Annotated in this window: 70 protein-coding genes and 3 pseudogenes (1 of these 73 only partly in view); 12 read left to right on the top strand and 61 right to left on the bottom strand. The window is 47.9% G+C overall.

The genetic code is table 11. The annotated features are described in order from the left end of the window. From FJD32_RS24635 to mobH, 16 genes are all read right to left on the bottom strand, one after another. Positions 1–5,470, bottom strand: partial view of an Ig-like domain-containing protein gene (locus FJD32_RS24635; RefSeq protein ID WP_140907192.1) — the 5' portion only. 17 nt of this gene lie to the left of the window's left edge; only the first 5,470 of its 5,487 coding nucleotides appear in the window; the start codon lies at positions 5,468–5,470; the stop codon falls past the left edge of the window. Positions 5,471–5,662: 192 nt separating this feature from the next. Next, positions 5,663–6,046 (bottom strand): TraA family conjugative transfer protein, encoded by a 384-nt coding sequence (gene traA / locus FJD32_RS24630; protein WP_140907193.1) that lies wholly within the window; start codon positions 6,044–6,046, stop codon positions 5,663–5,665. 12 nt (positions 6,047–6,058) lie between these two features. Further along, a complete protein-coding gene (gene traV / locus FJD32_RS24625) occupies positions 6,059–6,637 on the bottom strand; it encodes a type IV conjugative transfer system lipoprotein TraV (protein WP_140907194.1) in 579 nt (192 codons plus the stop codon). Then, complete coding sequence (locus FJD32_RS24620; protein WP_205403084.1) at positions 6,634–7,947, bottom strand: TraB/VirB10 family protein; 1,314 nt, start codon at positions 7,945–7,947, stop codon at positions 6,634–6,636. Before FJD32_RS24620 ends, traV begins: the two co-directional genes overlap by 4 nt. Continuing rightward, positions 7,947–8,864 (bottom strand): type-F conjugative transfer system secretin TraK, encoded by a 918-nt coding sequence (locus FJD32_RS24615; RefSeq protein ID WP_140907196.1) that lies wholly within the window; start codon positions 8,862–8,864, stop codon positions 7,947–7,949. Before FJD32_RS24615 ends, FJD32_RS24620 begins: the two co-directional genes overlap by 1 nt. Next, entirely contained in the window at positions 8,848–9,474 is a 627-nt protein-coding gene (locus FJD32_RS24610; protein ID WP_140907197.1) for a TraE/TraK family type IV conjugative transfer system protein, read from the bottom strand. Before FJD32_RS24610 ends, FJD32_RS24615 begins: the two co-directional genes overlap by 17 nt. Next, complete coding sequence (gene traL, locus FJD32_RS24605; protein WP_000805625.1) at positions 9,471–9,752, bottom strand: type IV conjugative transfer system protein TraL; 282 nt, start codon at positions 9,750–9,752, stop codon at positions 9,471–9,473. Before traL ends, FJD32_RS24610 begins: the two co-directional genes overlap by 4 nt. A gap of 147 nt (positions 9,753–9,899) precedes the next feature. Continuing rightward, entirely contained in the window at positions 9,900–10,262 is a 363-nt protein-coding gene (locus tag FJD32_RS24600) for a hypothetical protein (RefSeq protein WP_240200051.1), read from the bottom strand. An 11-nt stretch (positions 10,263–10,273) separates the two neighbouring features. Continuing rightward, positions 10,274–10,417: a hypothetical protein gene (locus FJD32_RS24595; RefSeq protein ID WP_181159838.1), complete on the bottom strand. Its 144-nt coding sequence runs from the start codon at positions 10,415–10,417 to the stop codon at positions 10,274–10,276. A 180-nt stretch (positions 10,418–10,597) separates the two neighbouring features. Continuing rightward, a complete protein-coding gene (locus tag FJD32_RS24590; protein ID WP_140907199.1) occupies positions 10,598–11,260 on the bottom strand; it encodes a hypothetical protein in 663 nt (220 codons plus the stop codon). Beyond that, positions 11,260–11,637 (bottom strand): hypothetical protein, encoded by a 378-nt coding sequence (locus FJD32_RS24585; RefSeq protein WP_140907200.1) that lies wholly within the window; start codon positions 11,635–11,637, stop codon positions 11,260–11,262. Before FJD32_RS24585 ends, FJD32_RS24590 begins: the two co-directional genes overlap by 1 nt. Positions 11,638–11,646: 9 nt before the next feature. Continuing rightward, positions 11,647–12,093: a hypothetical protein gene (locus FJD32_RS25335; protein ID WP_140907201.1), complete on the bottom strand. Its 447-nt coding sequence runs from the start codon at positions 12,091–12,093 to the stop codon at positions 11,647–11,649. 8 nt (positions 12,094–12,101) lie between these two features. Further along, complete coding sequence (locus FJD32_RS24580) at positions 12,102–12,731, bottom strand: DUF4400 domain-containing protein (RefSeq protein WP_140907202.1); 630 nt, start codon at positions 12,729–12,731, stop codon at positions 12,102–12,104. After that, positions 12,688–13,233 carry a hypothetical protein gene (locus FJD32_RS24575; RefSeq protein WP_023044870.1) on the bottom strand — a complete coding sequence of 182 codons (546 nt, stop codon included), beginning with the start codon at positions 13,231–13,233 and terminating at the stop codon, positions 12,688–12,690. Before FJD32_RS24575 ends, FJD32_RS24580 begins: the two co-directional genes overlap by 44 nt. Positions 13,234–13,282: 49 nt before the next feature. Then, positions 13,283–15,148: a conjugative transfer system coupling protein TraD gene (gene traD, locus FJD32_RS24570; protein WP_140907203.1), complete on the bottom strand. Its 1,866-nt coding sequence runs from the start codon at positions 15,146–15,148 to the stop codon at positions 13,283–13,285. Next, positions 15,145–18,108: a MobH family relaxase gene (gene mobH / locus FJD32_RS24565; protein WP_140907204.1), complete on the bottom strand. Its 2,964-nt coding sequence runs from the start codon at positions 18,106–18,108 to the stop codon at positions 15,145–15,147. The genes traD and mobH overlap by 4 nt, the downstream gene beginning before the upstream one ends. A 167-nt stretch (positions 18,109–18,275) precedes the next feature. On the opposite strand from mobH, the gene FJD32_RS24560 reads away from it, so the two are divergent. Genes FJD32_RS24560 through FJD32_RS24545 form a run of 4 tightly spaced genes read left to right on the top strand, consistent with a single transcriptional unit; the run spans position 18,276 to position 21,712 of the window. Then, positions 18,276–18,893 carry a hypothetical protein gene (locus FJD32_RS24560; RefSeq protein WP_140907205.1) on the top strand — a complete coding sequence of 206 codons (618 nt, stop codon included), beginning with the start codon at positions 18,276–18,278 and terminating at the stop codon, positions 18,891–18,893. Then, positions 18,875–19,108 (top strand): hypothetical protein, encoded by a 234-nt coding sequence (locus FJD32_RS24555; RefSeq protein ID WP_071681758.1) that lies wholly within the window; start codon positions 18,875–18,877, stop codon positions 19,106–19,108. Before FJD32_RS24560 ends, FJD32_RS24555 begins: the two co-directional genes overlap by 19 nt. Further along, positions 19,108–21,297 carry a DNA topoisomerase 3 gene (locus tag FJD32_RS24550; RefSeq protein WP_140907206.1) on the top strand — a complete coding sequence of 730 codons (2,190 nt, stop codon included), beginning with the start codon at positions 19,108–19,110 and terminating at the stop codon, positions 21,295–21,297. The genes FJD32_RS24555 and FJD32_RS24550 overlap by 1 nt, the downstream gene beginning before the upstream one ends. Positions 21,298–21,307: 10 nt before the next feature. Then, positions 21,308–21,712, top strand: a complete 405-nt coding sequence (locus FJD32_RS24545; protein WP_140907207.1) for a hypothetical protein — start codon at positions 21,308–21,310, stop codon at positions 21,710–21,712. Between the two features lie 26 nt (positions 21,713–21,738). Here the strand turns inward: FJD32_RS24545 and FJD32_RS25215 are convergent, their stop codons facing one another. The 11 genes from FJD32_RS25215 to FJD32_RS24485 all read right to left on the bottom strand — a co-directional run bounded on the left by FJD32_RS25215 (position 21,739) and on the right by FJD32_RS24485 (position 27,911). Further along, positions 21,739–22,770, bottom strand: a complete 1,032-nt coding sequence (locus tag FJD32_RS25215) for a hypothetical protein (RefSeq protein ID WP_219848071.1) — start codon at positions 22,768–22,770, stop codon at positions 21,739–21,741. Between the two features lie 99 nt (positions 22,771–22,869). Further along, positions 22,870–23,178, bottom strand: coding sequence for an ASCH domain-containing protein (locus FJD32_RS24535; protein WP_140907225.1), 309 nt, complete (start codon positions 23,176–23,178; stop codon positions 22,870–22,872). Positions 23,179–23,208: 30 nt separating this feature from the next. Further along, positions 23,209–23,826, bottom strand: a complete 618-nt coding sequence (locus FJD32_RS24530) for a phage head-tail adapter protein (protein ID WP_140907208.1) — start codon at positions 23,824–23,826, stop codon at positions 23,209–23,211. Positions 23,827–23,851: 25 nt separating this feature from the next. After that, positions 23,852–24,232 carry a hypothetical protein gene (locus tag FJD32_RS24525; protein WP_140907209.1) on the bottom strand — a complete coding sequence of 127 codons (381 nt, stop codon included), beginning with the start codon at positions 24,230–24,232 and terminating at the stop codon, positions 23,852–23,854. 216 nt (positions 24,233–24,448) lie between these two features. After that, entirely contained in the window at positions 24,449–25,030 is a 582-nt protein-coding gene (locus tag FJD32_RS24515; RefSeq protein WP_140907210.1) for a GNAT family N-acetyltransferase, read from the bottom strand. Positions 25,031–25,285: 255 nt separating this feature from the next. Next, positions 25,286–25,786, bottom strand: coding sequence for a hypothetical protein (locus FJD32_RS24510; RefSeq protein ID WP_140907211.1), 501 nt, complete (start codon positions 25,784–25,786; stop codon positions 25,286–25,288). 8 nt (positions 25,787–25,794) lie between these two features. Then, positions 25,795–26,106, bottom strand: coding sequence for a hypothetical protein (locus FJD32_RS24505; protein WP_181159839.1), 312 nt, complete (start codon positions 26,104–26,106; stop codon positions 25,795–25,797). A 5-nt stretch (positions 26,107–26,111) separates the two neighbouring features. Further along, entirely contained in the window at positions 26,112–26,618 is a 507-nt protein-coding gene (locus tag FJD32_RS24500) for a hypothetical protein (RefSeq protein WP_240200050.1), read from the bottom strand. Further along, complete coding sequence (locus FJD32_RS24495) at positions 26,611–27,285, bottom strand: thymidylate kinase (protein ID WP_140907213.1); 675 nt, start codon at positions 27,283–27,285, stop codon at positions 26,611–26,613. The genes FJD32_RS24500 and FJD32_RS24495 overlap by 8 nt, the downstream gene beginning before the upstream one ends. After that, the gene (locus FJD32_RS24490) at positions 27,272–27,541 is read right to left on the bottom strand and encodes a hypothetical protein (protein ID WP_140907214.1); all 270 of its coding nucleotides are present in this window, start codon (positions 27,539–27,541) and stop codon (positions 27,272–27,274) included. The genes FJD32_RS24495 and FJD32_RS24490 overlap by 14 nt, the downstream gene beginning before the upstream one ends. Continuing rightward, the gene (locus FJD32_RS24485; RefSeq protein WP_140907215.1) at positions 27,534–27,911 is read right to left on the bottom strand and encodes a hypothetical protein; all 378 of its coding nucleotides are present in this window, start codon (positions 27,909–27,911) and stop codon (positions 27,534–27,536) included. Before FJD32_RS24485 ends, FJD32_RS24490 begins: the two co-directional genes overlap by 8 nt. A gap of 319 nt (positions 27,912–28,230) precedes the next feature. Here FJD32_RS24485 and FJD32_RS24480 point away from each other — a divergent pair, with 319 nt between their 5' ends. Beyond that, positions 28,231–28,374, top strand: coding sequence for a hypothetical protein (locus FJD32_RS24480; RefSeq protein ID WP_181159840.1), 144 nt, complete (start codon positions 28,231–28,233; stop codon positions 28,372–28,374). An 87-nt stretch (positions 28,375–28,461) separates the two neighbouring features. Next, positions 28,462–29,097, top strand: a complete 636-nt coding sequence (locus FJD32_RS24475; RefSeq protein WP_140907216.1) for an N-6 DNA methylase — start codon at positions 28,462–28,464, stop codon at positions 29,095–29,097. A gap of 52 nt (positions 29,098–29,149) precedes the next feature. Here the strand turns inward: FJD32_RS24475 and FJD32_RS24470 are convergent, their stop codons facing one another. From FJD32_RS24470 to FJD32_RS24425, 10 genes and pseudogenes are all read right to left on the bottom strand, one after another. Continuing rightward, the gene (locus FJD32_RS24470; RefSeq protein ID WP_041982374.1) at positions 29,150–29,422 is read right to left on the bottom strand and encodes a helix-turn-helix domain-containing protein; all 273 of its coding nucleotides are present in this window, start codon (positions 29,420–29,422) and stop codon (positions 29,150–29,152) included. A gap of 48 nt (positions 29,423–29,470) precedes the next feature. Beyond that, the gene (locus tag FJD32_RS24465; protein ID WP_140907090.1) at positions 29,471–30,643 is read right to left on the bottom strand and encodes a KorB domain-containing protein; all 1,173 of its coding nucleotides are present in this window, start codon (positions 30,641–30,643) and stop codon (positions 29,471–29,473) included. Positions 30,644–30,646: 3 nt separating this feature from the next. Beyond that, positions 30,647–31,431, bottom strand: a pseudogene (locus tag FJD32_RS24460) (ParA family protein). A 311-nt stretch (positions 31,432–31,742) separates the two neighbouring features. Beyond that, positions 31,743–31,997 (bottom strand): hypothetical protein, encoded by a 255-nt coding sequence (locus FJD32_RS24455; protein ID WP_140907092.1) that lies wholly within the window; start codon positions 31,995–31,997, stop codon positions 31,743–31,745. Positions 31,998–32,013: 16 nt separating this feature from the next. Further along, on the bottom strand, positions 32,014–32,232 hold the full coding sequence (locus FJD32_RS24450) for a hypothetical protein (protein ID WP_140907093.1): 219 nt from the start codon (positions 32,230–32,232) through the stop codon (positions 32,014–32,016). A gap of 151 nt (positions 32,233–32,383) precedes the next feature. Further along, positions 32,384–32,569 carry a hypothetical protein gene (locus FJD32_RS24445; RefSeq protein ID WP_181159830.1) on the bottom strand — a complete coding sequence of 62 codons (186 nt, stop codon included), beginning with the start codon at positions 32,567–32,569 and terminating at the stop codon, positions 32,384–32,386. Positions 32,570–32,606: 37 nt separating this feature from the next. Further along, entirely contained in the window at positions 32,607–32,807 is a 201-nt protein-coding gene (locus FJD32_RS24440; protein WP_071681505.1) for a hypothetical protein, read from the bottom strand. Further along, a complete protein-coding gene (locus FJD32_RS24435; protein ID WP_140907096.1) occupies positions 32,804–34,054 on the bottom strand; it encodes a site-specific DNA-methyltransferase in 1,251 nt (416 codons plus the stop codon). The genes FJD32_RS24440 and FJD32_RS24435 overlap by 4 nt, the downstream gene beginning before the upstream one ends. Positions 34,055–34,478: 424 nt before the next feature. After that, on the bottom strand, positions 34,479–34,697 hold the full coding sequence (locus FJD32_RS24430; protein WP_240200049.1) for a hypothetical protein: 219 nt from the start codon (positions 34,695–34,697) through the stop codon (positions 34,479–34,481). Between the two features lie 60 nt (positions 34,698–34,757). Next, a complete protein-coding gene (locus tag FJD32_RS24425) occupies positions 34,758–35,690 on the bottom strand; it encodes a hypothetical protein (protein ID WP_140907099.1) in 933 nt (310 codons plus the stop codon). A gap of 552 nt (positions 35,691–36,242) precedes the next feature. On the opposite strand from FJD32_RS24425, the gene FJD32_RS24420 reads away from it, so the two are divergent. Beyond that, a complete protein-coding gene (locus FJD32_RS24420) occupies positions 36,243–36,920 on the top strand; it encodes a hypothetical protein (protein WP_140907101.1) in 678 nt (225 codons plus the stop codon). 45 nt (positions 36,921–36,965) lie between these two features. Here the strand turns inward: FJD32_RS24420 and FJD32_RS24415 are convergent, their stop codons facing one another. Beyond that, positions 36,966–37,463, bottom strand: a complete 498-nt coding sequence (locus FJD32_RS24415) for a DUF1643 domain-containing protein (protein ID WP_181159831.1) — start codon at positions 37,461–37,463, stop codon at positions 36,966–36,968. 96 nt (positions 37,464–37,559) lie between these two features. Between FJD32_RS24415 and FJD32_RS24410 the strand changes: the two genes are divergently transcribed. Continuing rightward, positions 37,560–37,916, top strand: coding sequence for a hypothetical protein (locus tag FJD32_RS24410; protein WP_140907102.1), 357 nt, complete (start codon positions 37,560–37,562; stop codon positions 37,914–37,916). Positions 37,917–37,933: 17 nt separating this feature from the next. Here FJD32_RS24410 and FJD32_RS24405 read toward each other — a convergent pair whose 3' ends face one another. From FJD32_RS24405 to FJD32_RS24395, 3 genes are all read right to left on the bottom strand, one after another. Further along, entirely contained in the window at positions 37,934–38,275 is a 342-nt protein-coding gene (locus FJD32_RS24405) for a hypothetical protein (RefSeq protein ID WP_140907103.1), read from the bottom strand. 82 nt (positions 38,276–38,357) lie between these two features. After that, a complete protein-coding gene (locus FJD32_RS24400) occupies positions 38,358–38,732 on the bottom strand; it encodes a hypothetical protein (protein ID WP_140907104.1) in 375 nt (124 codons plus the stop codon). A gap of 10 nt (positions 38,733–38,742) precedes the next feature. Beyond that, the gene (locus FJD32_RS24395) at positions 38,743–38,937 is read right to left on the bottom strand and encodes a hypothetical protein (protein WP_140907105.1); all 195 of its coding nucleotides are present in this window, start codon (positions 38,935–38,937) and stop codon (positions 38,743–38,745) included. Between the two features lie 439 nt (positions 38,938–39,376). Here FJD32_RS24395 and FJD32_RS24390 point away from each other — a divergent pair, with 439 nt between their 5' ends. Both FJD32_RS24390 and FJD32_RS24385 read left to right on the top strand, forming a co-directional pair. Beyond that, a complete protein-coding gene (locus tag FJD32_RS24390) occupies positions 39,377–39,727 on the top strand; it encodes a type II toxin-antitoxin system RelE/ParE family toxin (RefSeq protein ID WP_013141682.1) in 351 nt (116 codons plus the stop codon). A 5-nt stretch (positions 39,728–39,732) separates the two neighbouring features. Then, positions 39,733–40,035 (top strand): XRE family transcriptional regulator, encoded by a 303-nt coding sequence (locus FJD32_RS24385; RefSeq protein ID WP_140907106.1) that lies wholly within the window; start codon positions 39,733–39,735, stop codon positions 40,033–40,035. A gap of 28 nt (positions 40,036–40,063) precedes the next feature. Here FJD32_RS24385 and FJD32_RS24380 read toward each other — a convergent pair whose 3' ends face one another. The 19 genes from FJD32_RS24380 to FJD32_RS24290 form a co-directional block, all read right to left on the bottom strand. Next, entirely contained in the window at positions 40,064–40,357 is a 294-nt protein-coding gene (locus FJD32_RS24380) for a chromosome segregation protein ParM (protein ID WP_140907107.1), read from the bottom strand. An 88-nt stretch (positions 40,358–40,445) separates the two neighbouring features. Further along, positions 40,446–40,718 carry an HU family DNA-binding protein gene (locus FJD32_RS24375; RefSeq protein ID WP_140907108.1) on the bottom strand — a complete coding sequence of 91 codons (273 nt, stop codon included), beginning with the start codon at positions 40,716–40,718 and terminating at the stop codon, positions 40,446–40,448. Between the two features lie 9 nt (positions 40,719–40,727). Next, positions 40,728–41,153, bottom strand: a complete 426-nt coding sequence (locus FJD32_RS24370) for an ATP-binding protein (protein ID WP_140907109.1) — start codon at positions 41,151–41,153, stop codon at positions 40,728–40,730. Positions 41,154–41,220: 67 nt separating this feature from the next. Next, positions 41,221–41,748, bottom strand: a complete 528-nt coding sequence (locus tag FJD32_RS24365; RefSeq protein WP_140907110.1) for a thermonuclease family protein — start codon at positions 41,746–41,748, stop codon at positions 41,221–41,223. 15 nt (positions 41,749–41,763) lie between these two features. Beyond that, positions 41,764–41,952: a hypothetical protein gene (locus FJD32_RS25210; protein WP_140907111.1), complete on the bottom strand. Its 189-nt coding sequence runs from the start codon at positions 41,950–41,952 to the stop codon at positions 41,764–41,766. Between the two features lie 25 nt (positions 41,953–41,977). Further along, entirely contained in the window at positions 41,978–42,835 is an 858-nt protein-coding gene (locus FJD32_RS24355; protein WP_140907112.1) for a hypothetical protein, read from the bottom strand. Beyond that, positions 42,822–43,052 carry a hypothetical protein gene (locus tag FJD32_RS24350; RefSeq protein WP_140907113.1) on the bottom strand — a complete coding sequence of 77 codons (231 nt, stop codon included), beginning with the start codon at positions 43,050–43,052 and terminating at the stop codon, positions 42,822–42,824. The genes FJD32_RS24355 and FJD32_RS24350 overlap by 14 nt, the downstream gene beginning before the upstream one ends. After that, positions 43,052–43,570, bottom strand: coding sequence for a nitrite reductase (locus tag FJD32_RS24345; protein ID WP_140907114.1), 519 nt, complete (start codon positions 43,568–43,570; stop codon positions 43,052–43,054). Before FJD32_RS24345 ends, FJD32_RS24350 begins: the two co-directional genes overlap by 1 nt. Then, on the bottom strand, positions 43,567–44,013 hold the full coding sequence (locus FJD32_RS24340; RefSeq protein WP_140907115.1) for a Fe3+-siderophore ABC transporter permease: 447 nt from the start codon (positions 44,011–44,013) through the stop codon (positions 43,567–43,569). Before FJD32_RS24340 ends, FJD32_RS24345 begins: the two co-directional genes overlap by 4 nt. Beyond that, on the bottom strand, positions 44,007–44,372 hold the full coding sequence (locus tag FJD32_RS24335; protein WP_140907116.1) for a hypothetical protein: 366 nt from the start codon (positions 44,370–44,372) through the stop codon (positions 44,007–44,009). Before FJD32_RS24335 ends, FJD32_RS24340 begins: the two co-directional genes overlap by 7 nt. Positions 44,373–44,428: 56 nt before the next feature. Further along, positions 44,429–44,857, bottom strand: a complete 429-nt coding sequence (locus tag FJD32_RS24330; RefSeq protein ID WP_140907117.1) for a hypothetical protein — start codon at positions 44,855–44,857, stop codon at positions 44,429–44,431. Between the two features lie 32 nt (positions 44,858–44,889). Next, a complete protein-coding gene (locus FJD32_RS24325) occupies positions 44,890–45,750 on the bottom strand; it encodes a DsbA family protein (protein ID WP_140907118.1) in 861 nt (286 codons plus the stop codon). 15 nt (positions 45,751–45,765) lie between these two features. Next, complete coding sequence (locus tag FJD32_RS24320; protein ID WP_181159832.1) at positions 45,766–46,725, bottom strand: S49 family peptidase; 960 nt, start codon at positions 46,723–46,725, stop codon at positions 45,766–45,768. Next, positions 46,725–47,579 carry a hypothetical protein gene (locus tag FJD32_RS24315; RefSeq protein WP_140907120.1) on the bottom strand — a complete coding sequence of 285 codons (855 nt, stop codon included), beginning with the start codon at positions 47,577–47,579 and terminating at the stop codon, positions 46,725–46,727. The genes FJD32_RS24320 and FJD32_RS24315 overlap by 1 nt, the downstream gene beginning before the upstream one ends. A gap of 4 nt (positions 47,580–47,583) precedes the next feature. After that, the gene (locus FJD32_RS24310) at positions 47,584–47,877 is read right to left on the bottom strand and encodes a hypothetical protein (RefSeq protein WP_181159833.1); all 294 of its coding nucleotides are present in this window, start codon (positions 47,875–47,877) and stop codon (positions 47,584–47,586) included. Between the two features lie 10 nt (positions 47,878–47,887). Beyond that, positions 47,888–48,361, bottom strand: coding sequence for a hypothetical protein (locus FJD32_RS24305; RefSeq protein ID WP_181159834.1), 474 nt, complete (start codon positions 48,359–48,361; stop codon positions 47,888–47,890). A 98-nt stretch (positions 48,362–48,459) separates the two neighbouring features. After that, a complete protein-coding gene (locus tag FJD32_RS24300) occupies positions 48,460–48,981 on the bottom strand; it encodes a hypothetical protein (protein WP_140907122.1) in 522 nt (173 codons plus the stop codon). Between the two features lie 2 nt (positions 48,982–48,983). Beyond that, a complete protein-coding gene (locus FJD32_RS24295) occupies positions 48,984–49,505 on the bottom strand; it encodes a hypothetical protein (protein ID WP_140907123.1) in 522 nt (173 codons plus the stop codon). 4 nt (positions 49,506–49,509) lie between these two features. Next, positions 49,510–50,118, bottom strand: coding sequence for a hypothetical protein (locus FJD32_RS24290; protein WP_181159835.1), 609 nt, complete (start codon positions 50,116–50,118; stop codon positions 49,510–49,512). Between the two features lie 266 nt (positions 50,119–50,384). Here FJD32_RS24290 and FJD32_RS24285 point away from each other — a divergent pair. Then, a pseudogene (locus FJD32_RS24285) lies at positions 50,385–50,982 on the top strand (phosphohydrolase); the annotation flags it as partial. Beyond that, a pseudogene (locus tag FJD32_RS25205) lies at positions 50,976–51,248 on the top strand (hypothetical protein); the annotation flags it as partial. The pseudogenes FJD32_RS24285 and FJD32_RS25205, both read left to right, overlap by 7 nt. 1,006 nt (positions 51,249–52,254) lie before the next feature. Here FJD32_RS25205 and FJD32_RS24280 read toward each other — a convergent pair. Continuing rightward, positions 52,255–53,355: a RepB family plasmid replication initiator protein gene (locus FJD32_RS24280; RefSeq protein WP_022635569.1), complete on the bottom strand. Its 1,101-nt coding sequence runs from the start codon at positions 53,353–53,355 to the stop codon at positions 52,255–52,257.

Raw genomic sequence — 53,355 nt, 5'->3', positions numbered from 1 at the left:
CTTCGGATTTTCCACCAGAATCATCGACTCCGACCAGAGATATGGTCGGCATCGCTTCATAGGTGCCCTTGCTGATAGTGACGCGATCAGAGCTTATACTTTGCAACTCACCGGCAATGGTCCACTCGTAGGACTTCATTCGACCATCGGTATCTTCGCAGTTCGCATAGACGATCCAAGACCCAACAGTCTCCCTTGAGCTCAGGCTACATGCAGGTAACTTATTCTCTGCCACATTGATGTTCACCTCGCCCTCGGCTTCATGCCCCATCTCAGAGGTTATTTTCAGCTTGATGCTGTGCTCACCAGCGCCCAAAGTCGCTCTCCCGTAGTAACCGCTGCCATCCAACGGCGTTCCGTCGATTAAGTAGACACGAGTTGAAATACGGTCGCGTGGGTGGCCGCCAGAAATGTACGGTCGCAACAGCACATCCAGAGGCTCACGCTCGTATTTGTTCGAGCCAGAGTATTGCAGGTCGATAGCGTAAGGAGCTGCCTGGCCTATCTTGATCGGTTGCTCGATCACGGTCTCATGGCCGCGAGCATCACGGACAGTCACCTTGATGTTGTATTCACCCGGCTCATTGATAACAAAGGACCTGGATATATCCTGACGCTTGTCCTGAATAACTGCGCCTTCCGGCAGCTCCCAGTCATAGGTCGGCTCTTCCAGCTTACCGTTGAAGGCAATTGGTCTCACTGACGCAGTGATCGTTGCAGGAGCCACGTCAGCGTTCTTACTGATCTGCATACCGAAGCTCGGCCACACATACTGCCACACGCGGGAGCGCAGGCTGTGTGAGGCTTCTGCCCCCTGTTCTCGGTATCCTTCGATCCAGGTGGTGTACTTCGTTTCTACAGTGGCCTGGTTGAGGTCCGCGTCCGAAGGTTCGTACTCGGCGGTATCACCTTGAACAATCGAGCCATTAGGCAGCGTAAAGAAACCGTTCAGCTTCACGTCCATCCCACGGTAAGGCAGGCTGGTTTCAGCTTTGAACACGTACTTTTTGCCTGTCTCAATGACTCGCGGCCCAGTCACATAAGGACGAGGGGCTTTAACAGCTCGGAAGTCAACAGCCGTCTTAGCTATCTCATACGCATAGCCGTCATCAGCCGGTGCCGTAGCTGAGCGCACCCTAGCCCACAAGCGGTATCGGGTTTCTTCACCACTTGAAAGCGTGATGCTATCACCCGTCTGCGAGTAAGTTTTGCCACCGTCAGTAGACCATTCAACAACGGCATTGCCCCCAGAGACCGGCTCAGCGTTCAACGTCAGGTTTGCTGTGTACTTACCCTCACTACCCACGAACAACGTGGTCGGGCCAACAACAGCAATATCAGGTTTGTCATAAGCGACTACACTGACTACTTCGGTATACTTCTCAGCACCCGAGTTAACGTTCACCACCTTAGCTCGTACCTGGTACTCGCCCTTGTCGAAGGCCTTCACAAGCTGGTACTTGTAACGATCTTCTGGGATGAACTGCTCCCAACTTTTGCCATCATCCTTACTGGTTTCCCATACAACTTGGCCGGTAGCCCGAAGGTCCTGACGGTCGTCAAGAGATAACTTGAACACTGCTGTGAATGGAGCTTCACCAGACAGCTTACGCGCATCGACTCCAGCACCGATGGCACCACCACGCAGTACGGTCAGGAAAGCGGGTCTAATGGACAATTCAGTTCGGTTGTACCCCTCAACAGGGCTTTCCAGAACAGCCTCAGCCGAAATACGAACAGAGGTTGTATCAACTCCAGATAGATCCACTGAGAACTGAGCTTCACCATTTGATGCTTCCGCATAATCAGTGAGAGCCACGGTCTCGTTATAGGCCTTTTGCTGGATCAGACGTACTTTCCATACGCCCATCATCTTGGCGTCATAGTCTCCGTCAGGTTTGTACTGATCACGGATAAGTACCCGGACAGGCAAGGCCTGAGTATCAATCGCCGTGTCACCTTGAACCTCAACGATAGGCCGGATGCTATCCGAAGGTGCAGCTATAGCCCGGTAGGCAACCTCCGCTTTTACATCAGGCACCTTGTTGTACGCAGCATTCACTTTGTAAGTAGTCTCCTCCCACAAAGCTCGCTCATCGGTGTTGATGCGACGATACACCTTGTTGGTGGCACCCCACCCAGGAGTGAATGTTTCAGACTCCAAAACATCAGAGTTGCGCGAGATGGCAATATCCAGATCAGCTCGTTCAGAGTTGATAACGGCATCACCCAGGTAGTTACCTGTCATCGGCACCATGTAGATGTTGTCTTTGAAGTTGTACTTAGATGACAGTTCAATAGTCGGAGCCGGTGGATCAACCGCTTCGATATTGAAAGTCTGGTCGTTCAACGTAACGCGAGTGCCATTACGAGTAAAAATACTTACTCGCCAGCCTAGAGAGTGAACACCGTTCGCGGCCAATGAACCAGACAGCGAAGGAGATTCCGATAACTGATCTTGGAGCAAACCATCAGGGATCTGCTGCCACTCAAATAGACAGCTTCGGCTCGCACTCCCTACCCCCTTGTTTGCAGCCTCTTTTTTCGCACGGTCAGCGCTGAGAGTTATCGAACAGTCAGGACCTTTGCTCTGTTTGAAATTTACATCAAAGTCTTCAATGACGCGATTCACCTGAGCAATATCATCAATCGGTGAGTAGCCGACAGAATCATAGGCTGTAGTTACCGTCAGGTTCTGAGAGCCTGAACCAACTTTCACCTTGGAGCCATCACCACTGAACAGGTACAGGCTGTATTCGACAGGTTGCTCACCAATGCTCACCGCCTGCCCGACCAGTCCGGCAACCTTCATGCCATTGTTGTCCTGTGTCGTTTGTTCCGCCTCATCCGGAGTTCTGTCCCACTGGAGCAAACATACCGGATCACGAATCGGGTCTGCGGCCATAGCCACATCTGCTTTCGTGGTGAACCGGCAAGGAACCCCCAGTTCTGGTAAGGCATAGATTTTCACCGGGTCAATAACCTGGCGAATTGTCCATGACTCAGCAGAGAGTTTAGCGGCACCTTTCCAAGTATTGATGTCTACAACCAGGATGGGTGAGTTCGGCGCAGAAGTCATGACAAGAAGGCTAGAAGAGCCCACCTCATCAGGTACAGCAGGTTTAACTGGGATACTCAAGCGTCCACCTGATGCACCAAAATCATGTTGGCTCATGATTCCCATTGTCTGGCCCGGCTCGATACGAACACCATTAACAACCAACGGCACTTGTGCATCAGAGCGGAGAGTCGCAAACACGTCATATGAACCTGTCACGACAGCACCATCACTGAGCGTCAGCGGTTTAGTCTCAATGATCCGTTTGCCATCTGCATGAACAAATTCATGGGTGACAGCAGGAATCATGACCTTACCATCCATACCATCCGCCAACATCACCTGACGAGGCTTGTACTCGAAGCCAACAGCCTTTTGTACCGCGTTGCCTTGGGCGTCCTCTCCCGCCACCGTCAGCGAGTAAGATTCCCCTTCCTTCAAAGATGGGAACATTACCGGGTACTCAAGGCGGAATCGCCCTTTCGACTCTTCGCGCCAAGACAACTGAACCTTGTCATCGGCAGGGCCTCCGACGAGGGCAATAGAGGTCAGCTTAGGTGAAGGATCAACAGCATCAGCCAAGGTAATGACAACATCGTCCAGAGTCTGAATAGCAGCTCCATCTGCAACACTGACCGTCAGTGTTGGTGCAGTTCTATCGGACGTGATCTGAAACATGGGTTGCCGAGTTAAAGGCCCGTGCATTTCCTCTGCTGCGGCAACGAGACTGTATTGCCCCTCGGGGAGAGTTTTTAGATCCCACTGGTAGGTGTAGTTCTCCCAGTTGTTGGCTATTAACCCCCCGGTCGGGGACAGCTTGTTGCCTTTACTATCTTCGATCCAAGCACTTCGCAGACGCAGCCTATCAAAGTAAGCGCCTCGTCCTGGCTGGTTAACGAACAAGGTAAATACCTTGCTGCTTTGATCGTATTGCTGACTTAGCTGAGGGTAGTGCTGGTCGTTCCAGTTAACTTCCGCCCACATAGGGTTTGAAGACAGAGATTTGTCAGTGTTGTACACCGTTACATTGTCATGAACATAACCCGTCGTTCCCTTCTCCATAGTAAAACTATTGGTTATTACACAGCTATCCTGACCAACAGGAACTTCACAGCTACCTCGATGTACAGCAGTTTGAACATAAGGTCTTGGTTCTACTTTGACACGGATACTGCTAACACTGACAGGAAGAACAGCATTGTTCACCCAGTAGCGGTAAAAACTAGACCAACCTATATCACTGTAATTGTAATCAACCCCTAAAAGTCTAGGACTTTGAGGAGCTGATGGTGATAGTGTGAGGTTGTAAGAAATGCCTCCTCCCCCCCACTGGCCGAAGTTCACCCAACGCCAATAGTTGCCGTCAGCATTTCCATAAGGTGATGTTGTGATGAGATAAACATAGTCACCATCCTCACCAGCCTTGGTCAATTGACCCAAGGAGTTGACCATACGGAGACCGCCTTCTCGGTACTCATACCAGTTATCACGAGGAACACGCCAAGCTAACTTGATAGGGTTAGTTTTAACTGTCATCCCCGCTGTATAGGCAGCAAACCCAGACAACCCTGGCCCCAAATTGCTTGAGCTATCTGGATCATAAACACCAAATGGCGAAGTCGGTGCGTTGGCTACGTTGTCAAACATCACCTTTTGTCTTGGCGTAAGCAAACTATTACCAGCCCTATCACTGATCTGGAATTGAAGTGTAAAAACTTCATCCAAATCGGAGGTAGGGAAAAAACCACCTTCAAATAAATGCCTTGCCTGCTTGTTTGCATCGTCATAGTTCACTGGCATATCTTTATAAACGGAACCATCTTGACGATATAGCTTTACTCTAACCTCCCTAATTGGTGTGTCATCAGAAATACCTGACATCAAAAAAGCATTTCCTGAATTGGAACCAACGCCTAACTTCCAAACATCACCGCTAATTACCTGCCCATAATAATCATGGATGGGAGACAGAGACGTGAAAGAAGGAGGTGTTACATCAACAGTCAGGGGATAGTCATCAGCCTGAACCGTAGAACCATCAGAGGCAAGAATTTCAGCCCTGACAGTGTATGCCCCACCGACTGGAGCTGGTAGTTGAAGTTCCGCACCATAGTAGGATTTTCCACCTACTGTAATGCGATCTGTAGCCCCAAGAAGGTGACTGGTCGCTGTCGAAACCACTGTTCCATCCGATCGAAGTACCGAAATCTTGACCTTGCGGTCGATACCGGCACTCAAGGCAAACGAAACGTTGCCCGTCGGGTTGGCGTAGTTGGTATTCGGAGGCAGAGACCGTTGAGTACCATCTGGAGCCTTAAAGGTATATTCCAGCAGCTCTGCACGAGCAGCACCAGCGGTAAGAACCGCCAGAGCTCCAAGCAACGCCGGAAGTTTAGGCTTAAAATTGATCATCGCATTCTCCATTCGTTTTGAGTTACAGGAACCCAATATCGGAGGTTACGGGATGGTGTGCATAAACATGGGCTGTGAAAGTGCCCTTTTTGAGCAAATAAGGAAAGAGTTGAGATTTGTTATGACTAGACAAAAAATAAGGGCAGCTCTTAGGCTGCCCATATGGCTCAATCATTAACGGCGAAGTGTCTTTTACACACCCAAACCATTGCTGAGTTGCACAACCGTCGGGATGACCTTCTCTGCATGTTCCAGAGTAGCAGACATGATGGATTCCACTACGGTTGGTGAGTTGTACAGGCCCATACCGCCGCCGATACCCATAGCGAAAGCCATGAGACTCTGACGAGCGATACCGCCGACAACGCCGACCAGGATCATAGCTCCCGCAACGATTCGACCCAAAGTACCTTGGGTCCAATCCTTGAGAGTTACCCACACGTCATCAAACGCTGTACCACCTGTGCCAGCATGTGCCTGATCAGGCACAAGCAGGAAGGCTACGACCATCAACCCCAAGAAGAGGAAGAGTGTGTTGTTTTTACTTGAGGCATTCGCCAACTGATTTACGTTCATCAAGAACATCTCCTATTTAGTTGTTTCAGACTTCGGTTCGTGTGTTACCGTTTGCAGCGGTCTCAAAACTGGCTCACTTTGCGGTGTGCCATCCCCAATTACCCACCTGCGCGGTTCGATTTCGGTGTAGACATACCCTGTCACGATGAGATCACCATTGGTGTCCTCCCAGGGAGCTACCCAAATCCGCATAACCTGCGCGGGTGTGCGAATTGGAATTGGGCGATCCGGAAGACGTGGTGCGACATAATTGTCGATAACCGAATCCCCGGAGTTAGATGAGTTCACTGAAACGTCAGAGGAACCTCCGCCATCCGCTTCCGCTTTGGCCTCGACTTCCTCAGGCTTCATTGGGCGAGGGACATTTCCGTCATTAGTTGCGGCGTAAACGTCTCTCGCTGACATACACTGAACACCACTCGGCATTCCCGGACAGCTATACTCATCGCTACCGATGTTGAGCGAGGAACAGCCCGACAGAACTAGAAGGATTGCTCCCACCCCCAACATCTTTGGTGATCTTACTGTCTGTTCCTTTTGAGCCTTGCCTCTGGAACTGCCCTTTCTGGTCAAAATGTTCAAATTTTTCATTTCTTATTGCCCCCATTGGAACGAATTTGTAACTTGGTGCCTTTTGTCACAATGATGTCTACTTGGCGGCCAGCATCGACCTCAATGACCGGGAAGATACCTTCGGCCATGTCGATGTAGAATTGAGCGATACGATCAAGCGCCTTACTAGCTCCCTTCGCCGCAGCCCCCTGAAACATCTGTTCAGAGAAAACTGACTGATACTGGGTGTTTGAGCCAGGGTTAGTGTTAACAACTGGTACAGGGTTGACATCAAAGGCCTCAGACACTCCACCAAGGAACCCAGCCATCAAGCTCTTGGCAATAATCTGCCCTTGCTTCGATACAACGCGGCCTCGAACACCAGCCTTTCCGTCCTCACCCACCGCATAAGAATCAAGCCTCGCTTCAATCACGCCGCCGTCTTCCCTGACACAAGAGAATGTCTCACCGCGTAGGTAGGCTCGTTCAGAACTAAGGTCGCCATAGCCTGAAACAATCAGGAAACACTCTCTGACATCCGCACGGAAACGATTGGGCAATATGGCTTCTTTCTGAATCCGTAGAGTTGAAGGGAATGGATCTCGTCGGGCCCCCTGGGAAGTAGGCGCATCCATACCGTTGATAAGTACACCTGTCAGGATGGAACCTGACGGCAGATAGAGGGACTCATCATCTTTGTCGTCTTTCACATCAACTTCTGGGGACTTCTGTGAGTAGCTCACAATCTGAATGCCTGGTTTTGTGGCATCACGGCCATCACCTTTGCCTGTTGCTGGAGCTCCACCCTTCGAGTCCGGGAGTGGTGCGTCACGGAAAAATGATGCCGGATCTTTGTAGTCCAGCTTTTTGTCCATGAGCTGACCTTCACCGTCTGATGTGCCATTAACATCGGCTCTGGCATCCCCTGTTGAAGAAGCTGTTTTTCCGCCAGCCTCACCAGTTTCAACCTTCTTAGACAGCTCCATGTTTTTCTGGGTTAGACGGTCAAGGTCTTGGCGTAGACGAGAAATCTCTCTACCAACATCGCTTGATTTACCGGCAGTATCCTTTGTTTGCTCCAGCTCTCTTTTGACCTTCTCCAGCTCCTTTTTAAGGTCTGAATTCTCACGAGACACCATCTTCACATCGGCAGACAGCGAATCTATCCCGATCTCACGGGTATTTTTGTCTGTAAGAACATGCTTGATGGTTTCTTGCCTACCACGTTTTTCTTCCTTCTTCGGCTCACCAGAGAACATCGTCACTACTGCAAAAAGAACGAATAGACCACCAGCAATTGCTACCCAGCGTTTCTTTTTGGGGTCTAGCTCAGTCCAAAATCGTTTGATCATTGACCACCTCCCAATAGCGAAGGACGCTTAGATGTTGGAGCAATTCCACGCTTTTGTTTCTTCGCTACATAGAGTTCCGTTTTCTGGCCTGGCTCAAGCACGTTGAGCGGCCACGTAGTAACAGCAGCGACATCCCAGCTTCCACAAAGAGCCTCTTTGAATTCGATAGGCTGTTCAGAAACGTTCTGTGCTACACCGATGAATACATTCAGGTGATGCCCCATCATGTATTGCCCTTTGCCGAAATCCACCTTAATCCCAGGGTGTGAGCAACTAGGTACAGCGACTCCGGCAGGGATACGGTTCAACGTGTAACCCTGTGGAACTTCCCCTATCGCAATTTTCCTGAACACAGAGCGGATAGTTTCGACGTAGGGCTGACTCTGCTCCCAAGCCTCAGCCTTGGAATTAGAAAATGTCCCACTGATCCCTACACCACCATCGAGTTTGAGAAATACTTCTCTAGGCGGAATACGGCGAGGAACCATAGTCAGGCTTAACGCTTGGGCTTCTGAGCCTTTTTCCGTAATGAACATAGTCACAGGATATTGTTTATCCGTAGCGACATAGACCACGTTCTCTTTGATACAAACCTCACCGCATTGACCGTTTTCGTTTGCTCCAGTCAGGGAAGTGGAGACAATCTCCGGATTACTGAAAGGAGTTACAACACGATTGGGATGACCAATGGCAATAGGGATTATTTGGTTTACGCCGGGCTGCATCGTCAGCATGGGGTTTTCATTTACATGACCCACTACTTCATTGGCTGTTTGTCCCGACGTCACAGGGGCTGGAACGTCTTTTTTCATAACGCTTGCCGGGACAACAGGAATATCATCCGAGGCATAGGCCATTGATGTTCCAAGCGCCAAGGACAGCGCCAGAAGCGAAATTTTAGCGTTGTTCTTCATTCTTTCTCCGGTTCTCTTCTTTGCGCTGGAGTTGCTCCAAAACAGCTTTGGTGCGTGGCTTTCCTACATAGGTGTCGATGTAGTCCAGCACGGGCGCGTAGTTTGAAATTTGGATAGCGAACTCGTAAGAGCGTTCGCTACGTTCCTCGTTAGAAGAAGCCCCTTTGACATAGGAATATCCGTAGACAAAAACCTTGTCGCTCTTGGGCTCATACTCAACAAATCTCGGCTCGAACCTCATGGTTACTCGGTCGTTTTTGATCTGCTGAGCTTGAATTTCGATGGCATCAATCACGTCTTGATAGATGCTCGGGGAGAGAAGCGGTGTTAGCCGTTCCTTAACGAAATCAACAGTTCCGGGAGTCACATTCCCAAGTAACTGGGAAAAAGCAAAACCCCAAGCTTCTTTGTATGACTGTGAGGCGTTGCTTTTTGTCACCCAAGCTTCTTCCGTCAGAGTGAAAGGCTGCATAGTGACGATTGTTTCCTTGTTGAATACTTGGATAACTAGCAGCAAAACTATTGCGATGAGACCACCCTGAAAGACTCGACCCCACTTATTTTCTGTTTGGGTCCCTTCCCAGGTCTTGAGATACTTTTTAAAGTTCAAGGCAAATACCTCCGGACAAACGGGTTCTTGAGAGATTTGGCCTTGGTCATGATGAACCCGGCCCAGTAGATCATGTGGAGCAGGTATCCATCCGGATGGTTATCCCTGAATCGTCGATAAAGGTTGGTTACAAGTAACCCCCCTAAAAAGCAGATCAAGGCCTTACCGATGATGACCCCAATAGTCAGCCCCAAAAGCATTGGGGCCAGCTCATCTGCGCTCCACAACAGCAGATGCGGTGGCTCATCAACCCGGCGCGGTATCTTTACAGGCTTCATAGCAACCCTCTTCTTTTCCTAGTGGACTGTATTCTCATTCAAGGACACTGATTTTTTGCCACGGCTTCGCGCCCTTTTCGGGCACTTCCAGCGACAAATAAAAAAAGGCAGCCTAAGCTGCCCCTTTTACTTTCATAGGATCGGTTATTAGCTCTGAGAAACTGCAACTGAATCTTTTTCAGAAGAGGCAGCGCCAATTTCATTGGCAGTGCGAATACCGGCAAGCGCTTCCTGTTCCTTTTTGGCCTTGGCTTTAAACTTGAACATGAAACTGTACGCCGCCAGCAAAAAGAAGCTGAAAATTCCCCAGTAGGTCTGAACAGTACCGAGAGCCTTAATCGGATCACTTGCAGCTCCATTTACTACATCTGCGGTCAGCTTGACCCACTGACTCCAGTCAAATCCTGCCGCAAAAGCAGACAGCCAAAAAGCAACCGCTACGGGAAGGATAAAGATGCACATAAGCACCGCGTTCATCAAAAACCAGAAAAATTGTTTATTTACGTTCACACTTCCTCCCATTAACCAAGAAAATTGAATGCGTGTTCCAGGTTCATCCCTGCAACAACACCTATAACGAACATCACCTGCCATACAAGGAACTGCCAGGTGATGAATGAACCAGATGAGCTTTCGCTTTCTCTGACGTGAGCTTGTGCGGACATAGACCCTCCAAATAACTTGTCGTCATCACGGAGTAATCGTCTCTTAATTGAGCAATCTAGGAACAGTGCTGTTACGGCCCATTTTGGGCACTTTATGGAGGTTTGTTCGAGGAGATGATAAGAGCGATAGGCGAAAAACTTTCACATGTGAAAGTTCAAAGCGGCCAATGGCCGCTTGTTTCACATTGTTCTATTGTGCCGGAGTTCTCGATAAGCATCCCATGCTTGCTCTGATGAGACACCTCGACGACCAACATCTGTGGCGCACTCAAGGTCCCTCTTGTAATGCTTAACCTTCTGATCTGCTGTATCGCCCCAGCTCATTGCTGATGGGTACTTGGCAACACTAAACACATTTTCAAGTTCAGCCTGATAGTCGTCATTTTGTAACAGATGTTCTGTTTCACCATCATCCCAGCGAATGTAAGTCTTATCCTGGAGAGCTTTCAAGTGCAAAGGCACCAGTAAGGTGGAAATCACTTCGTCAGCCCGGATGTCCTTGTAAGCGCACCAGTGCGGCTTCACGGTGATCACGCCATTAACCAAAACGATGTCACAAGCCAGCGTTGCTTTCACATTATCGTTGACATCTTGACGAGCATAGATTTCTACATAGCCAACCTGTTTGGTATCCACCTTGTCGATGAAACTCCAAAAGCTGGGGTACGACGTTTCATCGCTGAGCGTCAACTGACCGTCATGCTCTTTCAACATACGGTCCAGTTGTGCGGTGAAGAACTCTGCTGACACTTTTCTTGCCAATGGCTCCATATCACTCAGTCGTAGAGTGGCTCCTCCACTCCCCTCATACACCTCTCCAAAAAAGAAATCTCTCTTACGCATTAGACTTTACCTCCTTTAATTGCTTGCTGGGTCAGCTTTATCCAGTTCAACGGGTTTTCACAGTCAACATGGTTGCCAGCGGCACCAACTACTGTTTTGTATGCCTCCGAGCCTGCCGCAGTGTGTACCGCCAGCATAAACGAAAACATAGGGTCATTTTGCATAGTTCCTATCATCATTGTACTGGAGGTATCTTTTAGCTGGCAGTTTTGAACCCGAAGATTGAGCACATCTTTTGCCACCATTTCACATTCAGGGCACACCTTCTCAAGGTTTTTGAGCTTTGCTTCGTCATTAAGTACATCAGGTGCGGCGATGGCAGTATCGGTCATAAACAATCCCAGCGCCAGCAGATGAATTTTCTTGGTCACGTTCATGGTTTCTCTCTATATCGTTCCAATTTCGTTTCTGTAGAAGTACAGTGGCCCCGAGACAGTTCTGAGCTCGGGCGTTATTTGCTTTACTCTTGAGCAGATGTGCAGCTTGAATACGTTGTGGTATCCGTACATTGCTGGTCGTGTGAATGCTGAGTAAATGATTATTGTGATAGCCGCGCCAGCGGTCCACCCGATTACATCTGGATAGAAAAGTCCTGATACGTCAGAAATTCGTTCTGGTGCAACCAAGCTGCACAAGAACAGCACCCAGAACCATGCTACCGGCATCACAAAGACCATCTTCCCGACGCAAGCAATTAACACCTTAACCAAATTCAAAATCTGCACCCAATAAAGCCACAACTCTGACAGGGACTGGCGACGTATCAACTGATAGACATTCCGTGGAATGTCACACAGATGAACCCCATCTTGATTTAAAACGGAGTAGCTCATTACCCCTCCTATACCCGTTTTTGTAGGTTGCCGAATGTCAGGCCTACCAGAACGCAACAGGTCATCATCGTCAGTGGAATGACAACCGGATCGAGAGCTATAGGGACGAAGAACGCGATGAACAAACCAGCCATCAAGTACATTGTTCCGCGAACGCTATAGCGATGCAAAACTGGGCTTGCGTAGTCGAAGTTGGTCCGTTTGATGCGCCAGGTCATCATCCCATCGTACACCGCCGGTACAAACAGGATGAGCATATAGGGAGCCCAAGCAGCTAACAGCGCCAGTCTGGTATAGAACTGGTAAATGACGTTAACAAAGGCCTCCATGCGTCCCTTAACCCACGCGAACCAGCCCTTACCCATGTCCTGCATACCCTTGGATTTCTGGCGCTCTTCTTCTGAAGGGATCAAAGTTTGGTACATCCCTTCATAGAAACCTGAATCAATAATGCTCGACCGGAACCAGGTAGATGCTTTGTCCTGTATCCAGTCTCTGGCTTCGCTCCCGAGACTCTGCTCCACCAGCACAGACTCTCTTTTGATAGCTTTGTCTGTCCAGTCACCTGGGATCAGCAGCAATATCGCAAGTATCTCAATAGCCAGCAGCCATGCGACCAGCAACCACGGCTTGTTCATAGTCAGTTCTCCTTAAAACAATTTTCACACTTTCACAGGTAATGAGTTCATACAGCAAGCCGCGCAAAGAGGTTTCATCCTCGTGGGGCTGCGGGTTAATAGATAATTCTCCTGGATGGGAAGACAGCCACAGTGAGAACGGTTCTCCTGAATCGACAGACCATAAATCTCCACCACAATCGACGATTTGCACTTCCAGCGCTCGGCAAGTCTCGGTGATGAGAGTTTCTAAAAACGCCCCTATTCGGGCTGGGTCTTCGTACTTTTCTCTCTGTTCATGAAACACAAGCTGGCTGTAGCGATGAAGAGCCTCTTCAATGATCGGGTAAATCACCGGTTCTTGATTAGCCTTAATACCGTCTGTGATGTAGCAGCTCAGCTTCTCGATGATGACCTCTGATGCAGGCCAATCGAATTGAAGGATACTCAGGATATGAGCATTTTTGCGGCCACGATTTTTCAATTCATTCATAACCCGGTCAAAAGGGTTCACATCGACCATGATGGCTACCTCGTAGTTTCTATACTTCTTGTTACACATAGCTCTGCTCTTACTGGGTCAATATTGGCAGACGGCCTTTTACGATAGTTCCGCCTGAAATCTTGGCTATGTATTCCAGATTCGGAAGCATTCCCAGTAATTGGGCAGGGAAAAGATCCGCTTCCTCCTCCATCAAACGCTCGCCTTGGTTGCCTCCGTGCATAATGGGTTCCTTGCCATCAGAGTTCTGGCCTTGTGTACGCATAACGTACTTGAGCCGCGTCTTCGGCAGGTTATCCGCGATGTATTCTTGGGTTTCCCCGTCAACAATACGCAGAGCGAACGTGTTGTTGATGTTCCCCAAGACTTGGAGCGCTTTATCTTTGCTGCCCAGTCGAGCTGCGAAATCAGCAAAAGTCTGGGTTGCAACGAAAAGACGAAGTTTCGCACCACGTCCTTTGTTCAAAAGTTGGATGAACGGGTCGTTAATCACCTCAGCAGCTTCGTCAACAAAGATGTTTACGGGTTTGTTGTTGACGCCATAGTTGTATCTATCCCCGGCCACCGCTGTAAGGTCAGAAAGAAATATTGACCCCATAGCGCTGCCCACCATGTTGTCGGTCAGCGAGTCAAGGCCCAGGTAGGCCACTTGGGCGTTATTGATGATCTTCGCGGAGTCAGTGATTTGGCGTTCGTCACTTAGGTCAGTTGAGTCTGGCGATAGCAATGGCCCCAACTCTCCGGACGTCAGCATATTCATGATCGGAAGGAGGTTTGCCACCATCTTGGAAAAGTGGGTTTGGTCGTGCTGGAACATCGACAACAAACCTTCAAGGTCTGAGTTAGGATGTTCAGGCTGAATGATTTCGTAATAGAACCTCATCAAAGCGAAAGCGATCTTTTCACGAGAGCCGTTTTTTACTTTCTCTAGGAAAGGCGCAGCTTCGGCCTCCCAGTCAGGCCGAACTCGTTCTGAATAGGCTTGAACTGATCTGATGACTAGACCAGCAGCGCCACCTTCAAGGAAACGACGGAGCTTTGTCAGGTTAGGACGGTCATGGGTGATAATAAGCCCTTGAGCAATATTGTTAAGAGCCTGCCAGCCAAATGATTTGAATGGGTCAGCCCCAGCTTCGGATGGGATCAATGCAGCCAATCGACTTGCGATTTCCGTTACACGGGTGAAATTTCGCAGGGGATCGATACGCACTGACTCTTCTGGGAATGCAGGGTGGAATGAGACGAACCTTTCCGGTTGTCCCATAGCTTCACAGGCCCGTCGAGCATTGTCTCGCATCTCCTTATCACCTTTCGGGTCTATGATAATCACAGCTTCACCGCGCATGATGGCCTGAGAGATCAGGATGTCGAACATACGGGTCTTGCCCGAACCGGTGGTCCCAACAATTAGAGTGTGCCCCTCTGTATGCTTTAGAGGCTGCATAAGTTTTTCTTCTTTTGGCTCAACCCCGTGAATCCAAGGCTGGCCGATTGGCAACTCTTTTCTCTTACCCTGTATTTTCCGAACAACTTTTTTAACCGTCGATTCTTTTCCGACGATAGATGTCCAATCTCGTTTCAAGATCTCAAAAACGCGCTGGGCATGACGGTTTTCCCACAGGAACCCACTACCAAGCCACATATCTTCCGGTGTATCTTTGATGTACTTCTGGAGCTCCGTAATGGAGATAAACTCTAAGTCTCGGCCCCTTAAATGCTTTTGCAGCAAATGGAGCTTGATAGCCTTAGGCAAACGAGCCATTGCCATCACACCACAGATCCCCGTCATCCAATAAAAGGGCTCTGGAGGCATAGTGCTGACCTGCTCCACGGCCAAAGCAGCACCGGAGGCTGCAAGCCAGCCTGCCACAGCATTTTTTTCATAGTTAGGCCGCCACGGCATCTCGTAGGCGAGCGGGTCATAACTCATTGTCATGTTTCATCTACCTCTAAATACAATTTTCCTTCACGTTTTTTGAGCAAAGGGCGTTTTTGTGCCCGGCTCAACATCCCACAGAGGATGTGTTTTTTGATGCCGATATTTTCCCCGGCAATCATGTCGAACGCTTTATCGCTGGTCACTAAGCAGCCGTCTTCTTCCAAGACAGGTGTCACTAGCCACCTGCCCGAACGTTTCTGGATCATGTCCTTGAGGATCAAAATCGCTTTCTCAGGGGTAACGCCAGGCGGTAAGAAGTCTTCGTCTTTGATGTCTTTCGGGTTTGTTTTAGCCTTTGGTGGTTCAAACTCCCTCACCTCTTGCTCTTCCCTTTCTCGGACCTCGATGTGACCAAGTTCTTTTTCACGCTCAACTTTGGTAACTACAACAGCTTCGGGTTGAGCCTCTCTCTTGGGAAGGCGAGCTACGTTCTGTTTTTCTTCAATCGGCTTGATTTCATGTCCATCAACCACAGAGGCGGTGTCACCTTTTTTCTCCTTTTTAGGTTTCTGATCAGCTTTTTCTTTCGTGTCTTTTTCCGGTGCAGCTTTACCTGATCCAGCATCAGACTTCTGTTGTTGGTTTTTTTTCTGCATTGGTTGGCTTTGTTGTTTCGGAGCAGACTTGCTCTTTCTGACATCAGAATCAGGAGGAGACACAAGCTCAAAGACATCCTGGTATCCACCCATTGATGCTTCTACTTCCTTGATGGCCGCTACGACTGCATCTGAAAGTTGTTGCGCTAGAACAATTGCTTTCACACCGCTGAAATCTCGCACTTTACGACCAGGCATAATCGGGTCTGGAACAATCGCATCGGCATGGGATAGCTTTGAGAGAACTTCTGACGGCGCACCTAATGACCGAGCACCTTCTGGGTATAGAATGACGGCTTGACCCTTCATCAGACATAGAACCTCTCCCAGAGTCTTTTTCCCTTCCAGAACAGGCATGATCGCCTGCTCAAGCAGAGCAGATGCTTCGCCATAGCCAGCAAGTATCTCAGACAACAATGTCTTAGCGCCCTTTTCCTGCTGATTAGGTTTGTTCGCTTGTGACATTTCCGTTGTGGCAGAAGTCTCTTCTGGCTCAACTGCCAACATAGGCAATGGTTCAATAACCCATGATGGAGGTTCATCTGAGCCACTAAACATGGGGAAGTATTCGCTCTGCAGGGAGTTTTGTTCTTCTGGAACAAAGTCAGACTTGGGCTGTGCGAGCTTTGCCTCGTTAGAGTTTTTAAGGCTCTCTTCGTCAGTAATGCAGGTGTCAGTCGATGCGTTGAATGCGTCAAATGGGAAGTCGATGTCACCCAGTCCACCCCCAACATCCCTGAGTGCTTGCAGTGGGTTATCGTTCGCCAAAGGCGGCGCGTTTTTGGCGATGTCCTGAGGTGACAACTCTTCTTTTGTCTCAGGCTTCTCAGTTTGTTCTTCTGTGTCTTTTTTTGGTTTACCCTTAACTTGTTTTCCCTTGGTTGGTGTTGTGGCTGATGCTGCTTTAGGCGAGTCCTTTGTTTCAGCCGCGCCTTGGGCCGGTGTGTCTTCGTGGTCTGTTGAAGTGCTTTTCAGCATTTCCATCGCATCACCGAAACCGAGACCGGCTAGAGCTTTTTCTGCTTCCTGCTCTGCGGCCAACATGTCATCGTTCAGAGACACTCCGCCTTCATCGTCATCACTCTCATCAGGGTCAACGAACTCAATCTCTGCATCCTCAACGTCTCCAACAACTTCTGCTGCTACTGCTGATGGTGGCTCATTGGTAAACACCAAGTCGTTTGATTCGAGGCGAAGCATCAAAATCTTCAAAGAGCCTGTCGCTTCCTGGAGCATCTCCGGTAGCACTTCCCAGTATCGGTAGTACGCTCGCTCACCTTTTTCCTGCACAGTGTTTGGCACAGCAAAACCGCGCTCGATGAGAATGTCGGCCAACGTATCTGGATCTCTTGGAATGCCAGGGATTTTGTCTTGACTGATCAAATCATAGAGATCTCCAAGTTGTTTCCATGCGATGAAAACACCTTGGTTGAGATGCCAAACCTTCGCACCAGGCTCATTGACTTTCCATTTCCCAGTTTTCACCAGACGACGGATAGCATCGAAAACGTACCGCTCTACAGGCACACCATAAGAGAACTCGTCCACATCAAGACGGCTTTGGCGAAGGTCCCTTGAAACACTTTCTTGGTCAGCACGAAGCATCAGCCTTGTAACAGGCTGATTGACCGTGGTTCCCGAAATAGCTTCAAGCATAGCCTCGATGATGGAAGGACCTGACTTGGAAAGATACTCCTGCGTCTCAGCCGGAATAATTCGATGCCAAGCCAGCAGCGAGAATTGCTCATGCCTTTTGTGTCTCTTATCGCGCCACCGGATAAAGTAACGCTCAATTCCGTGACGGTGCGCCCAGTCATGAAGAGACTCTGAATAAGGATTCCATGTGATCGATCCGTCTTTATCTGTAATAGATACATCTGACAACGGCTTGCCCACATCATGCAGGAGCCCGGAGAAGCAACTAGCAAGTCGCCAACGAGGTTCATTGTCGCGGCGTTCCCTCGGCGTTCCCTCGATTGAAAAAATAACCGACTCAGATGCCTGAGTTGCCCAAAAGGCCACTTCAAGCCCATGCCGGAACAACCCACCAGCGCCTCGGTGATGGTGAGATTCGGAAGCTGGCAGCAAGTGAACAAAAGCGGCATACCGTTGGATAACCGGCAAAACAAGCCGGTTGAAGTCGTCCACAGTGAAACCGAGAGAGTTCCGCACTTTCTCAATTAGTTCAGCTTGGGTTGCCAGTATCTTGTCTAGTGGGGCCACTGGCAGGCCCTTGGCAAAAGGCGGGTATCGAGGGATTTCTTCATCTTCCACGTCTTTAAGCGGCAACACTCTGCCGCTTGGCGTGGCCTCGATCACTCCACTTCGCCCACCAAATAACTTGTTCAGGGCTTTCAGCATGTAGGTTGACCATATTCCTATCGTATTTTTCGTCAGTACATGCTCTCAAAACACGTTTAGATCGCACACACGCCTATCTGTCCAATTTGGGCAGTTTGAGAAACCAGCTTTCCATCTCCCCCCTTTTAGAATGGGTTCATCGACAATTTTTGATGAGGAATGACACGATGAGACAACTGATAGCAATTCTGGGAGTAGCAATTTTGGCCGGGTGTGCCTCTAACGCCCCTGAACAAAAACCCCAATCCCAAGTATCCCCTGCGGAGAATGACAAACCGGCCCGAGTTAACCGGGAACTTTCTATCGCATGGGACAATATGGGACGCGGTGGTGCGGCATTGCGCCAACCTGGTTATATCCATGTGCTGGGCGACGGTAATGTCAGCGCAACTATAAACAAGGTGAAAGATGGTTCCGCTGATGCAGTTAAAACTCCGGTTGGAATAAAACAAGAAGGGGATGTAGGCGAAGCCATCAATACCTTCAAGTCCATGAACCAAGGTAAAGGTTACTCGCTGTACGAGTTGTCACGCTGGGAACGCTATTGCGATAGCGGCAAGGGCATGGATGAGCACGATTGGCGCTTTATTGAGGGTGAAGGTGCCACGAACATTCCCCAGGACGTTGTGACTGGCTGCATACCGCCTGCTCATAACTATCAAGATTACCTGAATGCCTGGACGCACTTTTGCTCCAGTCAGGCCGTAACAGACGCAGATCGCCGTATTGTGCGCGAATCCGTGCGTCCCTACTCTGTGGTGAATCCATGCAAAGCTCTGAAATAAGAAATCACACAGAGCCTGGCCGAAAGGCTGAGCTCTTCGACGCTTTATCAATCATGCTCCAGGAGGCTGGTTCGAGGGGGAATACCCACGAAGCGGCCTATGTCATTTCTGGAGTCCTCGAAAACCTTTCCAGAGACTATCCCGAGATAAAAGTTCTTGCCCAAAACTGGACCGAGCTGGCGAATCTGGAATCAAAGATGAAGGGAGCTGCTTGATGGACCTTTATATCTGCGAAAAGCCTTCTCAGGCCAAAGACTTGGCAGGAGTAATGAAAGCCTCACAAAGGGGAGATGGATTTATCCATGATGGAGGAAACAGAGTTATTACCTGGGCCTTCGGCCACCTTCTGGAATTGTACATGCCAGATGACTATGACGAACGATACAAGTCATGGTCACTGGAGACTCTTCCCATTGCTCCTGAATCCTGGCGGTACAACGTTCGCAAGAGTGCGCTAAAGCAGTACAAAATCGTTGAAGGCCTAGTCAAAAAAGCAAGTACCATTTACATCTCAACCGACTTCGACCGCGAAGGTGAAGCTATCGCTCGTTCGCTTTTGGATCGATTCCACTACTCAGGTCCTATTCGTCGTGTTTGCTTGACTGCACTCGATGAGTCGAGCATTAAGAAAGCACTTAATAACGTTAAGGACGGCAAAGAAACTGTCTCGCTATACTACGCTGCACTAGCAAGGCAACGCGCAGACTGGCTGGTGGGAATGAACGTAAGCCGACTCTATACAGTATTGGCGCGAGATGTAGGTTTCAATCATACCCTCCACGTAGGTCGGGTCATTACACCTACCGTCGCTCTCGTGTGTCAACGAGATCGAGAGATCGCGGGTTTCACACCATCCCCATACTGGACTCTGGGCGTGAACGTATCCGTGCAGAATGGTCAGTTTGCCGCTCAATGGATACCGCCAGAGGAGTGTAGTGACGAACAAGGCCGATGTATCAATAAGGCCTATGCCGAGCAGGTATCCTCTCAGGTCAACGGTGCCAATGCAGTTATCAGCAAGGCAGAGACAAAACCAGGAAAAGAGTCAGCTCCCCTTCCCTTCGATCTGACTTCATTGCAGCAATACGCAAGTAAACGATGGGGATATACTGCTCAGCAGGTCCTTGATGCAGCACAGGCTCTGTACGAAACACACAAAGCAACAACCTACCCTCGTACCGACAGTCGCTACCTTCCAGAGAGCCAAAAGGAAGACATTCCTGACATCCTACAGGCGCTTATTTTGTCCGATCAGAACGTCTCAGGGCTGGTAGCTGGCGCAGATCCTCACCGCAAGGCCAGAGTATTTAATGACTCTAAAGTGACCGCGCACCACGCGATCATTCCCACCCCAGCAAGAACAGACATCAGTGCCATGTCTGAGATTGAGTTAAATCTCTACGACGCCATACGTCGTTTCTATATCGCGCAGTTCTACAGTGAGTTCGAGTTCACTAAAACCTCCATCGAGGTGCAGTGTGGACGTCACCTATTTGCAGCTTCCGGTAAGACCCCGACCAAACAAGGCTGGAAGGTTTTGTTTGCTTCTGACAGCGAAAGCAGCCCTAAGGATGAAGGAGAAGACACCGACGCGCCGGTTGAACAGGAGAAGCTACCCAGGGTTAGTCAGGGCGAACCTGCCTTGCTCAATGGTACTGAGCTGATGAACAAAATGACGCGGCCAGCACCACACTTCACAGAAGCCACATTACTTGCCGCGATGGAGAACATTGCCCGGTTTGTGACTGAGGAGAAGTTCAAGCAGATCCTCAAAGATACAGCCGGTCTGGGCACTCCAGCAACACGCGCCAGCATCATCCAGGGAGCTGTAGATAAAGGCTATTTCAAGCGTCAAAAAAAGGTACTGCTTGCAACAGATAAAGCTCATGCACTTATCGCTGTGCTTCCACCAGCAATCAAGTCACCAGGCATGACTGCGGCATGGGAACAAGAGCTTGAAAAAGTCGCCACTGGCGCCGGAAACATGTCTGTCTTCATGAAGCAGATTTCCACTTGGATTTGCCAGATGGTCGATCAGCTCAAAGTGGCCGCGCCAGTTCTGACAAAAGAAGGTGGCGCGATGGCTAAAGCATTTGAAGGCGCGAAACCTCCTTCACACGAATGCTTTAACTGTGGTGGAGAGATGCACCGAATCAAAGGTAAAAACGGCTTCTTCTGGGGTTGTCAGAACGAGGCTTGTAAAAAGACATTCCCTGATAATAGAGGTAAACCCGAGAAGCGCATCGCTGCGGAAGATTGCCCAGACTGCCCAGATTGCGGTAGCCCTATGCGCCTTAGAAAAGGGAAAGCACCAGGTAAAAAACGAGCCTCTAAGTTTTGGGGTTGCACAGCTTATCCAGACTGCAAAGGCACAATGCCTTTCAAAAAATCAGACTTAGAATAAGGAATTAACTATGTTCGGATCAATCATCCTAGCTACCATACTAACCACAAGTTCAGCCATTACCGAAGAGACAGGTGAAGGTATTTCATCTGGAATAATGGCGGCGTCAGCAAGCTATTTAGCACAAAACATAATGCCTCTCACTTCTGGACTTAAAAGTAACCATAGCTACCAGACCACGGAAGCAGTTGATATGGCAAGGGCTTTGGGAGGTCTAAAAGATCTTCCTGAATTTATTTACGTCATTACTGATGTAAATGCCCACATGGCCGATATGTGTAATCGCATCTGGGAGCCACAATCTTTGGCCCTAACCCCATTCATCGTAGAGATGGTAGAACTGCGGAAAGCAAATGAAAATAGCGCCTACGAGAAGGTGCTATCCGAACTCAACTGCTCGCATTTAGAAGATTAAAAAAAGGGGCCTTATGGCCCCTGCTTTCAATTGCCTAAATTTCTTTGAAACCTAATTTGCCTGCCAAATACCGTTCTTATATATCGAGACATCGCATCATAATCACCTCTATTTAACCAGTCATTAATTCGGAATGGCAAGTCTGGATCAAACGTCTTTTTGTGGAGCTGTGAAACAAACGCTTTACCGGCAGCAGACAGAGAATACGCTTTGTTTCTATCTTCGGCATACACAGATAATGCTCCACGTTGCATTGCTCTCTCGAATATAGCGACTCTTGACATGGGAGATCCTATTCCTTGACACAAATCGTCCTTGTATTTCCCTGAGCCTCTCCATCTATCCATCAAACGGATTATTTCACTTTCACTCATTGGGTTGGGCTTGTCGGCCAAGATACAAAGTAACATCAGCTCATACTTTGAAATAAGTGGTGATGCTACAAGTCCAGACCACTTACTTAGTTCTGAGAAAACAACAGATGAATTTGCATTCCACCAATAATCAAAAGTCTTCTTAGCCAGTTGCTGTCTTGAGAGCTTTTCTGCAAGGGAATCTTGATTCCACGTATTTTCAGTTCTATTCTCCCAGGCACTTTCCAGGGAGCTCTTATCCGTTGCAATTAAATAAAGACAATGAACTGGAACGTCGCTATTCTCAGTCCACTCCAGTTTGTCTAACAACTGTTTCGCTGATCCATAACCTGTTCTGTCGCAGTCTACCGCGCAGATAATTTCCTTATACTCTCCCATCTGACCACGTAGATACTCCACAAGGTCATTTAATATCTTTTCATGCTCAGTATTGGTTGCATCCTCAGAGACGTAAAACTTGGCTTTCCCATCCAGTCCAAGTAGGACATTTCTGGGCTTAAATGACTGAGGCCTTATCAAGGATGGTGGGGTGGTAAAAGGAATGTCTGCAAAAGACAATCGAGGAATGGTATAACGCCATAGCCCAATACCAAAGGTGAACACAATTTCAGTATCATGTTCGATTAGATTATTCTCACGAAGAATTTTGGCAAGTTGAGGCTTCTCAGCTATCAATAAACGCATTTACTATCTCCTAATCTTGTTATCTCAAGTGACATTTCGCGCAGCTTAGCTGCGAACAAAAACCAGATTATAATGAATAAATCGTTGTTACAACTCACTCTAATTCACATGGATGGCGAATACTTCAACGGGCTCGGTTCCGAAGTGTGGGTGTGTAATTACCTCCTTTGCGAAACCACTCCACGGTCTAACCTCTATCCTAAACATATCACCAGCCTTTGGATAACCACACTTCACATGAATTTCATCATACTCACGTCCCTCAAGCCTCCTTATCCAGTATTCCGTAACGAGGCGATATTCATCTGGCTTTTCCCCTGACCTGATTTGATCGAAGTAGATCTTTTTTACTGACAGATGCAGTATTCGTTTTTTCACAATCACCTTCCTGGAGTAAAGCTGGAGCATCGAGGCACCCGGCAAAATACTCCTTTTTCATTAACGAATCGTGTATCCAGCTTCTTTGGCAGCAACATCAAGTTCGGCGGAAAAACTGACATTTGACTTATCTGCCGCATTATAAAGGGCTCCACACTTAGGCCATGAGCGACCCACCAGTTTCATAGCTAACGCATCCGCCAGCATTTCTCTGATCTGGGTTTCAGCCTCACCAAACTCGGCCAGAGTTTCATCTATGCCCGATTCTTCCATCAGCTTGATGAGCTGCGGATGTTTGAGCCAGACACCTGTTTGCATCACCAACTGTTCTCTGGCATCAGCCACCAATTGGCGTTCAAGGGTGACGCCATTTACGGTCTTAACAAATTGCTTTGGCTGACGCTTTACCTTTTTTGGCCTGGACACATCAGAGATAACCGTCACAGGCTTCCCACGCAGTTCACGCGGCAACGGTCCACTTAGCCCCAGAACTAAGCGGCGAGCGTACTCATGCTCGTATGGTTTCAACCCTCGACCTTCACGGAACATTTTAGTATCCACCAGCAAATAACCGCGCTGCCTCGCATTTTTCCGGACTTGTTCGGACAAGACCGATTTCCCCTTCCCGGTGACTCCCATTACGAGTGAGTGAGATTCTATTTTGTCATCAAAAAACATAATTCCACCTCTGATTCACCTTCCTTTATACTTCTATAGATTTGGCTTTAGCTGCTGCCAAGCTAAAATCTAGGAAGAAATAGTGCGACTTTGATTCGCTTACAATAAATTGAGACAGGTACTTTTCTTTTCCATCCGAAATGTAGACTGACAGGAACATGCCAAGCATAGGAACATCTGTTTTTGATGCAATATCAATTTGTAAGTGCATCGGCTCTTTGGTTTCGCTATCGACAAATGAGTGCGTTCCAGCAAAACGTGACTGAAAAGCAAGGCATCGGACCGCCTCTTCGAGAGTGGTTTTACGCCCATTATTGTAAGGGTTGTGTTTGTGGACAGAGAATCTAATTGCTTGTTCGCCTTCTTTATGAAGCATTCTCTGTGCCTCCCATAACGGTACGGTCATGAATTTTCCTCTTATTGCGTTTATGACCAAAATTAAAGATTAATACTAATTGCTACTACGAAGTCCGAATAGTGTTTCAACCGAGTAATAAAGTATCATACTCGTTGTAGCTAACTTCGGGACAAAAATGGGTTATGCGGTGCGGCGAGAGTGCCTGACGCCGCAATACTCAACTAAATGGCACAACCTGCCAAGCATCAAGTGCTAAGAAAGTGATTATGAAATGCTGCCAATAGCCCTTAAGTCAGCATCATTTAAAAAGAACACAGGGCAGCTATCAACTTTTTGAGAGTTTGACATCAAGTAGAGACCTGTATACATCTGTTTGGACATTTTAAAATCGTCACTGTCAGGCACTTTACAATCGCCAACACACTTAAACCCGTTACGTTCATAAAATTTGATTTTATCGTGATTACATATTAGCCCCAAATCGCTAAATGATTGACTAAGCGACTGCAACATTTCAGTCCCTAGTCCACGCCCCCTAAACTGCTCAACAATCTGTATTTTATGGAGATATGCCGATTGATGATGTGGGTGAACAAAAATCATTGCATACCCACAAAGCGTCTGTTCGGAGCTTGATGTGGCAACTTTAAGATGACCGAACTTGTAGCACTCATTAAATATTCCAACAATGTATTCAATGGCCTTTTGTACTTGTTCTTCCTCAAATGCAAACATAAGAGATACTAAGGAAGTCGATGACATAATATCGCTTAGTAACGCTTTTGCTTCATTTTCAAAAATCTCACCTAAGAAATCTTCTTGCTTGAATCCTTGAGCTTCATTCATTTTTCACCTTCGCTAATTCCGATATGCTGCACAAAACTTAGTATTTAATGACCTGATTGATTGAATCGCCACCATTACATTAATTCTTCGATGTACTTGGTCAATGGATTGAAAACGCAGGTGTTTGCCGCATCAATCTGTCTAACAAGCAATATCTCAGGACTGCTCATAACAGCAAAGCTTTTTCTTTGATTTTCGACGCGTCCAATTTACTCAGTATTTCTGCTTTTGTGGCGCGAAGTCCGCGCTTTAAAGTCAACCTCTTTTCTTCTTGTTTTGCTCACGCTTCACCATTGCTCCAGCAGCTTTCAGAAGTCTCTGGTTCTCCACCAGCTCATCTTGGAGCTCCTGAGTATCCTCTTCTGCCTGAGACTTTTTCAGCTCGGCCTCGCAATATTCGACCTCTTCCTGCAAGCTGACTTTCGCAAACTTGAGAGCGGCCAGTCGCGTCGTATAAACGCCAAAAGGCAATTCGCCACCTTCCCGGAACTGCTTCAAGCACCAGCTCGGTATAGATGGCAACCAACCAAAGTCTCCATTCTTCCGTGACCTTTTCCCCCACGTAATCCCATCTAACTTTTGGGCAATATTGACATAGCGTTGATCGCTGGTTGAGTTGCGTCGTTTCTGAATGGAGCGAACTATCCACTCTGTAACTTCGACCTTTGCTTTATCATCATCAGAGATGTAATAAAGGGCTGCGTACAACACAGCGCCTTTACGAATGACTGATGGTGGGTATGTCTGGGCTTTCATCTATCCCCCTATCGCTTTTTCTGTCCGACAAGACGGAGATGATCGGCGGCCAAGTCATACTGCTCGTTTTTGTCACTGCGGCGGAATCTGTCAAAAAACTTCCCTCGTGGCAGGGTTTCTTCCATAGCGATCAGGCGGTTCAGCCACACTTCTTGAGGTAGCATCCCTGCTGGAGTCCGCCCGAGCTTACGTCCTTCCTTAACGTGTTCCATTGATTGCGTGGCAGTAAAAATTGCACCACCAAACTTTCTCCACTTGAATTGCAGGGGCATATCTGGAGACTCATCCAGCATCAATATCTTATTGGTTTGTTCTGTCACGACAATTACTCCACCATCCATTCTTCACTCAGCAGGAACGACCAGCGCTCTTCTGCTTTTTCCGGGTTGTCTTTGGCCTGTTTGATCATGAGCTCGGCGGCGTTAAAGCCTACCTCTCCACTGAATCGGCCCCATGAATGGCTGTGCCACTCGCGCATCACACTTCGGCCAAGTGATGCAAGCTCTGGAGTTACACCCTCATGGAGAGCATAGAGCTCCCACGCATCCCATCCGTATCGCAATAGGTTGTGCCCTGGGGCGTTAAAGGCCTGAGCAGCCTTGAACCGCCCTCCAGGCTCCTTCCCTCTAACATCCACCCCCTGAAGCACCAACCCCATCACCACTTCAATGACAGGCTCGCGTTGATTCTTTGCAAGCTCGATGGCAGCCACCAGCATTGCTTTGGCGTCAGCAAATTTCCCATGCCCTTGGCACATACCGCAGGTTTCTTTGGAAGGGGAAAAGTCATAAACACCGGAACCAGCACAGAGGCGGCATGTCAGGTCAATCATGGGCGCTTCTCTCCTCATACTCTTCGATGCGCTCTTTCAGACGCCGAACCACTGGCGTGAGCTCAGGGATAGCTTCCGCTTCCTCAAGCGTGTATCGCTTGTCTTCCTGGTAATCGACTATTTGAGGAGGCCTTGGCTGTTTCGGTAACTCAGCAAAGTCATTCAGCGGCATCGAGGTAGGAAGTCCTCCTTCAATCTCACCTTTTTCGTTGAGTGACTGGGTGACGATAAGCTGTGTTCCACCCACCTCGGTATCAAAGCGGTCATCAAAGCGCTCACCGATATTCCAGCCGCCACGGCCAAAAACACAGGTCGTACTCATGCGTAGGCGATTGAATGCTTTAGCGTCATCCCAGTTCAAACGATTTTCATCCATAAGGAAAAAAGGCGCTTCGGCCCGAACGAGCACCTTGGACTTGGCATTATCGAAGATCGGCCCAAACATCCCCCGCGGGAGGTATGGTTCGACTTTATCTGCAAGATCCTGGTGCCCTTGAGAACGCAGCGACTCATAAAACTGGGTGATTGTTTGTTTGCCGGTATCCGGAAGGCAGGACAAAACTGTCTGTTTTTCCTCGTCACTCAGGCTTACCATTCTCAACAAAAAGCTGACTACCAGCTCGTTGTGCCCATCGACCGTTTCAATGTTGAGCTTATTCTCGTCCATCTTCTTCCTCAGTAATCGGTTCGATAAATTCAATGGAGTCCATGCTTACATGACTGATAATGGCTTTCAGGCCGCAGCAGTTGCATGGTTCAAAGGTCAGCTCTGATCCCTTGGGAGACTGATGCGTGAGCGTTGCCACAGCCCCTAGAGGGATCAACCCCCAGCCGTTTTTTAGTACCCGAGTAGTTCTGACCAGCCGACCTTTGTACTCTCGTTTCAGTTTCGGATGCGGCACTACCGCATATCGCTTACTCATTTCGGTCCCCTTGCACCAAAGGCTCGATAACCAGCTCTTGAGCTTCGTCCCAGTCAGACACCTTTGCATCACCAAACGCAAAGGCAATTCGCATAGCCACTGTCGGCCTGCCTATTTTCATCAAGTAAGCCGCAGCACCGGCACACATCGACTCTTGTCCCGAAGGTGCATAGTTACCCTCTTCATCCCATTCACCACCTGACTTTGAATACACGGTCTTGTGGCAATGAAACGTCGTCATGTCGTTTTCAACGATGTCGTTGATGATGCCTTCTAATCGCCCAGGGGTCAGCTCGATAGCGTCCTCCTTCCGGAACGGACAGTTTGCGCAAGGTTTCTTCAAACGGAGATGATTTGCTTGCTTTGGCATACACACCACTTTTACAGTATCACTTTATGATTCTATGATATAGCCATATTCCGTGTAGTCAATATCTCACTAACAATTACTTTAAATGGGATTCTGACACGCCCATTTTGGGAAGAAGAACAAGTTATTTGGAGGTGGGGATCACACTAGATTGGGGATTTGAATGCTTTCACATGTGAAAGTTCATTATTATCAGTATCGTTTTATTGTCTCTTGATATTATATTATGATGCTGTAATAATCATAAATAAGGGCCGCATCGCTCTTCTACCTTCGTTGCAGCCCCTACAACACAATCAAGCTATTAAGGAGCTTTGTTATGCTGCAAGGCAATACTAACACGAATAAGCGCATCCCGCTCGCGACGTTCATGAAATGGCCGCTGGCGAAACGTCAGGACTTCATCGACCGGGAGATGTCCGGTTGTCCCGACTTTATCAAGACGTCTTTGCTTCGGCACTAAGGCAATCAGGAAAGCTAAGAACCTCGCTTCGGCGGGGTTCTTCGTTTCTACCTCTTGAATGTTTCGTCAGAACAAACTGGAGCGCTTATGTCACCAGAAACACAGCAACTTACATCCAAGGCTTTATCTCTCATTGAACAGTCCCGTTACAGAATGGGCACTTGTCGGTTTGTTGAGGCCTTTATCGATCAATGGGCTTATTTGCAGACTGGCCTATACCCAGCGAAGGAGGAGATCCCGGAGGAACTACAGCCGGTCGCCTTCGAGCTTTCCCATGTCCTGTCTGCGGCAATGAAGCGAGATCCCACCAGCGATGTTCTTGGCTACGTCCTGAGCATGTCTGGCTTTCACAAGAAAGGCACCAACTACTTCCCCACCCCTCCAGAGATTGGCCGCTTGCTGTCACTCATTGTTGGCTCACAGTCTTCGGCTGACTTCTACGAGCCTTGCTGTGGCTCTGGCGTCAACGCTATTCACTGGATGGAAAACCTGATCGAGAACAAAGGTCCAGAGGCCTTGGCCGAAACATCAATCTACTTGGAAGACATTGATCCATTAATGGTGAAGTGCTGTATGCTCCAGCTCTTTCATTATTTCGAGTCCCGAGATGCCACGCCAAAAACGCTGAGTATCGTCGGCATAGACACCCTAAGCAGACGAACCAGGAATATCGCTTACTACGCTGAGAAACCTCCAGCAGCAGCTACCACCGTGGCCGCATAAAAAAACCCGCCTTATGGCGGGTTTTGCATTCAATACTCTTCTCTATGGCAACTTACAGCTTTCCGTACCGGTTCAAAAACGAAGACCTATCTAAGATCCCCCAATCTGTAAGTATGTAGTAGCCGGTAGCACCCCGTTCGCCGGTTGACTCCCTGACGAATAAAATGTTCATTCCGAACTCATCACGCAAAGCAGCCAACTGCCGCTTGATTGTTGATTCCGGAATATTTGTCGCCTTGTGAAGGTCCTGGAGACTTGGCTTCTCCGTTTTAGACAGGGCATTCACTAAAGCAAATTTTCTCTTCATGTCCTGCGAGATCTTCATATTCACCTGTTCTTGACAGGCCCACCCTTTTGGGCTGGGCCTCCTTTATTAGCCTTCGACACTAAGGAGTTCAATATCTGACACAGGCACATGAACATGCTTTTCCTTTCCTTCACTATCGAGCGTTTTGACCCAGACGGTAGATGGAACCAGAGCCACACGGTCTGTCATGATGACTCCGCGTTTAGTTTCACCATCCAGGTTAACGTTGACAGCAATAACCAAACTGTCGGCTCGGACATTCTTCCACTCTTTGTCCTTCGGCAGAGGAGGAAGAGCATCACCACCTTCATCTTTGTTCTTTCCGCTGTTAATAGGCTGCTGGACCGGCTCTTTGTCCTCTTCATCGCGCAAGGGGTCAAAATCATCGTCATTCAGACCATTACTGTCTGAACCGTCTTCCAACACATTCTGGTTATGGTTCCGCTCGGTATTACCCAGTTGTTCCTCCGTACCATTCCCATTTAAGTTTAGGGTTTGGTCATCGGTATTTCCATCACTAGGTTTATCATTGTGTCCGGAGCCAGTCAGAGGGCCTTTTTCCATTTCTTCTTTGATGCGCTTAGCATCGTTCAGAAGCTCACGACTTTGTTTCCGGGTGATCCCGTCAGACATAGCCACAGCACAGACAGCACGGCAACGTTCTTCGTTCAAATCGAACAACAGACGAAGATTATTCAATGTTTCTGTATCAGAACATACTTCATTATCATACAACTCGCGCACACAGTCTGGTAGTTTAAGCAATGATAAATGCGTAGAAACGTAAGATATGTTTTTCCCGATGCGTTCAACAATATCTATTTGTTTCCAACCGTCTTCGATGAGTTGATTCAACGCTTCGGCAATCTCGACCGGCGTCAAGTCATCACGTTGGATATTTTCGATTAACTCACCAACAGTTTCGTCCAAATTGGACTGGACCTTATCGTTGACAATCAGGTCGATGGTCTCAATACCTGCAAGTTTACATGCTCTCCAACGGCGTTCCCCTTTCTGGATGACGAATTTGCCTTCTTCGTTTTTTGGAGACACGATAATAGGAGACTGCTGCCCCTCGGTCAGCATAGTCGCTGCCAACTCTTCAATGTTACGGAAGCGCTTACGAACCTGGACTTTAGATACAACGTCGTCAACCGGTACAGTAAGAACCTCTTTGCCTTTCTTGCCTTTGGCGGCTTTAGCAAGATCTGACAGACTTTTCAAATTATTTAATGCCATCGCTTAGCCTACCTTCTCTACAATTTCTTCTAAAACAGCCTCAACCTCTTTGGCAGCGACATGTCCCCAACGTATTTCCCATACAGGAATACCATCTGTCGTGGCAGTATCAAGCGGAGTTCTGTGCATGATCTTGTTCTCAAACATAAGTTCTGGAATAGCTTTTTCCAGCGATTTAAGAGCTTTATCGTGGCTTACAGAACGGTCCATATCGTTAACTACAATGCCAAGAATCTCCAATTTTTGGTTATAAGCCTCACGCACACCAATAATTGTGTTTAGAAGGCCTTCCACACCGTCAACCGCAAAGCCTGAGAGCTTTACCGGACATACCACATGAGTTGACATAACCAATGCCGCTACCAGCTTTCTGCCGAGGCTAGGCGGACAATCAATTAACACGTAGTCGTAGTTCTCAAACAGCTCTGCCAAATGGCGAGCAGGGTTCATAGCTTGGTCAAGAGGCACTGCCTCCATTTCAAACAAATCAGGGTCGTTCTTTGGTGTGTGAATAAGATCTGCACCGCAAGGACAATGTATGACGTCAATGCTATCTAGCTCATAAGCAAATAGCTCTGCGGTTTTGGTTCCGGTTAGAATTGGCTCGTAATCTCCCCCCCCAATTCTTGCCTTGGAGCCAGTCGAGAAGACGTATTCCCCTGACCATCCATATCAATGACCAGCACTTTCTTTTTCTTCTGTAACGCCAGATAAAAGGCTTGTTGGATACAGAGGGTACTCTTCCCCACCCCGCCTTTCTGGTTGGCGAAGCTGATTACTTTTGCCATACCCACCTCAATTTTGGTTACTGTCAGGTGATTTATATCACCCCCAAACTTTCACATGTGAAAGATTGTACATACCATAAAATGATACTGCAATATCTAATTATGGTTCTGTTAAAACAAACTTGAAACAAAAAACGGCCATAAAGGCCGCTTTTTTAGAAGGTTTGTACTGTCAGCGCAATTGCAGCAGGGCAGCACCAAGCTCATTCGCCAATAACTACTTGGCAGTGCTGAGCCTCGATCCGGCGTGAGCAATTACACATGACAGCGCTTCTGTCCAAATAAAAAATAACGCATGTAGTCATGACAATTTAATCCGATGACGTGAATGTAACAGGAACGGAGGTATACAATTTCTTGTATCTATTCAACTCTTCAGCCGTTGTCTGCGATACACGGGATGAATTGTAAGGGTCGGTTTCTAACTCACCCATTTCCTTAAAAAAATAGGAGATGCCAGTTTGCGAACAGGTATGCTCATTGAACACCAGCCTGTCCACGGGCACGATACGAGTGTCACCACCAGGGGTTTTGAAGGTTAATGTTTCTCTTGCTGAGTCATTCATGATCTGCGGTTTCCTGTTACTTATTTATCAAAAATGCTTTTGTGGCCAGCTTAGCCCTGAAACAAGGGCAAGGCGTTTCTTTGTAGTGATCACATGCTTCGTCATCGCAGGCCAGTGCGTACTGCGCTCTATCAATCCGGCTATGGATCTGAACAAGCTCCGCAACCAGGTGCAGCAACTCAGGCCCACGAACGATGAGCGCTATGATTAATAAATCCAGAAAACTCAGAATCATTTTGCGGATTCCTTACTTGTTCGTTTCAATAAGGCCTTTGGCTCGTAGCGCCGCCAGTGCTTGCTCAATTTTCCAAAGTGGTTGATCCAGTAAAGCTGCCAATTGCTGTGCTGACATACAATTTCCCTTTGCGCCCGTATTCCTGGGCCAATTATTTAGATTGTAAAAACTCTGATATTGACCCCAAGCCAGCCCTGTCAGAAATGACACTAGCTACTACCAAAAAAACAATTGGAATATACCAACCGCTCATAGTCAAACCTCCCGCTATCCAAAGTGTGAGCAGCGCTGATACAGAAGCAATCAATGCAATAAGAAGGACTTTTGTTACGTTCATACAAACCTCTTTTTGTTATTAAATAATATCAACTAAGCTATTTGGACAATTTATAGCCCGTGAGAGCAGATAGCAAAATTTTCATTTCTTGTGTTAAATGCCTGGCAGCAACCACATCATCACCTTCATCACAAGGATGAACTTCTACACGGTCCAGCTCTTCACGAAGCACAGCTTTGGCCGCCAACTCTAAGGGACTAGCATCTAGCCCTATAGATTCTAATAAATCACGCTTCATGAATATTTCACTGCTCCCATTCCTACCATTCCTATTGCTGGGTTCATCCAAAATCCATCAAAGCCGGTGAACATTTCCGCCTGGGTGCGAATGTACTCAAGGATGATGTCACAAGCTATCCAGCGCCGATTATTCCTTTCTGCGGCCAACCCGCTCTTATTCGACCCACTGAACGGGTCAACAACCAGGTCCCCCTCTTCTGTCAGGAAGCGGATAGCCATCTCAGGAATATCTGTTGGGAACATGGCCGGGTGCGGCGGCAATCCCAGTTCTTTAGCGATCCTGCGAAGCTCCAGCGTATCCGAACAACGGTGGCCGCGCTGGATAACGTTCTTCGGTATCCGTCCTTCGGTAACATTAGAGAATGCGTTCCCTCTCAGTCGATAGGCCCCGTCACCATAACTAACCACCCTGCTATCACCGCCTTGGGCCATCAGCTTCTGATGCTTCTCTGTATGAGGGATTAAGACCCTCCTGTTGTCTGAACGCACTCTGTCAGGGTGGTTGGTAAACCAATAAACAGGCTCCCACCCGGAACACAACTGGTAACGGTTCACACAAGCCCATTGGGTAGGACTTGGTGGTTTGGACAGGTTGATCCACGGCCATCTATCCATGAGAGACAGCCCGAGCCGATCATGGAGCGCCAGTACCATTCTCTCAACGTAGAGAGATCTGGAGGGGCTCTTGGCCTCGAAGATGTCATTGCTGACATTCAGAACAACACTTCCACCAGGCACAAGGTTTTTGACTATCGGTTCGAGCGCCTCAGTAATGAAATCCACCCATTTGGCTTCAACAACGTTTCCATAGCCACGCTGTATCCGGAGCGGGAACGGCGGCGATGTAACACACAGATGAACCGGCTCATCGAGGTCAGAGAAAAAGCTCTTGTTGTTTGACCACACTGCCAGTCCAAGATTTGTTGAATAGGCTACAAGTCGAACGCCGCCAAGAGCCTCATGCAGGCCCTTCTTGGTTTTACTTGATAGCTCCCAGACACCCCGCTCGCCGTCTACCTTTTGGAGAAGGTTCATCGACTTGAGGGTTTGCTGATACCAGCGGATCTGCCTTTTCAGCTTGCTTCGCTTGACCTTTGCCTTACCAATTTCACTTTGTTCATTCAGAGCGCTTTTAGGAATCCCTGCTAGCTCAGCCACTGAATCGTAGAGTTCGTCATTGGATAAAGGTTTTTCCGCCTTGGCATACGCTTCTTGGACATGGAAGAGCTCCAACTGGTTACTCATTATGTCCCTCCATATTCTGGAAGATGCCATTGAACAGAGAGGTTGCTTCGGCACTATTTACGTTATGCTCGGTGTAAACTAAGGCGATAACAAAAAATGGCGCCATCAGGATGAAGCCCAAACGTGCAACGACCCCATATATATCTGCACAGATGAGTACGGCTGCGATGATGGAGCAAACTAGCTTATGCTGACGCATTAGTCTGGTTAATTCAGACGATCTTTGGTCACTGTTCATCATCAGTCTCCGAAAGTTGAACACTGACACTCACTGCCGCTGGAGGGGAAAACTGTACTATCAGTCCAGACTCAAGCCTGATAGAGGAAACTACCAGCTCACCTGAGTCAGATGAGGCTGCTATTACCGCAACAATAGTTCCTCCTTCCAGCAACTGGATGGCATCCTCAACAGTACAGCGCCCCATTACTGATTACCCGCCAGATCCAGCTCTTGCTGGTCCTCATTGCGAAATCCAGCCTTAATGTCTGGGCGCTCGTAGTAGTTCTCGCAGAAAGCACCACGAGTGTTAAACCCCTCCTCTTCAAGAAGAAGCTGAGGAGCAATAGTGAATCCATCCCCTTTTTTAAGTTCTTCGGGGGCGGTAACACCTTTAAGAGCGCGGAGTGAGTTGATAGCAGCCATTCGTTGGGTCTCCTTGTGACGTGCCCACTTTATAGCATCACTTCTTGATACTGTAAACATTCAATTTCCAACTCTGTAGCGGTATACAGAGGATTCAAACAGCTTGACAGATACGTCTACACCACTTGCCACCAGCAGCTCACGCCATTGGCTACAAACCTGCTGTTTTAATCCAAAGAACTCTTCGTTAACACGGGCATACTCTGCTGCCGAATTGGAGGCGGCTCGTTTTAGATCTGGCATCAGTGATTCAACGCGAGACTCTACTTTGTCCAGGGACGAACTAGCAGACGACAAGCTGAACAGCGAGAAGACGCTCCCAAAGTCGAAACCATCATTTAAACCGGCAAAGTCCATGCCCAGATCTATAAACTCTGTTGCCATTGAGTTGTGCAGCGAGCCCACAATGTCACGATGCTCCCCCAGGGCATTTGCAAAGGCTTTCAAAGCTCTTTTCGCATCGTTTATTTCACTACTGGCCGAGGAGTTGGACATCGACGACATGACGGAAATCCCCTTGTTGTTAGTCACAAGGTCGAGAACTTCCATTGATTGTGCAGACGAAACACTGGAGGAGGCCTCACTGATTTCGCGTAAGGCTTTTTCCCCCATATCCACCAGTCGCTTATTGCTCTCGTGGAGTCGAGATGCTGCATCAAGCCTATCCTGAGATTGAGTGATTCGTTCCAGAATCTGGCTACCATCAATCGCTTGCTTAACAACCCGAGCAATCAGAGCCTCCTTGAGGCTTTCCCTCTCGCGATGCAAATTTCGTAAATTGTTGTTACAGCCTTTCAGCACTGATCGTATAACGGCGATGTCCCTGCGAAACTGCCAGAATGTTTTGATTTTTTGCCAGAACCCCAACGATGCGCGCTGCCGACAGAACGCATCGTATTCCCCCCCTTTTTCTTTAACCTGACTAAGGGCACTGGCAATCCTATCCAGGTATTGCTGGTCGTTAGCCAAGTAATTTTGAATCTCTTCTTCCATCCAGTTCCCCCAAAACTTTCACATGTGAAAGTTCATTCTTGCTTTGTTCTGCTAGTGCAAAGTATTTTGCCTCAGTACCACACCTTCTCCTCTTCCTGTTCGCGCCCATTTTGGGCAATTACAGGCTCAATTTTTATAGCGTTATAAAGTGACCCTATAATAAACAAATAAAAACGGCATAGCCGATTTACGTTACTCTCCTTTGCCCCTACCCCCGCATAGAGCATTACCAATGCGTGAAGAAAAATCCTTCCATTCAGGACTGTTTCGGTAGTGTTCTTGTGTAGTTGTTTGTTCCTGTCCAGTTGATACAAATTGATCGAGAGCGTCCGGGCACGATGAGCAAACCCCCACACCTTCTACTCTATTCACACGAAGCCAATGGCACGGTTGACCGTTTTCAACACAAGCGTGTTCATCGGTGCATCCGCAGCCTATACATTTAGCAGTGAGCATATATCCCTCCAAAAAAATTCCACCTTGCATTGCCAATCATAGTATCATTATGTGATACTGTAAATACAGTATCACAATGTATTTGGAAGGAAAACAATGTCAGGCGAGAATTGTATTTATTCGTTAACCAATATATTTACTTGTAAAAGTGGTTGTTTATTAGACGACGCTCAAGAAGGTTGCATTTTTAATATAGATTGCGAAACAGTTGGATATGACAGTGATACAGACGAGGAAGTTACAATATCCAAGTCGCGTTTCATTCTCATCAATTCAAGTCATGGTGGAGTCTTATATTCCTGGAATGACCTTTTAGACATGGAGGCATCAACTGAACCATACATGGAGTTGTTCGATGTTGAGAGCAATGAGCTGTCACCTGTAGCGTTCGAGGCTATAGATAGCCCATATGACCACTTCTATCCTGATGATATAACTCAATTATTTATCATTGACCGCATCGAAATACTCCCAGAATACAGGGGGAAAAACTACGCACAAACTATAATTTTTGATGTATTAAGAAAATTTGCGGCCAGTTCGCAACTAATCGCCGTAAAGCCCTTCCCTTTGCAATTTGAGGTTCCTTTCTATGAATCGACAAGAGCGTCACAGGAAGAAAAAGATTGGCATAAAAAGCTAGGCCTCGAAAAAATAACAAACGATGAAGGATTAGCGTTTCAGCGGCTTGGTGATTATTACAAAAAACTTGGTTTTGTTGATGCCGGGACCGGGAATGGAATTTTCATAATGGAAAACTTAGGCGTCTATTAACGTCATTAAAACTGAGCAGAGGCAACTCTGCTCCATTTTCAGATTTTACATGCTTGTACCACTTACCAGAGGTGTAAGTTTTGTCGAATATCCAAGCATTAACGGGTGCTTCGGGTCCCCCGAACTGGTCACGCCAAATGTCATGACCGACTTACCAGATGCAACCAGCCGCTCAAAAAGTCTATCCAGATGAATGTGGAGAGGCTTAGGCAGTTTAGTTCGGCTCCCCCAACAGGGCACCAGTACATCAGCATCTCGAATAATCCTTTCCAGGTGAATTTCATTTTCAGGCCCGACAGGATCAACCGCCGTAGCCAGCTCACGAACGTCGGTCGCCCGAAAAGCAAAAGCATTACCGACTATGAATCGCCTCCCTCCGTTGACCTTGGTAAACCCTATCCACTTTCTAACTGTGTGATCGTCCTCGGTGGCCGTGGCCGTAGAGCCGTTTACACCAAAATAACCAAACACAAGGCCTTCGGGTTGCACATCCCTTTCCAGACGGTATCGGTACATGCCGCACTTGCTGATAATTGCACTCAAAATATCACCTCTTTTTGTCTTAAAAACGCCTATTCACAGTTGCATTTTTTAATACTGTGATAGAGTTAAAGTGTAAATTGAAAAGGAGAAATAACCATGAAACATGTACTTAATATCGCGCTGATGGCTATTGTTGTTCTTGGACTGGCTATGCTTGAGGCTACCAACTGGGGTTACGCAGTGCTCGTTATACCGACAGTGATTTGGACCAAGCCTGTGCTTAATCTTCTGCACAAATTTCCGGTTCTGGCTATTGTTTTTTGGGTTCTGGTTGCTGTGTTCGCCTGGCAAGCAGCACTTATCGGTTCTCTTTTTTATGGAATGCTTGTCACTCCGGCTCAGCCTGTTAAAAAACAGCAAAAATCCAGTTCCCTTCGTCGTAAGAAAAGTTCTCCCTGCATGAATGGTTCTTTGGGGTACGATTATGAGACTGGTGAACTGTTGGGTTGCTGAATTTAAGGTCATTGTTACTACTCAAGCTCAGACACTCCGAGTTGAAGCTTAGTTTTATTCAGCGGCTGAGATATGATCTCAATGCTCGGCCACTTGCCGCAAAAGTATTCTCGATTTGAACCTACATTACGATATGGAACTAGCCATTCCTCAGTATCGCAGCACACCATAACATCGTTCACAAAAGCCACAGTTAAGTAATCCCTATTTGTTGAAATGTCAGGACAAATTTGTTTCGGATCTGTATATGCTTGTTCCAACGCAGCAAAATCACTAGCAGCAATCTTATTTGTAAGAGCTTCTTTGAATAAGTATGGGCGTTCTGTACCTGCAAAATCTGCGATACGTCTTTGAGTCATATAAAACGACACCATGTAGTACACTATGTACAAAATAATTGCGATTTTAATTAGCTTCCACACGTTCTAACTACTCCCATTATCAGTTCGTATGCGGATTACTCCGAAGAGCAGATAAGGCCTTCTCAGCTCGCTCCTGGAGGTCGATAAGTTCGGCCGCATCATCACCGCTCAATGACATGTCCCCGCCATAGAGGCGATACTCAACGCTGTCCATCGCCTGGCGAAGCAATCCCAGAAGAGCATTCACTCTTGCCGATGCTGATAGGGCGACTGCTTCACCTTTCAACTCCCGGCTATTAAATTCCGACCACTCGGCTATGCCTGTCAGTTCGCAACAGTTTGAGCAAGACATACTGGCAACATTCTGTGGATCGTCTGGACAGTGTTCATTGATGACAAAGTTCATCTCGTCACTGCCACACTTTCCGCAAATGATATGTACTTTTTTGCCCATACTGCTGCCCTTAGTGGAGAGTGTGCTCTTCCACAACAATTACTCTGTCAACCAAACTGATTGTCGCGGGACCGCAGTTACCCAGCACCTCAGCTTTCACTCCATTGTTCAACGCGACATAAAGCCGTCGCGCACCATTGGTAATGCGGATGCCTTTCTGATCGAGTTGTTCAATCATCTCTTCGTAGGTGATTTTTTCTTCCATCAGTTCTCCTCAACAAGAATCTCATTTATGAGGTTCTTTGCTATCAATCTGACTTCAATAGGGACTGCCAGGTTGTCAATTCTGTCTCTTTCGTGGGCAACAATAAGTTGCGCCTTCCAAGCTATCCCGGAAAGAGAAGCATCAGGCTCTTTACCTGAGTTTCTCATACATCTAGCGTTTCGATACGCTGTCAGCCATTCAGGTCTGGTTGAGTTATATCTCCCAAGGCCAACTTTTCGTTGGAAGCACATTCATCGCGCACCTTTACAGGTTTATTTTATGGTACTGTAAACAATTAAAACACGCCTTGCAAGACTTTCACATGTGAAAGCTTTCTTCTTTGCATCTGCTCGCTTGGATCAGACCCCTGTCGTCGATTTTCCTTGATTATAGGTTTGAATCTATATAGTATTGCACCTATATTAAGTAAGGAGAAATCATGTGGGCCATCGAGACAACCGACACCTTTGATGAATGGTTCGATGCTCTGGATGATACTGATAGAGCCAACGTCCTTGCTTCGATGATGGTACTTCGTGACAGAGGTCCTATGCTTTCGAGGCCATACGCTGACACTGTGAACGGTTCATCCTACAGCAACATGAAAGAGCTACGGGTTCAAAGCAAAGGAGATCCTCTCAGAGCGTTTTTTGCATTCGATCCAAAGCGTAAGGGGATTCTTCTCTGTGCCGGTAATAAGACTGGGGATGAGAAACGATTTTATGAAGTAATGATCCCAATTGCAGACCGTGAATTTGCGGCGCACTTGGATAAATTAAAGAAGGAGTAAGCGTTATGGCAAGAACTCTTGACCAAATGCTGGCAACAGAAAAGCCTGATGTTGTTGCCAAAGCACAGAAAGCGGCTACTGAAATGTTGCTAAACATCCACCTAGCAGAGCTTCGCTCTCGCGTGAAACTCACCCAAGGTGAAATTGCTGCTTCTCTGGGGGTTAAACAACCGACAGTCTCTGATATGGAGAAACCTGGACGAGATCTAAAACTTTCGTCCATTAAGCGCTACGTTGAGGCATCCGGCGGTAAGCTGCGACTCGATGTGGAACTGCCGGACGGCACCCACTACGGTTTTTCTGTTTAACATGCACTACGCCCCGGAGCGGGGCGTATTACTTATCCTGATCTTCTTCTAGCCGCTTGCGGTATATCTCTCCTGCACGTTCCCTACCATCTTCGGTTAGCTTAAAAGCCAGCTTTAGAGAAGGGTTCCTGTACTTACTCAACAAACCATTCTCCACCAGGGTGTGGCATGATGTTCGGAAATTCGTTCCATGAATACCGCTATGACGCGATGTGTTGATCATCTCCAGTATTTTCACGCCAGGAACAGGCTGGTCTTTTCCACCAGCCTCAATTGCGTATAGAATGAACAGAACATCCTTCTGCGTTGACGACAGTCTCACACCGCCTCCTTATTCATGTCTAATATGAATAAGGCTCCCACAAAAGGAGCCTTATGTAAACATTATTCATGTGTCACATGATTAAGAGCTAGTTAACGGAGTCTTTTAGCCCCTTACCAGCTTTAAACCCAGGTATCTTGGCCGCAGCGATTTGGATATTCTCACCAGTCTGGGGATTTCTCCCGGTTCGCGCAGCGCGTTCCTTGACTTGGAAAGTACCAAAACCAGTGAGCGCCACAGTTCCACCTGCTTTAAGCTCCTCTGTCACTGAGTTGATCAGCGCATTCACCGCGGCATCGGCCTTTGCTTTGCTAATGTCAGCGTCTTCGGCCACTTTCATAATCAGTTCGCTTTTGTTCATATAGTCCCCTTAGTGCAAATTAATTTGAACAATTCTTTTGTTTTTCAATATTTGAGGATCTACATCCCCAATGTTTTGTGATGTTATGACTACCTTCATATCATGACTTATAGCCAGCGCCAGCACATGTTCCAATTCATCGCCTTGTTGGTAGCAATGAATTTCGTCTATCAATAACGTTCCTTTTTCCGTCGGTTGAAAATAGTCGCTTCTGGAGAGCTTTTGTCCATTTTTTTCCCAATAGAGTTCGATTATCTTGTAGCCCGATTCGTAAGGCAATCCAAGAGCTCTTGTGGCAAGGACACTTTTTCCTGTTCCTGATATACCTACAAGTAACGGAATTTTACCCTGATTAAGCGCCATGCTTATCGCATTTTCTACCCCAGGGTTTCTGCTATCTATATCGGCTACAGTTTCCTGTATTAATTTTCTCATTTTAACTCCTGCATTCTTGAATAAAATCCACTAAAACTTTGCTCATCAGGTACAGCGCATCAAAAACTTAGTCTTTCCTACGCCATTCCCAAGGAGGGGTTCTCTCTGATTCTGGTAACGCCCAAAGGCCTCGTTTATCTGCTTTAGCCTCGGCCTCCAGCTTGAACAGCTCCGGTGTTTTGGCGTACTGCCGGTATACCCACGCACTACCAGAGCGGACCATTTCCGCATTAACCCACTTGCCATCGACATAGAGATTCGCAACTAGGCGGCCATAACGGTCTTTTTCGATTTGCTCCACTTTGATCATTCGACCAAACACCAGATCTGATAAGGCCTGCTTCGCCTTTGAGCCGTATGGCTGCTTTTTCTCTGGGGTATCGATCTCCGCGAGCCTTACTCGGTACTGGATCTTGCCACTCCGGCAGTCTTTCCCTGTATCGCAGCTTTGTTCCGTTAGAACTTTGACGGTATCACCATCAGACACCCCCACAACCTTTGCTGTGAAGGTCTCTGCACACACATGAGGAGCCAGCACCAGCATTGCTGATAGGAACGCTGAAATCCCCATCTTTTTCACAATCCCCATAGTCATAGTCACTCCACCAAATTAATTGTTTTTTTCAGCAGGCAATGCCTTGGCCCAGCAGTGCCTTGTCTCATTCACCTTGCTATCTACAATTCGACAAGCATCCCATTTAAGAGATGACCAGTTTGCTATGGTTGAGGCTAACCAGTACCAAGGTGCAGTAAACACCGGCTGCCCACCTTCCTTCGTTTTAAATACATGGTATCGCATGTTGTTTCTCCTGTTTGATTGAGGCTTATGCCTCGTAATAGAAATTCTTCGTGTCCGGGTAGGGTTTGAAGCAATGAGCTGTGGCTCTCCCCAGGGAAAGAACCGTTGCCTCAGCTTCCGGCTCTTCCTCGGTATCTTCACGAGACTCCCCACCAAGTTGCGTTACCCATTCGGCAGCGAGCCGTACCCCTTCATCAAACGGCACTTTGTTCTTTTGGAGCACATTAAGATAGGCAAGCAGCAAGCAGTGAGGCGTGATTACAGAGGAATTCCAATCGGTTGCTAGACGTATATCGTCCATGTCAGCATACCAGGCATCGACCTGATGCTTTAATCCAACCTCGGCCATCATGCCGTGCTTACCGGCGACCTTTCTGCCTTCCTCTACCACATCAACCGGGGCGTCCCAGTAGAAAACTCCCCCGTCAGCTTCTTGGGTCGCACATGTTGCACCTTGCGGCCAATGCCTCCGTTCCATAATGAGCTCGCAGAGTGTTTGGTTGCCTATAGGAGCCTTGTAGTCCTCATCGAGATTCACCACGATGGTTTCCGGCTCCCGTTCAACCGGTGGCAGGTATCTGGCGACCAGAGGCATCGTCAAAATCACAGCTCCATCCATGTGAAAGGATGTTGGTGCCTTCACTATTCGGTCCATTACCCAGCACCAAGCATGAAGCAACCGATCCTCTACCTTGTCGTCAGCCTCAATCTCTTGAACGAACTGGTTGAAACGAACCTGACAATCCAGAAACAGGCCTGTGTTCTGACACTTATCACTGATCGTATGAATGAGCTCAGCCTGCTCCAGAAGCATTTCTCGGGTGACTTCTTCAACATCCCCAAATGCGTCAAACAACTTTGTCATGTAGTCACGAATTTGCATTTTCTTCCCCCTCGGCGTCGAACTGCTTTGCAAGCTCAGGATCACCGGCCCAGCGAAGGGCGTCTCCCATATGCGTGAAAGCGCGCTTATTGTCATCCTGCTTATTCACCCTGACGGGCGTCTTTTGGTCACGAGGCTGTAGTAGCCAATATCCGGTCTCTTCCTTAATTAGTTCTCCGGCCACCAGCAAGCCGCTCTTCGTTGCAATGATCATCATCAGCTCCCGTGGTTAAGCCAGTAGGCGTAGACAGTGATCAAAAGGCCTCCAGCGAGAACAATGACTGCGGCGGTACGCTGGACCCACTTCGATGCACCAAACCGCGCAAGGAGCTTCCCCAGGAACTGGAATGGTGCCATCTTTCCGATAGAGCGAATTATCCAGGTAACAGCAAGCATAAGCAGAGCCGTCGCAGGGTATACACCAATCCCTAAGAGATTCATCTCTCCGACCGCGAGCTGATAAATGAATGCAAACAGCATGGCTACCGCAGTCAATACGGCAACAACCTTGATCGCATTCCGCCAGTCCCACGCTCGACGTGCGTCACTGGTAAAACTTATCATCGAGACAAGGAACGGCATGAATGGCAGGTTCATGCTGGTGGGTTTATCCATGAAGGCGTCAAGTCCCACAAACATGGACGTCATCACCACATAGAACAACAGGGCGGGGACAAGCATGTCGTGTAAAGACTTAACCTGGTTGGTGTTCGCATTTTGAGTATTCGTAGTCATCTGGCTTGCCCCTTTAACATTCCCCATAACTGAGAGTGGAGATCTGCTATTACCTTGTATGTCCCCTTTACTGCTGGATGCTCAAGGGTCTTGAGCATCCACAGAGCAATGAACAAGCTGGCAAATAGAGCCACCATCAACTGGATGTTATGACCACTCAAGTAGGCGGCGTAACCGTTTAGACAGGCACTCAATAACAGCCACACTCTAGCGGCCATCAATCCCCATCGGTGATAAGTAACGAGCAGATAGGCTGTTACGACAGAGCAGAGTGTCACAGCTCCAGAGGTTGCAAGGTAGATGACCCATGAACTGGCCTCACCAACAACGTAAGCACCACCAACGGAGAAAGACAGGCCAAATATCCAAATTGCCGCGTTCCGGAGCAAGGCATCTACAATTATGTAACTGGCAGCGAGGTTGATTATTCCGCGTTTTAGCATTCTATCCCCCCATTTTTCTGATACCTTTCAAGCTCAGCTTTGAGCCTACTAATTTCTTTCGTGGCTTCGGCCAATTGCTCACGAAACTTCTTAAACTGCTGATATGAATGCCAAGACTGTCCTTTTGATACTGACTTTGTGATGGCGGCGACTTCATCCGGTGTCAAACGGGTGAGCTGCTCTTCCGGATAGATCAGGATGGTGTTGCTGTCCCAGTCAAAGCCTGCGTGAATAGCTTTCACCCCCACAGTAGGGGTTCCACCAATCCCTCCAGGCTGGTGGATGACTAACCTCAACGGCGCAGAGGGCTTGTGAGGATGAAGGCTATCGAGAGCCTCTTTTGCTTCATGTAACTCCATAGGTTCACCTCATAGTGAAATCAGGCCCCGGAGAACCTGACTTTCACATGTGAAAGTTATTTTGCTTTCTGCTGTCTGGCAGAAACCTTCAAGGCCAGCACCTTTTGCATATCAGGCTGCTGGAAACGAATCTTGGTCCGTTCAGGCCAAGTGTCCATCTCATTGCAACGCAGGGTGTCTATGGCCGCGTCACGATAAACCTGATAGAGATCGGTTCCACCAATGGAGTTAATTGCCATCATGGCTGCAAACATCGGGTTGCTATTCATGACTCCGGTAAAACTCTCGGGGGTCATCGGGATATTGCATGATTTGTTGAGGGCCACCAGCAAGTCATTACCAACCAGAGCACATGCCTCACATAACTGTTTTGCATCATCCAGAGCCATCTTGTATTCGTTGCTTGGCTGAGGGGCGCTGGAACAAGCCGACAGGACAAGCATCCCCCCAAGCAAACATCCCAATTTAGTTGTTGTCTTGATCATCAATTCTCACTCCACTTTCACATGTGAAAGTTTTATTGGTTCGCAGAGTCGTCTTGTTGCGACTCAATCATCATTTTTCGCATCACCGCCATGATCGCTTGTGCTGGTTGAGCGCCACCGAGTAGCTGACTCTTACCAGTTTGGTTGTCTACAACAAAGGTCGCTGGAGTACCATTAACGCCGTAGCCCTTAGCTTTATTGATGTCAGCTTGAACTTTATCTTCGTACTTGCCAGAGCTGAGACACTCACGGAAAGCATTCAGATCAGCACCTACGCCAGTGACAACGGAAGCAAGGTCTTCAACGCCACGCCCGTTACCTTGGGAACGCTGGAATACATCATTAATAAAGACCCAGAAGCCTCGGTTGCCTTTCTGCTCTGCAATACATTCAGCGGCCAGAGCTTCCTTGTGAGCAGCCGGGTTATGGAAATCGAGGGGCATGTGCTTCCACTGCCAGTTCACATTCCCTTTACTGGCATCCACAATCTGTTTTGGTGTGTCATGAAATTGCTTGCAGTACGGACACTCCAAATCAGAAAACTCCACCAGCGTGAATCGGGCACCAAGGTCTCCATAGATGTGCTTGCCATCTTCAACCTTTTCGGGAGCCCCCTCAAACTGGGCATACTTTTGTTCGATGTCCGATTGCTGTTTTTGCTCGACAAACTTGTTGATGCTTGCCGCCACAGCCGCATCAAACTCGGCTTTATTCTTGAAAGTGACGCCTTCGGCATCCTTCACCTGGTTCACAGTGGATTTCACGCTGGCGATTTCTTGCGCCAGCTCTTTCTCTTTCATGAATTGGTAAATCCCTGAGCCAGTTCCTACAAGCCCTAAAAAAACGGCGGCAATAACCCCGAAGCGTAGTTTTTTGGTACTTTGTTCTGTCATATCAAATTGCTCCTATCAGTAAACTTTCACAGCGCTGAGTTCTTGCACGAACGAGTTGGCTTCCAGCTTGGCTCGTTGAGTCAGTCTCCGGATGATGTCTTCGGTTGGTGTGTAATCCACTAGGCTGGTCTGGTGAATGACGTCTCGCGCCACTGAGTTCAAACTACCCAGCCCATCAATCAAACCAATTTCTTTGGCCTGCTCACCATTCCAGAGCAACCCAGAAAACACCTTTTGGTCGTTTTTCAGTCGGTCCCCCCGACCAGCCTTCACTCGCTCGATGAACTGCTGGTGGGTTTTTGATAGAACGCCTTCCCAGAACGTCTTCATATCAGCGGTAAGAGGGGAGAAAGGATCGAGAAGCGCTTTATCCTCTCCGGAGGTGATAGCCCGTCGCTCAATGCCGAGCTTGTCCATCAAGCCGGTGAATCCGAACCCGGAGCTGATGACGCCGATAGAGCCGACCAGGCTGGCGCGGTCAGCATAGATTTCATCCGCAGCAGAGGCTATGTAGTAACCGCCAGAGGCTCCGATGTCATCAATGATGGCGTAGACCTTTTTCTCTGGATGAAGCGCTCGCTGCGCCTTCACTTCTTCATAAATTCGTCCTGCTTGAACAGGGCTACCACCAGGGCTGTTTATACGAAGCACGACGGCTTGGGAGCTCGGGTTGTCGAATGCAGCTTGGATGGATGGAATAAGAAGATCAGCATCTGCCAGTGTTCCGGCTGCAATTTCACCACGGATGTTGATATACGCTGTGTGAGGAGCTCCGGCCTTGGCGCTTTGCCACGGCATACCACCCGGATTAGACGCCAAGATGATGAAGCCAATCATGAGAAGCACGAAACCTGATGCACGAAGCACACGCAACATTGTTCGCCAGCGACGGTCTTTCACCTGCTCTTTATGCAGGGTGAACACGTACTTCTCGATGAGCTCTCTCTCCCAGGGTATTTCTTTGTTTTCTGCCATTAGTCGTTCCTTTTGCATGTTTCAATAATCTGTCCCCAGAACTCTTCATCAGTGCTATAAGCCCGATCTTTGACTTTCTGGTAAACAAGGTTGCTGTTGAGCTGATGCTCACGACAGAACTGAGCAATATTGCTGTAGGTTCTATCCAGGTAGGTGAAGGGTTTTCCTTTACCTTTTTTCTTGGAGAGGATGAGTTTCCACTCATCATTGGTGAGTTTTTCTGCGGTCTTTCCGGTATCCGCAATGCGCCTACGCACCGTTACCGGATCAAGTCCATGTGCTCTGGCTATACTGGCAATGCAATTGAATTTCCGACCATCAATCATGACAGTAGGCAAATCACCAGAAGCAGCTTCCTTGAACCGGAACCCTCTGTAACCAGGTTTGAATATCCCAGGGGCAAGTTGTTCACGGAACTCTATTGCTTGTTCTGACCGAACAAACTTGCTGTCGATTTTGCTCAGCATGTATTTGGCCCGAGCTATTACTTGGTAGAGAGTCTTTTCCAGAAGCATGGCATCAGCAGCTCGACTCGGAAGACCAATATCGCCTTCTTGCTCGATACCCAGCATTTCTGCATGGCTGGAGCCTTCGGCATGTCGAAAACACCCGTCATACTCAAAAAGAAAGGAGGCCAAACCTCCTCTCAGCTTTGCTTTGAACCGGGTATTGGCCGCATTCTCCGGCGCTGGAGCCAGAGAGGACATTTCAATCCCTAATTTGGAGGCCAACGCTCGCAGGTCTTCCTCTCCAATCCTGCAACCGGGCTGCATGATCTTAGCCAGAGCAGATTCATCATCACCCCCGCGTTCTTTAAGCTCAGCCAAGAGATAGGGAGCTCGTACTAGCCCCATAAGCTCAAACTCCCTGAATAGCGTGGATCACAAGCTCACAGAGCTTCCCGTAAACAGGTGCAATACAGAGTGAAGCCATCACCATACCAAAGGCTTTCGACGGGGCTTCTTTAGCGAATTTAGTCAGCCACGGCATCATGCCGCATAAAGCTGCTACCATAGCGCCAGCCATCCCCAGGGAAGGGAAAGCAAGCGCTTGGGCCAGAATGAAGATACACTGGGCGTATGCCGCATGGGTCATCGCTTTTTTATCTTCTACTGTGTATTCCAGAGCATCTACGTTTTTGATTTTTTCCATCACATTTTCCTCATGCAACATCAGGTTTTCCGAAAAATTTCTCATACACGTCAAGGTCAAAGGCCAACATAGTCTTTGCAGCTTTTTCACTGAGCTGGTGGAGACGGAGCATCTGAACTTTGTTAGTACCAGTCACTTGCAGGTCAACTGCGAACCAGGTTCCACCTTCGGCTACTGCCAGAACTTGTACCTCCCAAGGTTTATCAAGTCTTTCTGCCGGGGTAAGCATGTTCGACACTTTTGCAACCGTCGCGGTTGAACCTACCCAGTGCTTGTCGAACGCAATGACGTTCAACGTTTCAAAAGCATTCTTCGCAGCCTTGAAACGACTCTGGACAGCATCTTGTTGCTTCCAAGCCAAAAACTGGAGAAGGGTTATTCCACCAGCCATAAGGGTGATAAAGCTCAACCCATTAGCGGCTGCTACAACTGTTGCCATCAGGGACCCCAACATGACTAAGCGGTTATGTTTAAGTTGAGCCACGATTCACCTCCTATGCCAACCAGCGTACAGGACTTTTTAAAAATGCAACCCCGCCTAACTGCCCAATTCGGGCAATCGATTTTTCACAAAAAAAACTTTCACATGTGAAACTTTCCGCCACAGGAACAGGAGGGTTTTACCTGACCAGAACGGATCGATTGGTAGCGGTGCCACAGCTTGACCACTTCTTTTTCGCTAAGAAGGGTTGTTTTGATGTAACGGACTTTATCTCCGTCTGCTGTTTCCACAACGGTTCGGACATAGCCGTACTTGGCAACGGGTACTTTGTACTTGTGTGACAGAATTACCTGATAAACAGAGAGCTGGATAATGTCTGACTCATAGATGTGGTTTATCTGACGTAACTTTGTGTCCAGGGGGATGAGAACTCCTCTCTTTGTTTGGTACACCTGATCAACTCTGCCGTGCATTGGCACCGGCAGAGTGATTGATACATCCTGCTCGGACAGAAACAAAGTGGCTGAGCGTAGCTCCGGCGGCATGTTCTCTGATTTCCACCACGCCCAGGTGTCTCCAATACCGCGCTTGCGCCACTGGTCCACTTTCGCAATGACGAAAGGGGCGATGATGAGGACGAATATCCAGATAACTGCCTTCATGACTACCTCAGGCCCCTAAACCACTCAGGATGATTAGATACATCCATGCCCTTAACCTGCGATGAGAATGCCAACACCTCTTGGCTTGTCAGGACTGTCTCAGGAGCCCGAGCAATGAAAGGCCTCAACAATCCAGAACCGGCGTAAATGTTGATTACCATGTGCAATCGCTCTGCTACCCCTGACACTCTTCGCCAGCTCCAGTAGGTTTCCGTTGATTTGGCATAGCCGACCAAGGCCGGAGCCAGCGTATCTGACTCCTTAGCATTCAATTTTCCTTTTGCAGCCTTTGATACGAACTCTGCGATCACCGAAGCCAGCATGTCGGAGGTAAGGTGAAGGGGTAGTTTTATGGTGTCGAAGTCAGCCTGCTTGATTGTGAACAGACGGATGTGATCGTTACGATAATCACGTACATAGATGACATGACTCTCAAATGGATTGGAGTGGTTAAAGGCATCCATACCCCAGCCAGCAGCCTCAAGGTGTGCATTTGACACTGACTTGTCATAATCAAATTCCATGCTATTACTCTCCGTCTTGTCGTTCAGGAACTTTCACATGTGAAAGTTTTCCGTCTGTCATGATGTCTAGGACCGCTTTGCCCAGTCTCATCCCTTTATGGTTTTGAACCGGGTCTCCCTTGTAGAAGAATCCTGGTTCGTTATCAGAATGGAATACCCCGTGAGGAATGTTGTCATGATCACCAAGCCACATGCGAAGCCTCAGATCCACCAGCCACCCATCATCCAGGACAACCCAGAAATGCGGTGTCACGATGTCCTTTGTCTGTTCGTTTCGCACAAATCCATACATGCAGTCATGCGGGACACCAGCTTCGTTAAGTAGGTAACTTACTGCCCACGTCATGCCGTCACATTCCATTTGGCAGTCGTCAAGCGTCATAAGGACAGCTTCCAGCTCTCGGTGCCACTCTGTCATCTGTTTAGCCGCTGGCTTCACCACCAGCTCGTTTTTGTTCTCAGCCAGAATGATGTCATCTTCATCAATGCTGCATTCGTCTATAGCTTCTGATCGGATGGATACAGCCTCATCCCAGTCATCGCTTGAACCAAAAATGCTCCAGCCCTCAAGCCCGTAATTAACCCATATGATGAACCGCTTTATCGCTTTCATGTGCGGCTCCCTTTATCCGTGCAACGTTCCCACATACTTATCTCCAAACTGTAAAACCACCAAAAAACCACTTTCTAATGACCTTTAACCAATTGCGACAGGTGCCACCTGAACACTAACCACTGAAAAACCACCTTTAGATAGCTTTTTGGTGTTTCTCAAGTTCTCTTGAGTGATTGGTCGATCTGAAAACTTTACTATTCACAGTATCATTTTATAATACTGTGAATAGTAAAAACAACCCCGTAATAAAAAAAGAGCTGCTTATGTTAAGGCGAGAAAATCAGCGAGACCTGTTCGATTACCAGGCGGTCTTACCATCCTTGAAATCGGTTCTTACAGGAATATCTTCAAGTCAGGTTTGTGATGAGAGAACAGTGTACTTCTCTGCTCCGGATTTGAACTTGGGTTTGTACGACCACATCATTGTTTGTCTGTCAGGTGGTAAAGACTCAATTGCTGTGTATCTGCGATTGGTTGATATGAGTGTTAACAAGTCAAAGGTGGAATTCTGGCACCATGACGTTGACGGGCAGGAAGGTAGTTCTTTCATGAATTTGGCCTTTATGCGTGATTACCGCCGTCAGCTTGGGGATGCACTGGGTATCCCAATGTATTTCTCATGGCTTGAGGGCGGTTTTGAGGGGGAAATGCTCAAGGAGAATACCTACAGTCACCCCCATCGCGTAGAAACGCCTGAGGGCCTTCTGGTGCTGCATAGAGACTAAGCCCTCGTTTCCCCTGTAATCGCCGTCATTGCAAATACGTTGGTGCTTTGATGTGGGCAGCAGGGCGATTAACAACCAGGAGCGCTTTAAGGAGAAGAAGATCCTTTTTATCACTGGCGAGCTACGTGAGGAAAGCTCGCGTTTTTAAGTATCCAGTACGGTCTGTTGAGTGAATCTGTTCTGAGAGATCATTCTTTGTTTTCTGTGGCGGTAGTGTTGTTCTGTGGTCTAGGTTCGTTCGTTGCATATCAATGGATCGTTGGAATGATCTCGGGAAGATCTATACGCATCATCTTATTGATCAAAACTGTGTTGTATGAGTCGGGTTACTTTGTGCTGTCTATGCTTGCATTGTTGGTGATACTAATTACGTTTGGCCTATTGCACGAGACTTTTTTCTAAAGAAACAAAGGTGGTTACTTTTTACTCATCGATCATAAGGATAAATATAAAGATCTTTGATCTTTGTATAAAGGATTAAAAGCGGTTAAAGATAGGTTAGCTGCTCTACATACGCCACCAACGCCTTGATATTATTAAAAATCTCTTATTTATACCGTGCAGAGAACCCACATATTTACGTGCAGCGTTCCCACAGGTTGTCGTGCAGTGTTCCCATATGCCTCTGGATCTTATCCACTGTTATCCACACGGACCCCCAATTTTTTCCACAAAATCTATAAAAAACAGACCTTTCGTGCAGCGTACCCATATATTTGTGTTGGCATTCGTGCAACGTACCCATATGTTTGCCCTTAAACGTGCAGTTGCCCCACATACTTTCTTCTAACGTGCAACGTACCCACATATCAAATTTGGTCGTTTTTTGCACCGTGCAACGTACCCATATGCGGCCGTGCAGCGTACCCATATACCAACCCCGTGCTTATACACAGGAAATGTGGATAACTTTTAGCCTTTCTCAGCGTGAACATGGTCACACTTTGGAGCGTCAGGGTCATTTTGACCATTTTTGGTGTTTGTCCTGTCCTGTCAATCTTTGTTCTGCTTTGTCAATCGTGCAGCGCTCCCATATATAAACGTGATGCGAAACGACTTCCGTGCAACGCTCCCATATATCAAACTCCATAACGTGCAGCTCCCCCACACATCAGCCCTTTAAATATCAATGTCTTACAATTTTAGATTTGGCCTTGCGAGACTCCCTATTGCAGAGTTTCTACCGAGCTTGCACGATTTGAGGTTGCACCGTCATTTAACGTGCAACAAACCCATATATAAAGCGAAAGCTCCCTCTGCATATGGTCTCCAGTTCGTTGCATACGTGCAGGTTTCCCACATGACGATCTAATTCCGTTTCAGGATTTTGACTGGAAGCCTTGGAGATCGAGTTTCCTCTAGGCATGAAAAAGGCGCTGACGCGCCTTTCGTGAGGAGATGCTGGTAGCTATCTTCCCTTGCGCTGGCGCTCATCAATGATGTCGTGGTCAATCATGCCTTGCTTAATGGCTCTTAGTTCTGTTTGCTGCTTACGCTTGTTGGATGCCATTACCTGTTTCACGAAGTTCTCGTGAGGCCTAATGACGTAACGCACGTCGATGACTTTGCGGCCATCCTTAATCTGGTTTGCGTCGTAATCACTTATGACCTCTTGTTTGATGAGAGCTTCCAGCGCGAGCTTCATAGCCCTGACGTTTTCTGGCATACGTGGGCTGAGCTCACGAGGGCTCTGTGTCAGAAAGCTGATAAGTGATGGCGTGTATGGCGAATCAGGGGATGCTTGAGTCCAGTAGTGACTCATTCTTTTGTAGATGTACCGGGCTAGAGGGGAGCGGATTTGCATTCCTATCTTGTAGTTGTACTGACGAAACGACAGATTCATGATCGATTCGTTTACCAGAGGGTTAAACTGCACATAGCACCTAGCGTTACCACCTTTCTTACGGAACTCACCTCTGGTGGTCAAGCCCACCATCGGGAAGAAGCTGGAGCTGATGAAGGCTTCGCCGTCATTACTAATACATTCGAGTGTTGCGCCGCGACAAACTTGAATGGCTTCCTTGATCTCGTTCAGGTTATAACCGTGACCCATTTTTGACAGCTCTTTTTGGAGTTCGTACAGAGTGAACATAACTCCGGCTTTGCCTTCGATCATGTGCCCTTTGCCGTTCACCGCGAGCTTGCGTAACGCATCCTCAAGGATTTCCTCTCGCTGCCCTGCATAGATCAGAACGGTTCTACCGTCATCTTTCTCGATGATGGCTGGTTTCACTTTTACTGTGAATTGCTGACCCCTGATTGAGCATTGTCGCGTCACTACAGCGTTAGAAAGGTCTTCGTGTTCTCTCTTTTGGTCCCAGATGTACTTGGGCAGCGCATCGTAAATTTCGATGGTGTTGGAGTAGTCGTCCTTTTTGGCCGGAGACTCAATGATCTCAAACAGGCTCATTTGTGGTGAGTCTTTGATTACGTCTAGTTTCTCCACGTCTTTGTCTTTGGTTCTCTTGCTCATGATTGTTCCGTCGATACTATCTAGCTGGTGGTCCAT

This window comes from Shewanella sp. LC6, from assembly GCF_006385735.2.
Lineage (GTDB): Bacteria > Pseudomonadota > Gammaproteobacteria > Enterobacterales > Shewanellaceae > Shewanella > Shewanella xiamenensis.
The sequence above is the reverse complement of the archived record's forward strand: the minus strand, read 5'-3'. Positions and strand labels throughout refer to the sequence as shown.

Excerpts from the sequence above, each read along its gene's own strand:
- traA (WP_140907193.1), bottom strand. The coding sequence starts at position 6,046 with ATGAACGTAAATCAGTTGGCGAATGCCTCAAGTAAAAACAACACACTC.
- traV (WP_140907194.1), bottom strand. The coding sequence starts at position 6,637 with ATGAAAAATTTGAACATTTTGACCAGAAAGGGCAGTTCCAGAGGCAAG.
- FJD32_RS24615 (WP_140907196.1), bottom strand. The coding sequence starts at position 8,864 with ATGAAGAACAACGCTAAAATTTCGCTTCTGGCGCTGTCCTTGGCGCTT.
- traL (WP_000805625.1), bottom strand. The coding sequence starts at position 9,752 with ATGAAGCCTGTAAAGATACCGCGCCGGGTTGATGAGCCACCGCATCTG.
- FJD32_RS24595 (WP_181159838.1), bottom strand. The coding sequence starts at position 10,417 with ATGTCCGCACAAGCTCACGTCAGAGAAAGCGAAAGCTCATCTGGTTCA.
- FJD32_RS24590 (WP_140907199.1), bottom strand. The coding sequence starts at position 11,260 with ATGCGTAAGAGAGATTTCTTTTTTGGAGAGGTGTATGAGGGGAGTGGA.
- FJD32_RS24585 (WP_140907200.1), bottom strand. The coding sequence starts at position 11,637 with ATGAACGTGACCAAGAAAATTCATCTGCTGGCGCTGGGATTGTTTATG.
- FJD32_RS25335 (WP_140907201.1), bottom strand. The coding sequence starts at position 12,093 with ATGAGCTACTCCGTTTTAAATCAAGATGGGGTTCATCTGTGTGACATT.
- FJD32_RS24580 (WP_140907202.1), bottom strand. The coding sequence starts at position 12,731 with ATGAACAAGCCGTGGTTGCTGGTCGCATGGCTGCTGGCTATTGAGATA.
- FJD32_RS24575 (WP_023044870.1), bottom strand. The coding sequence starts at position 13,233 with ATGGTCGATGTGAACCCTTTTGACCGGGTTATGAATGAATTGAAAAAT.
- traD (WP_140907203.1), bottom strand. The coding sequence starts at position 15,148 with ATGACAATGAGTTATGACCCGCTCGCCTACGAGATGCCGTGGCGGCCT.
- mobH (WP_140907204.1), bottom strand. The coding sequence starts at position 18,108 with ATGCTGAAAGCCCTGAACAAGTTATTTGGTGGGCGAAGTGGAGTGATC.
- FJD32_RS24560 (WP_140907205.1), top strand. The coding sequence starts at position 18,276 with ATGAGACAACTGATAGCAATTCTGGGAGTAGCAATTTTGGCCGGGTGT.
- FJD32_RS24555 (WP_071681758.1), top strand. The coding sequence starts at position 18,875 with ATGCAAAGCTCTGAAATAAGAAATCACACAGAGCCTGGCCGAAAGGCT.
- FJD32_RS24550 (WP_140907206.1), top strand. The coding sequence starts at position 19,108 with ATGGACCTTTATATCTGCGAAAAGCCTTCTCAGGCCAAAGACTTGGCA.
- FJD32_RS24545 (WP_140907207.1), top strand. The coding sequence starts at position 21,308 with ATGTTCGGATCAATCATCCTAGCTACCATACTAACCACAAGTTCAGCC.
- FJD32_RS25215 (WP_219848071.1), bottom strand. The coding sequence starts at position 22,770 with ATGCGTTTATTGATAGCTGAGAAGCCTCAACTTGCCAAAATTCTTCGT.
- FJD32_RS24535 (WP_140907225.1), bottom strand. The coding sequence starts at position 23,178 with ATGCTCCAGCTTTACTCCAGGAAGGTGATTGTGAAAAAACGAATACTG.
- FJD32_RS24530 (WP_140907208.1), bottom strand. The coding sequence starts at position 23,826 with ATGTTTTTTGATGACAAAATAGAATCTCACTCACTCGTAATGGGAGTC.
- FJD32_RS24525 (WP_140907209.1), bottom strand. The coding sequence starts at position 24,232 with ATGACCGTACCGTTATGGGAGGCACAGAGAATGCTTCATAAAGAAGGC.
- FJD32_RS24515 (WP_140907210.1), bottom strand. The coding sequence starts at position 25,030 with ATGAATGAAGCTCAAGGATTCAAGCAAGAAGATTTCTTAGGTGAGATT.
- FJD32_RS24510 (WP_140907211.1), bottom strand. The coding sequence starts at position 25,786 with ATGAAAGCCCAGACATACCCACCATCAGTCATTCGTAAAGGCGCTGTG.
- FJD32_RS24500 (WP_240200050.1), bottom strand. The coding sequence starts at position 26,618 with ATGATTGACCTGACATGCCGCCTCTGTGCTGGTTCCGGTGTTTATGAC.
- FJD32_RS24495 (WP_140907213.1), bottom strand. The coding sequence starts at position 27,285 with ATGGACGAGAATAAGCTCAACATTGAAACGGTCGATGGGCACAACGAG.
- FJD32_RS24490 (WP_140907214.1), bottom strand. The coding sequence starts at position 27,541 with ATGAGTAAGCGATATGCGGTAGTGCCGCATCCGAAACTGAAACGAGAG.
- FJD32_RS24485 (WP_140907215.1), bottom strand. The coding sequence starts at position 27,911 with ATGCCAAAGCAAGCAAATCATCTCCGTTTGAAGAAACCTTGCGCAAAC.
- FJD32_RS24480 (WP_181159840.1), top strand. The coding sequence starts at position 28,231 with ATGCTGCAAGGCAATACTAACACGAATAAGCGCATCCCGCTCGCGACG.
- FJD32_RS24475 (WP_140907216.1), top strand. The coding sequence starts at position 28,462 with ATGTCACCAGAAACACAGCAACTTACATCCAAGGCTTTATCTCTCATT.
- FJD32_RS24470 (WP_041982374.1), bottom strand. The coding sequence starts at position 29,422 with ATGAAGATCTCGCAGGACATGAAGAGAAAATTTGCTTTAGTGAATGCC.
- FJD32_RS24465 (WP_140907090.1), bottom strand. The coding sequence starts at position 30,643 with ATGGCATTAAATAATTTGAAAAGTCTGTCAGATCTTGCTAAAGCCGCC.
- FJD32_RS24455 (WP_140907092.1), bottom strand. The coding sequence starts at position 31,997 with ATGAATGACTCAGCAAGAGAAACATTAACCTTCAAAACCCCTGGTGGT.
- FJD32_RS24450 (WP_140907093.1), bottom strand. The coding sequence starts at position 32,232 with ATGATTCTGAGTTTTCTGGATTTATTAATCATAGCGCTCATCGTTCGT.
- FJD32_RS24445 (WP_181159830.1), bottom strand. The coding sequence starts at position 32,569 with ATGAACGTAACAAAAGTCCTTCTTATTGCATTGATTGCTTCTGTATCA.
- FJD32_RS24440 (WP_071681505.1), bottom strand. The coding sequence starts at position 32,807 with ATGAAGCGTGATTTATTAGAATCTATAGGGCTAGATGCTAGTCCCTTA.
- FJD32_RS24435 (WP_140907096.1), bottom strand. The coding sequence starts at position 34,054 with ATGAGTAACCAGTTGGAGCTCTTCCATGTCCAAGAAGCGTATGCCAAG.
- FJD32_RS24430 (WP_240200049.1), bottom strand. The coding sequence starts at position 34,697 with ATGGCTGCTATCAACTCACTCCGCGCTCTTAAAGGTGTTACCGCCCCC.
- FJD32_RS24425 (WP_140907099.1), bottom strand. The coding sequence starts at position 35,690 with ATGGAAGAAGAGATTCAAAATTACTTGGCTAACGACCAGCAATACCTG.
- FJD32_RS24420 (WP_140907101.1), top strand. The coding sequence starts at position 36,243 with ATGTCAGGCGAGAATTGTATTTATTCGTTAACCAATATATTTACTTGT.
- FJD32_RS24410 (WP_140907102.1), top strand. The coding sequence starts at position 37,560 with ATGAAACATGTACTTAATATCGCGCTGATGGCTATTGTTGTTCTTGGA.
- FJD32_RS24405 (WP_140907103.1), bottom strand. The coding sequence starts at position 38,275 with ATGACTCAAAGACGTATCGCAGATTTTGCAGGTACAGAACGCCCATAC.
- FJD32_RS24400 (WP_140907104.1), bottom strand. The coding sequence starts at position 38,732 with ATGGGCAAAAAAGTACATATCATTTGCGGAAAGTGTGGCAGTGACGAG.
- FJD32_RS24395 (WP_140907105.1), bottom strand. The coding sequence starts at position 38,937 with ATGGAAGAAAAAATCACCTACGAAGAGATGATTGAACAACTCGATCAG.
- FJD32_RS24390 (WP_013141682.1), top strand. The coding sequence starts at position 39,377 with ATGTGGGCCATCGAGACAACCGACACCTTTGATGAATGGTTCGATGCT.
- FJD32_RS24385 (WP_140907106.1), top strand. The coding sequence starts at position 39,733 with ATGGCAAGAACTCTTGACCAAATGCTGGCAACAGAAAAGCCTGATGTT.
- FJD32_RS24375 (WP_140907108.1), bottom strand. The coding sequence starts at position 40,718 with ATGAACAAAAGCGAACTGATTATGAAAGTGGCCGAAGACGCTGACATT.
- FJD32_RS24370 (WP_140907109.1), bottom strand. The coding sequence starts at position 41,153 with ATGAGAAAATTAATACAGGAAACTGTAGCCGATATAGATAGCAGAAAC.
- FJD32_RS24365 (WP_140907110.1), bottom strand. The coding sequence starts at position 41,748 with ATGACTATGGGGATTGTGAAAAAGATGGGGATTTCAGCGTTCCTATCA.
- FJD32_RS25210 (WP_140907111.1), bottom strand. The coding sequence starts at position 41,952 with ATGCGATACCATGTATTTAAAACGAAGGAAGGTGGGCAGCCGGTGTTT.
- FJD32_RS24355 (WP_140907112.1), bottom strand. The coding sequence starts at position 42,835 with ATGCAAATTCGTGACTACATGACAAAGTTGTTTGACGCATTTGGGGAT.
- FJD32_RS24350 (WP_140907113.1), bottom strand. The coding sequence starts at position 43,052 with ATGATGATCATTGCAACGAAGAGCGGCTTGCTGGTGGCCGGAGAACTA.
- FJD32_RS24345 (WP_140907114.1), bottom strand. The coding sequence starts at position 43,570 with ATGACTACGAATACTCAAAATGCGAACACCAACCAGGTTAAGTCTTTA.
- FJD32_RS24340 (WP_140907115.1), bottom strand. The coding sequence starts at position 44,013 with ATGCTAAAACGCGGAATAATCAACCTCGCTGCCAGTTACATAATTGTA.
- FJD32_RS24335 (WP_140907116.1), bottom strand. The coding sequence starts at position 44,372 with ATGGAGTTACATGAAGCAAAAGAGGCTCTCGATAGCCTTCATCCTCAC.
- FJD32_RS24330 (WP_140907117.1), bottom strand. The coding sequence starts at position 44,857 with ATGATCAAGACAACAACTAAATTGGGATGTTTGCTTGGGGGGATGCTT.
- FJD32_RS24325 (WP_140907118.1), bottom strand. The coding sequence starts at position 45,750 with ATGACAGAACAAAGTACCAAAAAACTACGCTTCGGGGTTATTGCCGCC.
- FJD32_RS24320 (WP_181159832.1), bottom strand. The coding sequence starts at position 46,725 with ATGGCAGAAAACAAAGAAATACCCTGGGAGAGAGAGCTCATCGAGAAG.
- FJD32_RS24315 (WP_140907120.1), bottom strand. The coding sequence starts at position 47,579 with ATGGGGCTAGTACGAGCTCCCTATCTCTTGGCTGAGCTTAAAGAACGC.
- FJD32_RS24310 (WP_181159833.1), bottom strand. The coding sequence starts at position 47,877 with ATGGAAAAAATCAAAAACGTAGATGCTCTGGAATACACAGTAGAAGAT.
- FJD32_RS24300 (WP_140907122.1), bottom strand. The coding sequence starts at position 48,981 with ATGAAGGCAGTTATCTGGATATTCGTCCTCATCATCGCCCCTTTCGTC.
- FJD32_RS24295 (WP_140907123.1), bottom strand. The coding sequence starts at position 49,505 with ATGGAATTTGATTATGACAAGTCAGTGTCAAATGCACACCTTGAGGCT.
- FJD32_RS24290 (WP_181159835.1), bottom strand. The coding sequence starts at position 50,118 with ATGAAAGCGATAAAGCGGTTCATCATATGGGTTAATTACGGGCTTGAG.
- FJD32_RS24280 (WP_022635569.1), bottom strand. The coding sequence starts at position 53,355 with ATGGACCACCAGCTAGATAGTATCGACGGAACAATCATGAGCAAGAGA.